A 56321-nucleotide genomic window follows, 5' to 3' on the forward strand; every position below is an offset into this window, starting at 1 on the left:
CTCCAGATGTCGGACCGATCGTGGAGACACGTCCGACATCTGGAGTGTCGGCCCCCGGATCGGCGCCGTCCGCAGGGGGGGCCCACGCCCCGGAGCCGACAACCCGGGAGCCCGCAGCCCCGGCGCCCGCACCCCAGGAGCCCGCACCCCAGGAGCCGGTAGCCGCGGAGCCGGCAGCCCCGGCGCCCGCACGCGCGGAGCCCGCACCCCAGGAGCCGGTAGCCCCGGAGTCGGCAGCTCCGGCGCCCGACGCTCCGGCCCCTCCATCCGCAGAGCCGGGCGACCGCCGGTTCACCCTCACGCTGCTGTCGGTGCTCGGCGTCCTGACCCTGATCACCGGAGTGCTCGCCGTCGTCAGCCTCGTGCAGGGCCCCCGCCTCAGCCAGGTGAAGGTCGACCCGGCGCGGGCGATCGAGGCATCCGGCAGCAGACTGATCCTCACCGCCAACCAGAGCCTCGACGCCATCGACCCCGCACAGGTCTCCGTCGAGCCCGCCGTGCCGTTCACGGTCGATGCGCGCGGGCGCAGCGTCGGCATCCGGTTCACCGTCCCGCTGCACGACGACACGACCTACCGGGTCGCCGTGGCCGGTGTCGCCGCCGCCGGCGGGGGCACCGAAGCCGACCTCGAGACGAGCTTCCGCACACCCGCCTCGAGCATCATGCTGCTGCAGCGCTCGGCCGACGGCGCCGACCGGATCTTCCTCTCCGACCTGAGCGGCGAGAAGGCCGCGCCGGTCTTCGAGCATCCGCGTATCAGCGACTACCGCGCCACGACCGACGTGCTCGTCGTCGCCGTCGAGGAGGACGACGGCTCGCGCCTGCTCGTGATGAACCGCGACGGCTCCGACCAGCGTGAACTGCCGCTGCCGGGCGAGGGGTACGTCTCGTCGGTGCAGGTCTCCGACCGCGCGGGTCTGGTCGGATACAGCTACTCCGACCGCGATCTCACCGAGACGACCGGACGCGCCAGTGTGCTCGTGACCCAGGCGCTCAGCGGCGCGGGTGAACCGCGCATCGTGCAGATCGACGGCAAGGAAACGAACGTGGCCGAGTGGCGCTTCGTGCCCGATTCATCGTCGCTGGTGTTCATCGACTTCGACGGCGCCCTGACGGTGGAGGATCCCACCAGCGACGCGGGCGCGCAGCCGATGGGCACCGCGGCGAGCATCCTCGGCGTCAACCGGGGCACGTACACCGCGCTCATCGAGCGCGCCGACGGCAGCTTCGTCGTGCTCGATCTCACTGACGGCACCGAGCAGCCGCTGCCCGCCTCCGACCCCGACTACGGCGACGCGGTCGGCATCGAGGCCTTCCCCGGCGGCACCCTGAGGCACGTCGTGCAGCGCGACGAGCTGGGCATGCCGACCGGTCAGGCCGTCGTGCGGGTCGACGAGCAGGGCGCCGCGACCATGATCGTCGAGGTGAGCGGCGCGGACTCGATCCTGCAGACCTGCGTCTCGCCGAGCGGCCAGTACGCCGCCGTGACGATCGCCCCCGACCTCGCGAGCAACGACTACGACGACCTGCTGCTGCCCCTCCCCGTCACCCTGCACACCAGCCTCATCGACCTCGTCGGCGATCGCGAGCTGCCCACCCTGAGCGGCTTCGACATCTCGTGGTGCCGCACGGCCCCGCTGCCATGACCGTCGACCGCCGAGACCTGCTCGGGCTGCCGATCGAGGTGGCCCCGCGGCTGCTCGGTTCCCGGCTGCGCACCATCGTCGACGGCGTCGAGACGACTGTGCGTATCACCGAGGTCGAGGCGTACCACGGTCGCGGCACCGGCGACCTGCCCGATCCCGGTTCGCACGCGCGGATGGGACCCACCGCCCGCAACGCCACGATGTGGGGCGAGCCCGGCCACCTGTACGTGTACCTCAGCCACGGCATCCACTCGTGCATCAACGTCGTCTGCGGGCCCGAGGGAACGGCGGGCGGAGTGCTGCTGCGCGCCGGCGAGATAGTCGGCGGAGTGGATGCCGCCGCGCACCGTCGCGGCATCGCGACGCCGCTGTCGCGCATCGCGTTGCGCGACCTCGCACGCGGGCCGGGCCGGCTGGGGCAGGCGCTCGGTCTGCGTCACGCCCTGCACGACGGCATCGACTTCGTCTCGGGTGGGGAGCAGAATGGCGCGATCGCCCGGCTGAGCTGGGGTGATCCGGTGGCCGACGTCTCGTCGGGCCCGCGCGTGGGTGTCGCGGGGACGGCCGGAACGGATGCCTTCCCCTGGCGCTTCTGGATCACCGGCGACCCGACCGTGTCGCCGTTCCGGTGGGGGCGCGGCGCGCGGGAGGCGGCACGGACTCTCGAAAGCCAGCGCGACTGAGCGACGGCCATCGCGCTCTCATTCCGTCGACGGCTTCCGATAGAAGATCGACGTCATTCGCTCGTTGACGCAAACATGTCGCCCTCCTCGGGGCGACGAGGATGCGTCGGCATTCCGGCCGGCCCGGGGGCTGGGGGCTCTCAGCTTGCGGGGGTGCACCCGCAGGACTCGCGCACCCGCAGCTCGGTGGCGAACTCATGGTGTCGGCGCTGGTCGCCCGTCTTGAGCAGGATGCTCACCGCGGCATTCGCCATCTCCTCCAGCGGCTGCACCGCTGTGGTCAGCCGCGGCCACACGAAGTCGGCGGCGACGGTGCCGTCGAACGACACGACGGCGATGTCGTGGGGCACGCGCACGCGGTGCTGGCCGAAGGCGGCGAGCATGCCGATCGCGATCTGGTCAGATGCCGCGAGCACCGCTCGCGGTCGGCGGGGAGCCGCCATCAGCTGGATCGCCGCGTCGTAGCCGCCCTGGTGGGTGAACGGCACGTGCACGAGCGGTCCGAGCGGCAGCCCGGCCGCGGCCAGCGCATCGCGCCAGCCTCGTTCACGCTCGTCGTACCGGGCGGCGCTTCCCGCGAACCCGATGTCGCGGTAGCCGTGGCCGATGAGGTGCTCGGTCGCGGCGCGCGCGCCGACCGCGAAGTCGACGCCCACGCTGTGCAGACCGTCGGTCTCACCGAACTGGCCGATCACCACGGTGGGGATGCCGAGCGCCTCGACCAGCGACTGCTCGCGCGCGGTCAGCACGTCGGCGATGATCAGACCGCCGATCTGACGAGAGACGAGATCGCGGATCTGCTCGGACGTCGCCACCTGCTCGCGGTCGGAGTTCACGATCAGCAGTGAGCGGCCGTTGTCGGCGCTGGCCTGATCGAGGGCGTGGCAGAGCTCGGCGAAGAACGGGCTGCGGTTGTCGTGCACGAGCAGGCCGAACATGTCGGCCGAGCCCATCGACAGCGCCCGTGCGGCGGCGTTCGGACGGTAGCCGAGCACGCGCACCGCGTCGAGCACCCGCTCCCGGGTGAGCGGCGCGACGGCTTTCGGCCCATCGTTGAGCACATAGCTGACGACGGCCGTGCTGACGCCGGCATAACGGGCGACGTCGGCCCGGGTCACAGACCGCGGTCGGCGGTCAGCGTGCATGCGGTTGTCCCATATCGGGAATCATAAGCCGCTCGCCGCCCAGACGTGCGGACTCGTGCGCCATCACGCCAGGAAGCGTGAACCGCGCCGCCTGCCAGGCGTTCACCGGCGGCAGCGTCTGATCGGTCACCGCGCGCACGAAATCGTCGACGAGGAAGTGGTGGCTGCCCTCATGCCCGTTGGGCAGCTTCTGCAGCTCGACGGGGATCCGCGCGCGCTCCTGCTCGTGGATCGCCGCGTACCCCGACACGAACGCGTCGCGCAGCGCGGGTGCGATCCTCGACAGGGCGGGATCGTCGGCGGATGCCGAGGGGTCGGTGTCGATGAGATGCGAGATGTCCTCGAGGCCCTGGCGTGTCTGCCACACCGTGGTGCGGGCGATCTGCTCGAACGACCCTTCCGTGCCGAACCAGCGGAAGCGCGATTCCCGCAGGTGGCTGGGATAGCCCACCCTGCGAAACTCGTTGATGCGCATGGATCCGCCGCCCGCGACCTCGAACAGGGCGGTGGAGTTCGAGAAGTCGTTGTCGAACTGGCTGACGCCGCGCTCGAAGACGCCGTCTCCGCGCTGGTCGGTCACGCCGATCGCCGACACCGCCACGGCGTGGGTGGGCCACGCGCCGAGTACGCCGCCGATCGAGTGCGTGGGGTACAGCAGCGGCGGGTAGCTGGCGGTGCTCTTCCACTCCGCGCCGCCCGAGTACTGGTAGGCCTCGTAGAACCCGAGGTCCATGTCGTGGATGTAGTCGCCTTCGCCGTAGAACAGCTGACCGAACTCGCCGGAGGCGAGCTTCTGCCGGGCGTAGACGGTGGCCGGGTTGTAGTAGCTCGTCTCGCCCATCATGTAGGTGAGGCCGGTCTCGCGCACGGCGTCGATGATCGCGCCGATCTCGTCGACGGTCATCGCCATGGGGACGGCGGAGTAGACGTGCTTGCCGGCGCGCAGCGCCTCGACGACCAGCGGGCCGTGCATCCAGCGCTGGGTGAAGATCGCGATCGCGTCGATCGCCGGTGAGGCGACCATCTCGGCGAAGCTGTCGAACGTGCCGGCGAGGCCGGCGGATGTCACCAGGTCGGACGCGCGCGAAGGCACGACGTCCGTGACATGCACGCCAGAGATGCCGGGATGATGATGAAAGAGGGTGGCGAACTGACCTGCGAACTGGCCCGCGCCGACGAGCCCCATGGTGAACGCCATATGCCGCAGTCTCCCATTCGCCGTCAACGGGTGTCAACAAAGGGAAGGGGCCTCGGAACCGTGCCCCTCAGAACGGTTCCGAGACCCCTCGGTTCCCCAGTGATCTACGCGGGTAGAGTACCACGATTCGAGACGATCTGCACAGCCTTTTCTGATGCAGTCGCGGTGCGGCACGGCTGGGTGACCGCGCCGTGCTAGACTGACCCCTTGTCTGTGCACACTCCTGTGCGCAGTTCGTATCCCACTTCCCTCTTCTCGATCTCGGGTCCTGTCATGGGTTCTGAGTCTGTCGAAGGGTGGGATGCAGACAAGGGATCTTGGGTGAGGCCGTCCGGCCTCACGGTAATGAAGGAGTCACAACATGGCAGCAGTGTGCCAGGTGACCGGTGCTGTTCCCGGCTTCGGTCACAACATCTCGCACTCGCACCGCCGGACGAAGCGCCGCTTCGACCCGAACGTGCAGAAGAAGACCTACTACGTGCCGTCGCTCGGTCGTAAGGTCACCCTGAACGTGTCCGCCAAGGGCATCAAGGTGATCGACGCTCGTGGTATCGAGAAGGTCGTCGCGGACCTCAAGGCGAAGGGTGTGAAGCTCTAATGGCCAAGAAGGCTCAGGACGTTCGTCCGATCATCAAGCTCCGTTCGACGGCGGGCACCGGTTACACGTACGTGACCAAGAAGAACCGTCGCAACACCCCCGACCGCCTCGTGCTCAAGAAGTACGACCCGGTGGTCCGCAAGCACGTCGAATTCCGAGAGGAGCGTTGATCCATGGCTAAGAAGAGCAAGATCGCTCGCAACGAGCAGCGCAAGGTCATCGTCGAGCGCTACGCAGAGCGTCGCGCCGAGCTGAAGAAGACGCTCGTCGACCCGAACGCCACCGATGAGGCGCGCGAGGCCGCCCGCATCGGCCTGCAGAAGCTCCCGCGCAACGCGTCGCCCGTGCGGGTGCGCTCGCGTGACGCCATCGACGGCCGCCCCCGTGGCATGCTCACGAAGTTCGGCATCTCGCGTGTCCGCTTCCGTGACATGGCCCACCGTGGCGAGCTGCCCGGCATCACCAAGTCGAGCTGGTAAGCACCAGTCGCAGAAGGGGCGAGTATCTTCGGATCCTCGCCCCTTTCGCATCCCCGCCCGGAGTGCACACATTTCCCCTTCGAGCCACCTGCCGAAACACAGGACTTCACCTGATTCGCAGGATGCATTCCTGCATCCGCTCCTGAGTTTCGCGAGAGATCCTGCATTCCGGATGCCCTGCACATTCCTGGGTTTCGCGGCTCTATTCCCATCTGCCGGGTGCGGCCCCGACTCGGAACCCCTCGCCGGTGGAAGCTCTTCGGATGGACCTGTTCGAAGAGCTGCGTCGGCGCGGCGGGATCACCCGAACGCGTACTCTGCGTGACGCCGGCGTGCCGGAGCACACCATCCGCCGGGCGAAAGCGGAGGGCGCCGTCATCAAGCCGCGCAATGGCTGGGTCGCGCTGCCGGATGCCGACTGGTTCGCGTTGGCGGTGGTGCGTCGAGGTCTCGTTATCAGCTGCGTCAGTCTCGCAGAGCGTCGGGGGCTCTGGGTTCCCGAGCGGCATCAACGGCACGTCGTGGCGTCGCCGCATTCGTCCCGGTTCTCGGTGCCCGAGCATGCCGTCGTCCACTGGGCACAGCCGGTGATACCTCGGGAACCGGATGCCGTGGAAGACGATCTGCGCAACGCACTGGTGCTCGTCGCGCGCTGCCAGCCGCTGGAGACCGCGTTGGTCATCTGGGAATCGGCGCTGAACAAGGACCTCATCGACCGGGCATCCATGGCCAGACTCGACCTTCCCGCTGCCGCCCGCGAAGTGCTCGACCGGGCTCGTCCCTTTGCCGATTCCGGCCTCGAGACGATCATCATTCACCGGCTGCAGTGGCTGCGGCTGCCGATGCTCGCTCAGGCTTGGCTGTACGGGCACCGCGTCGATCTGCTGATCGGGAAGCGCCTGGTCATTCAGTTGGACGGCGCCACGCATACGGGCCCGCAGCGAACGAGCGACATCGCCCATGACGCGCTGCTCGCGCTCCACGGCTTCCACGTGCTTCGATTCAGCTACGAGCAGGTGATGGATCAATGGGAGCAGGTGCAGGCGGTGATCACCGAGGCCGTCGCCCAGGGTCTGCATCTCGCCGATCGATGACCGCGTGAATATCAGGAGTGCACGCGAAATGCAGGAGCGGGGCGGGCATCCGCTCCTGCATTCCGGGAGAACTCCTGCATTTCGCGCGCGGAGCCGCCGGCCCCGCGCAGCGCCCGGGCCGACCGAATCTGTGACTGAAGTGACCAAAGTGACGCAACTCGCCGGGAAATCGCGCCAAAACCCGCGAAATGACGCGGATTCCTGTGCTGTGGTTGGTACATTCGAGGCGGTCGAACGACCGACGGGGGTCTCTCCCTCGAAATCAACACGATGCGACGGACCGTCGTCGCTGGAGGAGTGACATGGCTGACAAGTCCATCACCAAGACCGAGCTCGTCGCGAGCATCGCTTCCGCTACCGGCGAGAGCCAGGCCACCGTTTCGCGCGTGCTCGACTCGCTGTTCACCACCGTCTCGGACGCCGTTGCCAAGGGCAGCAAGGTCTCGATCCCGGGCTGGATCGCGTTCGAGCAGGTCGACACCGCTGCCCGCACCGGCCGCAACCCGCAGACCGGCGCCGAGATCAAGATCCCGGCCGGCAAGCGCGTCAAGGTCACCGCTGGCTCCAAGCTGAAGGCAGCCGTCAAGTAAGACCGCTTGCCGTACGTGAAGGCCGTCCCTCCGGGGGCGGCCTTCCGTCGTATCGGTCGTAGGCTGGAGGGGTGAATCCGTACCGTCTCGCTGGCCTGGCGATCCTCGTCGTCAGCGGGATCGCGGGCGTCATCGCCGCCCTGATCGTCGGCGGCGGCGCGGTGCCCCCGAAGCTGCTCGACCCCGGCCCCATCGTCATGTGGGGTCTGCCGACCGTGAAACTCGTCGCCAACCTCGGCGCTGCCGCGATGTTCGGCTCGCTCGTGCTGGCGCTGTTCGGACTGCGCGCAAGTACCCGGCCGTTCGAACTCGCGGTCGACACGGCATCCGTCGGCGCCGCCGTCTTCACCATCGGCTCGGGAGCTACCGCCTTCCTCACCTTCATGGCGGCGTTCAACCCCAAGCTCAGCGCCGACCGCGGCTTCGGCGAGCAGTTCGGCCGCTACCTGCTCGAACTGCCGCTCGGCCAGGCATGGCTGATCAGCACGCTGATGGGTGCCGTGATCACGCTGCTGCTGTTCGGCTGGCGCAGCTGGACGGGCATCATGCTCACCGCCGTGCTGGCCGCGGCATCGTTCCTGCCGATGGCCACCCAGGGCCACTCGGGCGACGTCGCCGGTCACACCGTCGCCGTCAACGCGATCCTGATGCACACGATCGGGGCCGCCGTGTGGGTCGGCGGCCTGCTGCTGCTGGTCATCCTGCGCCACCTCGACGCCAACGCGGGCAAGGCCGGCAAGGCGGGCAAGGCGAAGAACGCGAAGCCGGATGCCCGGATCGACCTGCCCGTGCTCGTCGCACGCTACTCGTCGCTGGCGATCGCCGCGTTCGTGGTTGTCGGGTTCTCGGGAGTCGCACGCACCGTGGTGGCGCTGGGAGAGTGGAGTGAGCTTCTCTCGCCGTACGGTCTGATCGTCATCGGCAAGACGGTCGCCCTCCTCGGCCTCGGACTCTTCGGGGCGTGGTACCGCCGCCGGCTCATCCCGCATCTCGAGGGCGCCCGCGAGAAGCGCGCGTTCTGGTCGCTGATCCTCGGCGAGCTCGCGCTGATGGGCATCGCCTCGGGTGCCGCCGCCGCGCTCGCCCGCACGCCCCCGCCGCTCGGCGAGCAGGCGCCCGCCGTGCAGACCCCCGCCGAGCGCCTCACTCGCTCGCCGCTGCCGCCAGAGCTGACCGTCAGCCGCTGGTTCACGTCATTCGACCTCGACGTGCTGTGGATCGCGGCCGTCGGCTTCGGGGTATTCCTCTACATCGCGGGGATCGTCCGGCTGCGCCGCCGGGGGGATGCCTGGCCACCGCACCGCACGATCTTCTGGATGGTCGGCCTGGCGCTGCTGCTGTGGGTCACCAGCGGTCCGATCAACGAGTACCAGGACTACCTGTTCAGCGTGCACATGCTCGGCCACATGCTGCTCGGCATGGGCATCCCGGTGCTGCTGGTGATGGGGGCGCCGGTGACGCTCGCGTTGCGTGCCATCCGCAAGCGCGACGACGGCACCCGGGGCGGACGCGAGTGGATCCTGTGGGCCGTGCACTCGCCGTACTCACGCTTCATCACGCACCCGTTCGTCGCCGCCGCCATCTTCGTGCTGTCGTTGTGGGCGTTCTACTTCACCGATCTGGTGCGCTGGGCGATGTACGACCACCTCGGGCACGAGTGGATGATCATACACTTCCTCATCTCGGGCTACCTGTTCGTGCTGACGCTGATCGGCGTCGATCCGATCCCGTACCGCCTGCCGTACGCGGGCCGCCTGATCACGTTGATCGCGGTGATGGCCATGCACGCGTTCTTCGGCATGGCGATCATGATGCAGGAGGGTCTGTTCGTCGCGGACTGGTTCGGGTCGATGGGCCGCACGTGGGGACCGACGCCGATGGAGGACCAGTACATCGGAGGCGGCATCGCGTGGTCGGTGGGCGAGATCCCGACTCTGATCCTTGCGGTGACGCTCGCGATCCAGTGGTCGAGGTCGGATGCCAAGGTGCAGCGTCGACGTGATCGGCACGCCGACCGCACCGGGGATGCCGAGCTGGAGGAGTACAACGCGCGCCTCGCGAGAATGGCCGAGCGCGACCGGGTGCGCTGAGCCGTCAGTCCTCGAGGGTCGGCTGGTCGCCGTCGGGAGAGCCGACCCGGATCGACACCGATCCGTCGGGGAGGACGGTCGCGGTGCCGTTCACCTTGAACGGCACGTCCTGCGACACCTTGCGCACGGTGCCGTCGAAGAGCGACTGGATCCTCACCTCGATGTGCGCCGTGGCGTCGGCGGGCGGCAGCGCCCACCCGCCGCCGTCGGGCACGAGGCTGACGACAGGCTGCGCGATGATCGACCACTTCGGCACGGTGTCGGGGGCGAGCCGGTTGTGCAGCTGCAGACCGAACGGACAGCGGGTGGGCTGCAGCACCTCCTGCGTCGCGCAGTCGGTGAGGAACTGCTCGACCTGCTGCTGCACGACCTCGATGAACTTCTCGGTGGGCTGGGCCTGCACGTCCACCGGCGTGCGGGCGAGCGCCGTGTCGGCGAGCACGCTCACACCAGGGGTCGACGAGATGGCGGTGTCGACGGTCACCGAGTACCTGCCGGGGGTGAACACCAGCAGATGAAGGGGGTCGAGGGGTGCGGCGCCCCCGCCGTCCACAGAGACCTGACGCCGGTCGATCGCGAATCCGTTCACGGCGAAGACGTCGGCGCCGCGCACGGTGAGCTCGATCTCGGCCAGCGGGCTGGCCGTGAAGCGCCAGTTCGGGGTCACTCCCACCCAGCCGTCCTGTGCGATGGTGAAGGTCGACGTGCCACGCACCCCGCCGGCGCGGTAGTCGACGACGATCTGGTGCACGCCATCCTTCGTGCCCTCCTCGGTGACCGTCACGTCGGTGAGCGGGGCGAGGGCGGCCCGGCGCAGCAGCGCCTCGGAGGCGGACGCGTCGATCCCGGCATCCTGCAGCACCGCGAGGTCGAGCGAGACGCCGGGCACCTGCAGCGCCTCGGCGGCGCGACCGCTCGAGAGAAGATCGACGTATCGCTGCACGAAGGCGGAAGGGCTGTAGAACGACTGGTACAGCGACATCCCGCCGGCGGTGAGGGCGGTGAACAGCAGCACGCCGATGACGGCCAGCAGGGTGAGGTCGGATCGCAGGCTGGAGCGTCTGCGCGGGCGCGCTCGCCCCGGTGATACCCGCCCCTGCATCATGGCGCAATTCTAAGGAGTCAGCGCTGGGACGGAGCCGAACGCACGCGGCGAAGACTTAACATAGGGGCGTGTCCGTCGCCCTCTCCGAAGAACAGCACGCACTGTTCCGACTCATCGAGGACACCGATGAGCACGTCTTCATCACCGGTCGCGCCGGCACCGGCAAGTCGACCCTCCTGCAGCACTTCGCGTGGAACACGAAGAAGCAGATCGCGATCTGCGCGCCCACCGGCGTCGCCGCGCTGAACGTCGAGGGGCAGACGATCCACTCGCTCTTCCGGCTGCCGATCGGGCTCATCGCCGAGAGCGAGATCGAGCAGTCGGATGCGACCCGGCGCATCCTCAACGCGATCGAGACGCTCGTCATCGACGAGATCTCGATGGTGAACGCCGATCTGATGGATGCCATCGACCGTTCTCTCCGGCAGGCGCGCGGCAAGAGAGGCATCCCGTTCGGCGGGGTGCAGATCGTCATGTTCGGCGACCCGTACCAGCTCGCGCCCGTGCCGCCTCGCGGCGACGAGCTGCGCTACATCCAGGATCACTACCGCTCGTTCTGGTTCTTCGACGCCAAGGTGTGGACCGGTGGCGCTTCGACAGGCTCGGCGACCCATGATGTGATGCTGGACATCGGCAACTACGGCGCGACGCTGCGCGTGCACGAGCTGGTGCACATCCACCGCCAGTCCGACGACGGGTTCAAGGCGATGCTCAACGCCGTGCGCTACGGACGCGTCACCGCCGACATCGCCGGGGTGCTGAACGAGAGGGGCGCACGCACACCGCCCGAACCCGAGCCGGGGGAGGTGCCGATCATCACGCTCGCGACGCGCAACGACATCGTGAACAACATCAATCGGCGCCATCTCGCCGCACTCCCCGGCCGTGAGCAGACCGCGCACGCCGAGGTCTCGGGTGACTTCGGCCGCGGTGAGGCGAACTACCCCGCCGACGCCGAGCTCAAGCTCAAGGTGGGCGCACAGGTGATGTTCCTGCGCAACGACATCGCGATGCAGGGCGAGCCCCCGCGCTGGGTGAACGGGTCGATCGGCACGGTCACGCGCATCCTCGGCGATACCGTTCGCGTCGATGTCGACGGCGACGAGTTCGATGTCGAGCCGGCGGTGTGGGAGAGATTCCGCTACGCATACAACCCGGGCACGAAGACCCTCACCCGCGAGGTCGCCGCGGAGTTCACCCAGTTCCCGCTGCGCCTGGCCTGGGCGGTCACCATCCACAAGTCGCAGGGGAAGACCTACGATCGCGCGGTCGTCGATCTCGGATCGGGCGCCTTCGCGCCCGGGCAGACGTATGTCGCGCTGTCGCGGCTCACGTCGCTCGACGGGCTGTACCTCTCGCGCCCGCTGCGGCCGAGAGACATCCGCGTCGACGAGGACGTGCGCCGCTTCATGCGCGAGGCGTGGGAGGCCCGCCAGGCCGAGAGGGCCGAGACGGACGAGAGGGCCGAGACGGCCGAGAGGGCCGAGACGGCCACGAGCGCCGACCCGGATCGGAAGACGCCGGAACCGGGTGCCGTCACGGGCGGCCTCTCAGCCTCGTCGCCCTAGACTCGGAGAGTCCATCCCGGGGGAGTGTCCTATGCATCTTCGTTCGTCGCGCCGTGTGCGCGCAGCCGTGGGCGGCGCGCTCGCACTGGCTCTCGCACTGACCGGCTGCACCGCGTCGGATGCCGACTTCAGCTACACGCCACCGAAGCAGGTCGACGCGAAGCTGCCCGACGACGTGACCGGGCAGCTGCAGGCGGCCGTCGAACAGGCGATCATCGCGAGCGGCTCGTCGGGCGCGATCGTCGGCGTCTGGGTGCCCTGGAGCGGCCAGTGGGTCACCGGCCTCGGCACGCAGGGTCCGGGTGGTGCCGAGGTCACCGCCGACATGTCGTTCCGCGTCGCGGACGTGACGCGGCTGATGACCTGCGATGTGCTCTACGGCATGGTAGACGACGGCACGGTCGAGCTCGACGCTCCCGTGCCCAAGTACGTCTCCGGCGTCGCCGACCTCTCCGACATCACCCTGCTCGACCTGTGCAACGGCACGAGCGGCGTCGGCTCCTCGGAGGGCGTGGTCAAGCCGTACTGGCTGAACACGCCGGCGCGCGAGTGGGCGCCCATGCAGCTGGCGAGCTTCGGGCTGGGCACCGGCCGCACGCCCGCGCACACCGAGTACCGCGAGTCGGATGCCGGGTACCTCATGCTCGGCATGGCGCTGGAGCGCATCTCCGGCCGCAGCGCGTCCGAGCTGATCGCGAAGTACGTCACGGGGCCGCTCGAGCTGCCGTCCACCTCGCTTCCGCCGCGCGAGTCGGCGGCGCCCGCACCGGCGCCCGCGCTCAAGGGCACGTACCTGCCCGCAGTCGAAGGCGGCGGATACGACTGCGCCGCGCCCGTCGACATCACCGAGAGCTCCTCGAGCATCGGCTTCACCGACTCGGGCGTCGTGTCGACCATCACCGACCTCGGCCGCTACGCCCAGGCCGAGGCCCGCCAGGCGCTGCGCGCGAAGAACGCCGAGCCGGCGCGCTTCGGCGCTCCCCTCCCCGCCGGCGCCGACGCGCCGAGCTGGTACCAGGCGACGGGCGGCGGCTACCTCGTGGGATCGATGATCGGACAGCACGGCTGGGTGCCCGGCTACGCGACGGCGGCCTACTCCGACCCGGCCACCGGCTTCACCGTGGCGGTCACGCTCAACGGCTCGTCCGCCGGCGGCTCGATGGCCGCGTACCTCGCCTGGGAGCTCGCGGCGATCGCGTCGAAGGCGCCGGCGGCCGAGGGGCAGACAGCTCCCGAGTTCGGCCTGCCCTTCACGGCCGAGCAGTACGCGCAGAGCATCGCCGATGCGGCGATCTGCGCGCCACCGGCAGCGGAGTGACTCCGTGAAAGGATGGGAAGGTGCGCTCGTCTGGTAGGTCTCGGCTCCTCCGGGGCTTCGCGGGCGCCTCGGTCTCGACCTTCGTCGCCCTCGCCTCCCACGTCGGCGTCGGCGGTCAGATGCCCGGGATGCTCGGCATCGCCGTTCCGTGGCTGCTGTCGTTCATGGTGTGCACGCTGCTCTCGGGCATCCGCCTCTCGGCCATCCGGCTGACGTTCTCGGTGATGGTGTCGCAGGCGCTGTTCCACGTGCTGTTCGTGCTCGGCGCGATCACGCCGCGTGGCGTTATCGCACCGCACGTCCACGGGCCGCTCACGCTCCCGGCCGGCAGCCCCGTGCTCGTCCCCGAGGACGCGGGCATGTGGGTCGCGCACGGTGTCGCTGCCATGATCACCGTGATCGCCCTGCACCGCGGTGAGCGCCTGATCCAGACGCTCATCGCTCTGGCATCCGCCGTCGTCCGCTGGCTGACCCGCGCCGTCGCCATCACGCCGGCCGTTCCCGCCATCCCCGCCCGGCCGCGGTGGGTGGCGCTCACGGCACCGCGTCGAACCGATCAGCGGCGGAGCCCGCTGCGCCGACGCGGCCCGCCTCTTCGCGTCGTCTGATCCATCGCCGCCCACGGGCAGCGCCGGGCGCTCGCGCGCCTTTCCAGATGACTCGCCGCTTCACGGCATCAAGAAAGAGGTCTCCATGTTCCGTATCCGCACCATCATCGCCGCGCTCGCCGTGGCCGCCGTCGCCACGCTCGCCGTCGCCGCGCCCGCGTCGGCTCACGACACGATCGTCTCGAGCACGCCGGCGGCCGATTCGCAGCTCACCACCGCGCCGACGGAGGTCGTGCTCACCTTCTCGAACGCCCTGCTCTCGCTCGACGAGAACAGCGGCACCGCCCTGACCGTCGTCGACGAGTCGGGCAAGGACTGGGTCGCCGGGTCGCCGACGGTCGCCGCCGACACGGTCACGGTTCCGCTGGCCGAGGGGATGCCCGCTGGCGCCTACACGGTCACCTGGCAGGTCGTCTCGAGCGACGGCCACCCGACGTCGGGGGAGTACGCGTTCTCGCTGACCGCGTCCGAGGCCTCCGCGACGCCCACCCCGACCGAGACGGCTGCGGCAGAGCCGACCGAGCAGCCCTCCGATGCGGCGCAGCCTGACGAGCAGTCCGATGCGATGCCCTGGCCGGTGCTGATCGGGCTCGGCGTCGTGCTGCTCGCCGGAATCGTCACGGCGATCGTGATCACCGCGCGCCGCAAGCGCTGACATCATCTGATCGAACGGGCCCCGCCGTGCAGCGGCGGGGCCCGTTCGCGGTGATACGTTCGGCGACAGCGCGAATTCGGCGGGTTCGGGAGGCAGGGCATGGCGATCGTCGACAACGGCATCTACGTGGACGGCGCGCGCACAGCGAATCCCCGCAGCATCGACGAGACGTTCGAACTGATGCGCGAGCGCGGCGGCATGGGCTGGATCGGCCTGTATCGACCTGATGCCGCAGAGCTGCAGGCGGTGGCCGCTGAGTTCACACTGCACGCACTCGCGGTCGAAGACGCCCTGCGGGGGCATCAGCGACCCAAGCTCGAGCACTACGAGGACCATCTCTTCGTCGTGCTGCGACCGGCCCGCTACCTCGACGTCGAGGAGGAGGTGGAGTTCGGCGAGGTGCACGTGTTCGTCGGGCGCGACTTCGTCGTCACCGTGCGCCACGCCGAGGAGCCCGACCTCGGGCATGTGCGCCGCCGCCTGGAGGCCGACCGCGAGCTGCTCGCCCAGGGCCCGGAGGCCGTGCTGTACGCGATCCTCGACGAGGTGGTCGACAGGTACGCGCCGGTTCTCGCCGGACTCGAGAACGACATCGACGAGATCGAGAACCAGCTGTTCGTCGACGACGTCGACGCGACGCAGCGCATCTACGAGCTCTCGCGCGAGGTGCTCGAGTTCCAGCGCGCCGCGCAGCCGCTGACGGACATCGTCGGCGGCCTGCTGCGCGAGGGTGAGAGGCGGGGAGCGGATGCCGAGCTGCAGCGCCGCCTGAGAGACGTGCACGACCACGCCATCCGGGTCGCCGACCGGGCCGCCACCTTCCGCGCGGTGCTCGAGAACGCGCTGACCGTCGAGTCGACGATCGTCGCACGCCGGCAGAACGAGGAGATGCGGCGGATGACCCAGGAGAGCATTCGTCAGGGCGACCAGATGAAGCGGATCTCGGCCTGGGCGGCGATCCTGTTCGCGCCGACCCTGATCGGGTCGATCTACGGGATGAACTTCCGCGTCATGCCCGAACTGCACTGGGCCTTCGGGTATCCGCTCTCTATCGCGGCGATGACCGCGCTCGGCGGCGGCCTCTACCTCGCCTTCAAGCGCAAGGGCTGGCTGTAGCGACGTGTGACGCCGCGCGGCGCGGGCAGCCCCGGATGCCGGGGAGCACACCAGAATGGATGCATGAGCCTCGCCGACCTCGCCCCGCACCCGTACGACGCGATCACCGCTGCCGACCTGCGGCGGGCCGGCAGCGTGAAGTGGACGCGCTTCCCCGACACGATCGGCACGTTCGTCGCCGAGATGGACTTCGGCGTGGCTCCGGCGATCTCGGATGCCGTCGCCGAGGCGCTGCGCACCGGGCTCACGGGCTACCTGCCCCTGCCGATCGCCCACGCCCTGCAGCGGGCGGTGGCGGACTGGCACGCCGACCGGTACGGCTGGACCGTGCCGAGCGGCGACGTGCGGCTGATCGCCGATGTGATCGTCGCATACGAGTTCGCGATCACCACGTACACGAAGCCGGGCGCCGCGGTCATCGTCCCGACGCCGGCTTACATGCCGTTCCTCGACGTGCCGCTGCGGCACGGACGGCGCGTGATCGAGGTGCCCAGCCGGGAGGTCGACGGGCGCTGGACGATGGACCTCGAGGCGGTCGCCGCCGCGTTCGCCGAAGGCGGCGAGCTGCTCGTGCTCTGCAACCCGCACAACCCGCTGGGAACCGTCGCGACTCGAGAAGAGCTGCTGGCGATCGCGCAGACGGTGTCGGATGCCGACGGCCGGGTCTTCTCCGACGAGATCCACGCTCCACTGGTGTACGCGCCAGCCCGCCACATCCCGTACGCGTCGGTGTCGGATGCCGCGGCCGCGCACACGCTGACCGCGACCTCGGCGTCGAAGGCGTGGAACCTCGCCGGCTTCAAGTGCGCGCAGCTGATCCTGACGAACGACGAGACCCGGCAGGCGTGGGATGTCGACGGCGGCTGGGCCGGTCATGGCACTGCGACGATCGGCGTGATCGCGCAGCTCGCCGCATACACCGGCGGCGCCGGTTGGCTGGCCGAGGTCACCGCGTACCTCGACGGCAACCGGCGACTGCTCGCGGAGCTTGTCGCAGAGCACCTTCCCGGTGTGCGGGTCACCGTGCCGGAGGGGACGTACATCGCTCTGCTCGACTTCCGCGACACCCAGCTATGGGCCGGACTCGGTGCGCATGCCGACCTCGGAACCTGGTTCCGCGAGAACGCCGGCGTGGCGATGACCGACGGCGCCCTGTGCGGTCAGGCCGCGATCGGGTGCACGCGTTTCGTCTTCGCCACCCCGCGGCCGATCATCCGCGAGGCCGTGCTGCGGATCGCGAGGGCGCTCGACATCTGAATGCCGGTGTCGGAGCGCGCGATCAGCGCCGAGCGGGCTGACCGGCTTCGTCCATCGCGCCGGTGAGCCTGTCGAGGAAGCGGACGACGGCCGCGTGTTCGAGATCTGAGAGGTCGGCTGCGATCTCGCGGGTCGCCTGCTGAAAGGCGACGACAGGAGCGCCCACGGTCTGCTCGGCGAGCGGCGTGGCGGTGATGACCAGGCTTCTCCGGTCGGAGGGGTGACGCACACGCTCGATGGCGCCGGCGCGCTCGAGCCGGTCGAGCAGCGCGGTCATCGACGCGGAGGTGACGCCCAGGTGCTTCGAGAGGGTCGTAGGGGTGACTCTGTCATCAGAGCGGGCCGCGTTCAGCAGGAACTGGATGATCCTGATCTCGTTGTCGGACATCGACGACGAGTCGCGGGCACGAGCGTGCATCGCATCGTCCGCCTCCTGATATCGCCGAAGCGCGTCGATGATCTCGTTCGCGGTATCCACTTCAACGGTCATGGCCACCTCCTTGCATCCGATCATAGCCCAACATGAAGCTGGACAGATATGTAGTTTGACAAACTACTTTTGACCTGAGTAAGTTTCCTTACATCGGATACCCCCGACCTGAGGAGTTGAAATGGGCACGCTGCACTACGGAGCCACCGGCGAAGCAATCGAGATGCCGGACCGCATCCTCGCTCACCTGAAGGTTCTCGTCTCGACCAAGCTGCGCCGCAACGAGAGCTTCTCGCTCTCGTGGGACCGCCTCGTCGACGGAGCGGTCGAGCGCTCCACGATCTGGCTGCACTGCTCGATCCCGCTGCAGTTCAAGATGGACGCCGAGGCTGCCAAGCAGCTCGATCGCGGCTATCTGCAGCAGCTCGCCGACCAGGCGAACTCGTCGGCAGGCGTGGTCATCGACCTCAGCGACCAGGTCGCCGAGCGCGAGATCTCCGAACTCGACATCCGCACTCCCGCACTGGCGCGTGTCGCATGACCATCGCAGAGCACCCCGCCGGGCGGCTGTACAACCCCGCAGCAGCCGCTCCCGCCGAGCAGGTCTCGCCGCCGGCCACGATCGTGCCGCGCGCGGTGACCTGGAGCAAGGTCGACACCGGCTTCTACGTCGCCTCGAAGGCCGGTGAGTACGTCGGCTCGATCGACACCACGCCCGACGGCCACTTCGTGGCATTCGACGCGACGAGCGCCCCGATCGGGCGCTACGCCGAACTCTCCGCAGCGAAAGCCGCCGTGCTGTCGTGGAAGCCCCAGCGTGAGCGCATGCGCGACCGTCGCCTAGGCCGGATCGTGCACCCGATCGCCGCGTCGGCCGGGCTGGTGGCCGGCGTGACCGCCGCATTCGGCGCGCTGCTCACGGCCTTCCCCGCGTGACGGGCGGCCGCGGGTCGGGCGCTGAGCTCAGTGCGCGAGAACGATCGCGTCGGTCTTCGCCTGCAGGAACGAGCGCAGCTCTGCCAGAGCGGTGATGTCTTCCGCCAGCTGGCGAAGAGCGGCGTCATCGAGATCGAGCGTCTCGTTGCGCCCTTCGAACGTGACCACCCAGGTAGGCAGCCCCTGACGGATCTCCGGGTGCAGGAACGTGATCGTGCTGGCGGAGCGCAGCGTGACGACCACGATCCCCGAGTTCGGGCCCGCTTCGAAGTTCTTGTCGAGCACCGCGATGCCCAGCGAGTCCGCGCTGTGCGACTGGACGTACTCGTTGACCCAGCTCTCCACTGCGGTTCGGTCGCGGTATGGCATTCAGGCACCTGCATTCGTTCAGAGGGAGCGCAGACACGCTCCCTCTGAACGGTAGTCGACTGCACTGAGCGAAAGGCTGAACGCGGCGCACCTGTACATCACGCGCATCGTTGCTTCGCCTGGCGTCAAGGGTCGAGCAGTGAAGTCACGCTGTCGCGGGTTCCCGGCGCGCCAGTCGCAGCCACGTCTCGATGACCGTGTCCGGATTCAGTGAGACCGATTCGATGCCCTGCCCGACCAGCCACTCCGCGAGCTCGGGGTGATCGCTCGGCCCCTGGCCGCAGATCCCGACGTACTTGCCGTGACGACGGCACGCCTCGATCGCCATCGACAGCAGCTTCAGCACCGCGGGATCGCGCTCGTCGAAGGTGTCGGCGACGAGCGCGCTGTCGCGGTCGAGGCCGAGGGTGAGCTGGGTCATGTCGTTCGAGCCGATCGAGAAGCCGTCGAAGTGCTCGAGGTACTCGTCGGCGAGCAGCGCATTGGTGGGCACCTCGCACATCATCACGACCTTCAGGTCGTTCTCTCCGCGACGCAGGCCGTTCTCGGCGAGCAGCTCGACGACGGCCTGCCCCTCGGCGACGGTGCGCACGAACGGCACCATCACCTGCACGTTGGTGAAGCCCATCTCGTCGCGCACGAACCTCAGCGCTTCGCACTCCATCTCGAAGCACTCGCGGAACTCGGGTGATACGTACCGAGAGGCGCCCCGGTACCCGATCATCGGATTCTCCTCGTGCGGCTCGTAGCGCTCGCCGCCGAGGAGGTTCGCGTACTCGTTCGACTTGAAGTCGCTCATCCGCACGATCACCGGTTCGGGGGCGAACGCCGCGGCGAGCATCGAGACGCCCTCCGCGACGCGCTGCACGAAGTAGTCGCGCGGCGACGGGTAGGCGGCGATCCGGGCATCCACCTGGCGGCGCAGGTCGTCTGGCAGAGCGTCGTGCTCGAGCAGGGCGCGCGGGTGGATGCCGATCTGCCGGTTGATGATGAACTCCAGCCGCGCGAGGCCGACACCGCGGTGCGGCAGGCGGGAGAACGAGAACGCCTGGTCGGGCGTGCCGACGTTCATCATGATCTTGACGGGCGGCTCCGGCATGTGCTCGAGCGCCGTCTCCTCTTCGGCGAACGCCAGGATGCCGTCGTAGACGACGCCGGTGTCTCCCTGGGCGCACGAGACCGTGACCGGCTGGCCGTCGGTCAGCACGCGCGTCGCGTCACCGGTGCCGACAACGGCGGGGATGCCGAGCTCGCGGGCGATGATCGCGGCGTGGCAGGTGCGACCTCCGCGGTTGGTGACGATCGCGGACGCGCGCTTCATGATCGGCTCCCAGTCGGGGTCGGTCATGTCTGCCACGAGCACGTTGCCGGTCTGGAACTCGCTCATCTGCGTGGCATCCCGCAGCACCCGCACCGGACCTGCGCCGATGCGCTGCCCGATCGCGCGGCCCTCGACGGCGACCGGGCCCGTCTCCTGCAGCCGGAAACGGCGCATGACGGTGGACGACGCCCGCGACACGACGGTCTCGGGGCGCGCCTGCAGGATGTACAGCTGCCCGTCGATGCCGTCCTTGCCCCACTCGATGTCCATCGGGCGGCCGTAGTGCGCCTCGATCACGAGCGCGTGCTCGGCGAGCTCGGTGAGTTCGGCGTCGGTGATCGAGAACAGCGGGCGCTCTTCGGCCGGCACGTCGACGAAGGCGGTGCTGGCGCCCGCCTCCCTGCTGTCGGTGTAGCGCATGGCGATCGCTTTCTCGCCGACCGAGCGCTTCAGGATCGCGGGGCGGCCGGCGCGCAGCGCCGGCTTCGACACGTAGAACTCGTCGGGGTTCACGGCGCCCTGCACGACGGCCTCGCCGAGACCGTACGAGCTGGTGACGAACACGGCCTCGGCGAACCCCGATTCGGTGTCGACCGTGAACATCACGCCCGACGCCCCGATATCCGAGCGCACCATGCGCTGCACGCCCGCCGAGAGGGCGACCTCGTCGTGGTCGAAGCCGTGGTGCACGCGGTAGGCGATCGCCCGGTCGTTGTACAGCGAGGCGTACACGCTGCGGATCGCGGTCAGCACGTTCTCGACTCCGCCGATGTTGAGGAAGGTCTCCTGCTGGCCGGCGAATGAGGCATCCGGAAGGTCCTCCGCCGTCGCAGACGAGCGGACCGCCCAGGTGACGCCGTCGGGATCGGCATCCTTCGCCACGAGCTGGTGGTAGGCGTCGCGGATGTCGCGCTCGAGATCGTCGGGCAGCGGGTGCTCGACGATCCACCTGCGGATCTCGGTGCCGACCAGCGCGAGACGCGTGACGTCGTCGGTGTCGAGCCCGGCGATCGCATCGCGGATGCGCTCGCGCAGCCCGTCGTGGGCGAGGAAGCGCCGGTAGGCGTCCGCTGTCGTGGCGAAGCCGCCCGGCACCCGCACGCCGAGCTCGGCGAGGTGGGAGATCATCTCCCCGAGTGAGGCGTTCTTGCCGCCCACCTGCGGCAGGTCGGTCATTCCGATCTGATCGAACCAGAGGATGTCGGTCACGAGAAGCTCTTTCGTCTGAGGGGTGGTCAGCGGCGAAGGCCGAGGGTGTGCAGGATCACTGCGGACATCTCCTCGACGCTCTTGGTCGAGGAGTTGAGGAACGGGATGCCGTTGCGGGCGTAGAGCCGCTCGGCGCGGCGCAGCTCGGTGGTGCACTGCGCGAGGCTGGAGTAGCGCGAGTCGGGGCGACGCTCGTGCCGCACCTGGCTGAGGCGCAGCGGGGTGGTGGTGAGGCCGAAGCAGCGGGCGGCGTACGACCTGACCAGCGGCGGGAGCTCGTCGGTGGGGAAGTCGTCGTCGGTGAGCGGATAGTTCGCGACCAGCAGGCCGTACTGCAGGGCGAGGTACATCGTCGTCGGCGTCTTGCCGCAGCGGCTCGGGGCGACGACGATCACGTCGGCCAGGTCGAGCGCGCGACTGCTCTGGCCGTCGTCGTGCTCGATCGCGTACTCGACGGCGCGCATGCGGGCGAAGTACTCGGTCGCGTCTCCGAGGGTGTGGAACTGGCCGAGCTGCTCGGACGGCGGGGTGCCGAGGGCCTCGGCGAGCTCGCTGAGATGGCCGCTGAGCAGGTCGATGTGCGTCGCGGGCACGTCGGTGAGCACGGTGCGCACAGCGGGGTTCTTCGCCGTGGTGAACACCAGCGGCTCGAGACCGTTCGCGGCATCCTGGGCGATCTGGCCGGCGACCGTCGTGGCGGTGTCGACGGAGTCGACGAACGGCACCGTGTGCTTGACGAAGACCATTCCGGGGAAGTTCGCCAGCAGTGCGTTGCCGAGCGTCTCGGCGGTGATGCCGGTGCTGTCCGACACGAAGTAGGCGGCGCGCACCATGCGGGTCGTCGTGTCTGCGGCGGTCGTCTCGGCCATGAGGCGACTCTATGCGGAGGAAAGCGTGAATCTTCAGCGACTCCCTCGGCAAAGATTCCGGGAATTTATCCTCCTGCGCAAGAGTGTCGGCCACCCTCGGCTTGGGCCGGTGCGCTCGCTAGAGTGCGGACATGAGCGAGCACAGCGCGGAAGACCTGAGCGGCCTCGACGAGGCGCTCATCGAGCGGCTGCACAACGGCACAGCGACTCGAGCCGACGAGATCGCGAGGCTTCAGCATCTGCGGCGTCTCGCACTGGAGCGCGGCGACGCGGATCGCATCGAAGAGCTCGACATGCGACTGAGCGTGCTGCGCGTCGGCGAGTAGCGTCTCGGCTGGCTGCTCAGCTGGTTGCTCAGCTGAGCGCGGCGATGGCGTCGCGCAAGATGCCGCCGGTGCGCTGCAGCGCGTCGGCCGCAGATTCGGCCGACGCCTCCGTCGCGAGCATGAGCAGTGCCAGCTTGACCGAGCCGTCGGCATCGTCGAGTGCCGCCACGGCCTCGTCGACGTCGACGCCGGCGAGCTGGGAGACCGTGCGGATCGAGCGGGCGCGCAGCTTCTCGTTGGTCGCGAGCAGGTCGACCATGACGCCCCGATAGGTCTTGCCGAGCTTGGTCATCGAGAGGGTGCTGAGCATGTTGACCACGAGCTTCTGCGCCGTGCCGGCCTTCAGGCGGGTGGAACCCGAGACGAACTCCGGGCCCGTGACGACCTCGATCGCGATCTCGGCCGCCGCGCCGATCGCCGAACCGGCGTTCGAGGCGATCGCGACGGTGAGCGCCCCCAGGTCTCGAGCGAAGGTCAGGCCGCCGACGACGTAGGGCGTGCGACCGGATGCCGAGATGCCGACGACCGTGTCGTCGGCCGTGAGCCCGAGCTGGCGCAGCGACGCCCCCGCGGCCTGATCGTCGTCTTCGGCGTTCTCCACGGCCGAGCGGATGGCCGTCTCGCCTCCCGCGATCAGTCCGATGACCATCGACGGGTCGGTGCCGAAGGTGGGCGGGCATTCGCTGGCATCGAGCACGCCGACGCGCCCCGCGGTTCCCGCGCCGATGTAGATGAGTCGTCCGCCCCGCCGGAAGCGATCGACGATGCCGTCGACGGCTGCGGCGATCTCGGCGGTCTTCGCTGCGACCGCTTCGGGCACCCGCCGATCCTCGGCGTTCATGCGACGCACCAGCTCTTCGGTGCCGAGCATGTCGAGGTCGCCGCGTTCGGGTGTCGAGGCCTCGGTGTCGAGGCTTGAGAGCACACCGAGCAGGGCGGCGAGGGAGCTGTCGTCAGTCGGCACGGTGCACGAACCTTTCGTGGGGGAGGTCGCGGCGGGTCATCATGAGCTGAGCGCCGGTCAGGGCATCCCCGACGGTCGGTGCGATGCGGCGTCCGCCGGTCGAGAGGGAGTCTTCGAGTCTCGCGTGGAGCCAGAGGTGCTCGGTCAGCCCGCCGTGCAGCGCCACCTCGCGCGCCGACGCGGAGGCGGCGACAGCGGATGCCGTGAGCAGCCTGACTGCTTCGGCCGCGATCTCGAGGGCGACGGGGTCACCGTGCTCGGCGCAGTCGAGCACCAGCGGCGCCAGGGTGCCGAGCGCTCGCGCGAGCGGCTGCTGGGCGAGCGTCCACGAGAGCGGATCGGAGGCAGGGGAGATGTGCGCGGTGATGGCTTGTTGCAGGGCTGACGCCGGGCCGAGTCCGACAGCGGCGCGCTGCACCGCGCGGACGGCTTCGCGTCCGAGCCACGATCCGCTGCCGAAATCGCCGATGTCGGGGCCCCACCCGTCCACCAGGCGGATGCCGTGGGCATCCACACCGAGGGCCACGGCGCCCGTCCCCGCGATCAGCAGCACGCCCGGATCGCCGCCGAGCGCCCCGATGTGCGCCGTCACGACGTCTGATGCGACGGCGACCTGCCCTCCGGTCTCTGCGGCGAGCGTCCCGGCCAGCTCGAGCGCGGCGGTGGGAGCCGTCCACGCGCCGGCCGCGCCGACGCCGAGGGCGCGCGGCGCCGGTCCGGGTTCGAGCAGTGCGAGGATCGCGGCAGCGGCGGACTCGACTCCGCCCGGGGCGGCGAGGCCCGGAGTTCCGTCACCGGTGCGAGTGATCGGTCCTGACGGATCGCTCATCAGAAGACGGCAGCGGGTCTTGCCCAGGTCGATCGCTGCGATCGCGTCCGCCGTGCTCATCTTTCCCCTCGGCCCGTGGCTCACTCAGAAAGACTCTACAGATGGAGGGGCTGACGGGAATCGAACCCGCGCTGTCTGCTTGGGAAGCAGAAGTTCTACCATTGAACTACAGCCCCGCACGCCTTGCGGCGCGTCTGCCATCATAGCGGGCGTCTCCGGATGGCCGGACATTCGAGCGCCGCGTCGCAGGAGAACACGCGGGCAATCCGCTCCCTACCCGCGGGCCGGCAGCATCAGCGAGAACGTCGTCGTCGACGATCCGTCGAGCAGCAGGTGCCCGCCCAGGCTCTCGGCGAGTTCGACCGAGAGGGCGAGCCCGATCCCCTCGCCGGCACTGTCGCTGTGCCGGTGCGCGCGGCGCTGGAAGATCGAATTGCCGCGCGGGCGTCTGCCCTCGTCGCCGACCTGCACAGTGACGTACTCGGCGCGCCGCTCCGCGTCGATCGTGATGTCGCCACGACCGTGCCTGAGCGCGTTGTGCAGCAGCACGTCGATGATCTGCGACGCCGCCGCCGGAGCCTCGCCGAGGTCGCCGGGCATCTGCGCGACGTGGATGGTGCGCCGGGCGGCATCCGCCTGCGGCCGCCAGCGCGCTGCCGACTCGCGCAGCGACTCGGCGAGCGGCTCGAAGGTGGTCGCGCCTGGTGCGTCGCCCCGCGCGAGCTCGAGCAGCTGCGCGATGGCATCCGACAGCCGGTCGATCTCACGCACGGCGTGGTCGAGCTGATCGCGCACGACGGGCGGAGTCTCGGGCCACAGCGACAGATCCTCGAGCTCGAGGCGCAGCGCGGTGATCGGAGTGCGCAGCTGGTGCGAGGCGTTCGAGGCGAACTCGTGCTCGCGACGCAGACGGTCTTCGAGACTCTGTGCACTTTCGCGCAGCGCGGCGTCGATCGCACGCGCCTCCGGCACCCCGAGGCTCTGCTTCGGCGGCCGCAGGTTGCCTCTGCCGATTTCGCGCACGGTGTCGAGCAGCCGCAGGAACGGGCGTGACAGCGAACGGGCGAGCTGAATCGCGGCGATGGTCGCGACGATCAGCAGGCCCACGCCGATCACGATGACCGGTGTCACGGCTCTCGAGACCCGTTCGTTGACGATCTCGCCCGATCGGGTGAAGGCCACCGTGCCGCCGCTGCGGACGATCGAGGTGCCGGTGATGTCGTCGGGTTCGGCGTCGGCGCCGGTGACCAAGGTGGTGCCGTCGGGAGCGGTGTACGCCACCCGCTCCCCGTAGATGATCAGTCCGGCCAGCAGCTTCTCGTCGACGGCGTCGGCGTCGCTTCCGGCGTCGATCACGGTGCCCACCATGCTCGCCATCCGCTTCGCGTACTGCTGCTCGGAGGCGTGCACGAGGTCGGCCACCATCACCACCCGAGGCACGCCGTACAGCGCGATGATGGCGACGGCGAGAGTGAGGAAGGCGACGATGAGTCGCCTACGCATCCGGCGCGCCCTCGTCGAGGCGGAAGCCCACGCCGCGCAGGGTGGTGATGCGCACGTCGGCGCCTGCCCCCTCCAGCTTCTGGCGCAGACGGGCGACGGTGACGTCGAGGGTCTTGGTGGAGCCGAACCAGTTCGCGTCCCATACCTCGTCCATCAGCCGTTCGCGCGTCACCACGGTTCCGCGCTGCATGTCGAGCTGGGCCAGCAGGTCGAACTCCTTCGTGCTCAGCGGCAGCTCGCGGTCACCCGCCATGGCACGACGGGCGGCGACATCGATGACGAGCGCCAGAGGAGAGGCGGATGCCGAGCTCGCGCGCTCGGCGGAGGGCGGTGCTGCTGCAGGGCTGCGCCGCAGCAGGGCACGCAGCCGAGCCAGCAGCTCGGCGAGCGCGAAGGGCTTGGCGATGTAGTCGTCGGCACCGACATCGAGACCGACTACGCGGTCGAGCTCGCCGTCGCGCGCGGTGAGGATGACGATCCCGCCCGCGAAGTCCTGCTCGCGCAGCCGGCGGCACACGTCGAGGCCGTCCATGTCGGGCAGGCCGAGGTCGAGCACGACCAGATCGATGTCTGCTCCTGCCCGGGCGAGCGCCGACGTGCCGTCGGCGACGCGCTCGACGACGTAGCCCTCGCGATCGAGAGTGCGCAGCAGCGGCACCGCGATGCCGTCATCGTCTTCCACCACAAGGATGTGTCGTCCCACATGCTCGAGGCTATCAACGTCATCGAAGGGCCCTTCCGGGCGCTCGTACCGTGTCATCAGAAGTCCCTGTCGAGAGGGCCGCTCTCGGTGACCGGAGCGCTCGAGCAGCGCTGGCCGACAAGGTCGGTCGCGTTGGCGGAGGGTGTCCAGGTCATCGCGGCGGTTGAGGTGACCGTGCGCACCGAGCCCGAGGTCAGGCCACCGAGGGTGACGCGGACGACGGTGGCGGGCACGCCGTTGATGGTCTCGGTCGTGGCGGTCATGGTGGCCGAGAACTGCGCCGTGCTCCACAGGCCGACGTGGTTCCCGCGCAGGTTGACGGAGCCGAGGTTGGTGTTCGGCACGTCGAACAGGTCGTTGGACGCACTCGTGATGCCGCCGTCGCGCACCCGGGCGGTGACGGCGCGAGCCGAGCCGTCCCAGCCGCTCGCGATGCTCGCCGGGTTGAGGCGTCCGCTGTAGGTGAGCACCAGCACGTCGCCGGCGTCGATCACCCCGGCCTTGCCGCCGTTGACGGCCTGCACGTCGGCGCCGCGCAGCGGCGCATTGTCGACGCGTCGGGCAGCGAGCACGGTCGAGGTGGTCTGCTTGCCGTGGCTGTCGGTGAGGACGGCGCGTAGGTCGTACGAGCCGTCCGCGACGGTCTTGGTGTCCCACGCGCAGACGTAGGGCGCCGCGGCGAGGGTGCACAAGGGCGACCACTTGCCGCTGCCCGCCGGGGAGTACTGGATCGCGACCGACGAGACCCCGGCCGAGGAGTTCGCGGTGGCCGTCAGCTGCACGGTTCCGGTGAGGTACGCGCCCGGGTCGTCGAGCGAGATCGACGAGACCGTGTTGTCGACCAGGCGGCCGGCGACCGCGGCCGACGTGGTGCTGTTGCCGGCGAGGTCGGTCGCGATGGCACGGAACGAGTATCGGCCATACGGCAGCGGCGCGGTGTTGAAGCGGCACGACCACGGCTCGTCGGTGATGGTGCAGGCGGTCGTCCACGCGCCACCCGCACTCGGCTGGTACTGGATGGCGACGGATGCCACACCGGAGTGCGCATCGGCCGGCGTCGCGGCGAGGGTGACGGTGCCGGTCAGCACGCTGCCCGGGTCGGTCATGGTGACGGTGGGGGCGACATTGTCGATCGTGACGGAGGAGACTTCCGAGGCCATGACCACGGTCGGACGAGCCGTAGGCCACGCTACGACCCGCACGTCGTAGTCGCCGCTGGCCAGTGACGCCGTCGCCCAGTTGACGGTGCAGGACGCGGAGCCGGCGATGCTCGCGCAGCCGGCGACGCTCTTCCAGCTGTTCGCGTCAGCGACCGAGTATTCGAAGCGCACCCCGTAGGTGGCCCGCGGATCGGCATCCATCAGCGTCGCGGTCAGCGGCGTCGTGCCGCGCACCGCCTCGTCGAGGTCGGCGAGCGCCACGATGAAGGCGTTCGCGACGGTGACGCGCACGGGCGCCGAGGTGGTGGCGTACCCCGCCTTGTCGGTGGCGATGGCGCGCACGTCGTACGCGCCGTCGGCTGCGGAAAGCGTGTCCCAGCTGCAGCGGTAGGGGGCGGATGCCGTGCTGCACAGCGTCGTCCAGCTCGCGGCGCCGACGCTCTGCCAGTGCATCACGACACTCGCGATGCCGGTCTCGGCGTCGGCCGCGTCGGCGGCGATGGCCGCGGATCCGCGCAGCGGTGCACCGGGGGTGACGATGCTGACGGTGGGCGGGGTCCAGTCGACGGCGGCGGAGGCCGTGCTCGTGGCGTTCGCGGACTGCGACATGAAAGCCGCGGAGGAGGTCTGCAGTCCGTTCAGGGCGAAGACGGCCAGCAGCAGGGCGGCCAGAGCGGCGAGCGCGACGTTGCGCAGCGCGGTGCCGGTCATCGGCGTGCCCTTCGTTCTGGTCATGCTTCGACGTTACGCAGCAGCCGGTTACAGCCCGGCAACAGCCGAGCCTCAGCAGGGCCACGAACGGCGGTGACGCGCCCGAGCGGGGACGCGGAAGAGGCCGCGGCGGTCAGCCGCGGCCTCTTCGGGACCGGTCGGGTGCGGATGCGTCAGCTGCGCAGCGCACGCACGAGGTCGCGCAGGAACATCAGTCCGATCAGCGCGGCGGGAAGGCCGATGGCCAGCATCCGCACCCCCGACATCGACAGCAGGATGAACACCCAGCCGACCGCCGGCACCCAGCCCTCGACACGCGGCTGCACGGCGGATGCCAGCGTGAACGTCCACGGGTCGATGCTGTCGTTGGCGTCGCCCTTCGTGCGCAGCACGCGACCGCCCTCGGCATCCGCCGTGTCGTCGATCGAGATGATGCGGTGCGTGACCGGCTCGTCGATGCCGGACTCCTGCGGCGGGACGTAGGTGATGATGTCGCCGACCTTCAGATCCGCGACCGGCACCTGGCGCTCGTAGACGACGGCGCCCTTTTCGAAGACGCCCGACATCGAGCCGCCGGTGATGACGTAGCGGTCGAGGCCGAACAGCGACGGGACGAGCATGAGCCCCACCAGCGCTATGGCGCAGGCGACGGCGACGGCGATCAGGGTGCTGCCGATCGTGCGGGTCGTCTTCATGGGGCTCATGCTCTTCTCCTCTGATCTCGGGTGATCAGTGCCGATCTCGGGCGATCAGCGGGGTGGGACATCCGGCGAACGGATGCCGGATGTCCTGGGTCAGGGGTGGGCGATCACTGCGCGACGGCCGTGGCGGCCGCCTGCTTCGAGTCCCAGGTGTAGACGGCGGAGGCGTTCTTGCCCTGCTCGGTGTTGTCGGCGGTCTGCGACAGCGTGGTGCTGAAGGTGTAGTCACGCGACTCGCCGGCGGCGAACTCGCCGAGGTCGAGCGCGCCGGCCTTAGTCAGGTCGCCGAAGGTGCCGGACCACACCGGGGTGCCGCTGCCGGCGCGGGTGATGACGAGCTTGAGGTTCTCCGTCTTCACGAAGCCGTTGGTGGCGTTCTCGGTGAGGGTGAACGCCGCGGGCAGGGTGCCGGAGTTGGTGATGGTCACCTTGCCGTTCAGGGTGTCGCCCGGCTTGAGGTTCGAGGCGTTGAAGATCGCCTTGCCCGACTTGGAGTTCTGCTGGGCGAGCGTGCCGCTGCTGAAGGCGTTCGCGGAGTTGACCGAGTTGGCGACGAAGTCCGCACCCGAGCCGACGGCCACGGTCGCGGCGACCAGCAGGCCCGCCAGCGGCAGGAGGATCAGGCGCTTGCGCGACTTGGTGGCGGCGGGGGCGGTGGTGGTGATCTCGGTCATGATGTTTCCGTTCTGCTGGGCCGGTGCGGCTGTGGACTGTGGGGAAGCTTGTGATTCGACGCTACGGAGGCGCCGGTTACATGCGTGCCACAGCGCGGCAACGCCTCTGCCAGCGTTCGACCACAGAGTGCTTCGCCTCGGATTCAGCCCGGTCGGACTCAGCCCGGTCGGGCTCAGCCCGGTCGGGCTCGGCCCAGATCACCGGCGCCCGCGTCATGAGGTGAGAAAAGTGCGGCTGCCGACAGGGTGCACCGTTACGCTGAACACGTGCTTCTCAGCGACCGCGACATCAAGGCAGAACTCGCGACGGGCCGCATCGGGCTGGCTCCCTACGACGAGCAGATGGTGCAGCCGTCGAGCGTCGACGTGCGACTCGACCGGTACTTCCGGCTGTTCGACAACCACAAGTACCCGTTCATCGATCCCTCAGAGGATCAGCCCGAGCTGACCCGGCTGATCGAGGTCGCGCCCGACGAGCCGTTCATCCTGCACCCCGGCGAGTTCGCGCTCGGCGCGACCTTCGAGCAGGTCACCCTGCCCGACGATGTCGCGGCGCGGCTGGAGGGCAAGTCGTCGCTCGGACGCCTCGGGCTCATCACCCACTCGACGGCCGGATTCATCGACCCTGGCTTCAGCGGGCACGTCACACTCGAGCTGGCGAACGTCGCGACCCTGCCGATCAAGCTGTGGCCGGGGATGAAGATCGGCCAGTTCTGCTTCTTCCGCCTCACCTCGCCGACCGAGAACGCGTACGGCTCGGGCCCGTACGGTAATCGGTACCAGGGGCAGCGCGGTCCCACGGCATCCCGCTCGTTCCAGAATTTCCACCGCACCGACGTCGGCACGTCCGACGCGGGAGCTCAGGGCGGGTGACATGAGCGACCCGACGTGGGATGCCGAGGGCGCGGTTTCACAGCCGGCCGTGCCGGAGCCCGAAGCGCCTGAGCTCGACGTGCCCGAGGCGGCGGTCCCCGAACCGGTGATCCCCGACCCGGTGATCCCCGAGGCGCTGCTCGCGGAGCCGGTCATTCCGCCGGCGCCGCCGGAAGAAGCGCCCACACGGGCCGCTCGACGCTCGACGGCGGCCGAGAAGTTCGTGGTCGCGCCGCCACCGGCATCCGATCCGCGGCTGACCGCACCGCCGCCCGATCCGCGCGTCGTGCCGCCGGCGGCGGGGGCGACGCCGAGCAGCTACCGCGGGTGGACGATCGCGATCTACAGCTTCCTGGTGCTGCTCCTGACCGGCGCCGTCGTCACGGTAGGCGTGCTGCTGAGCTGACCCGCGCGCCCCGGGATGGAAAATGCCGGTGGGCCGCGGCCGGGACCAGCGATTTCCATCCCGCGGCGGCGTGCGGGGTCAGTTGTGTACGCGAATCCGCGCTGAGGCGTGCACAGATGACCTCGCATCCGGCGACGGGCCGGCCGCGACCGACCACACCGGCGGTGGCTGTCAAGGCCGTCGCCTCGGCCGCTGCAGCCGCCTACGGTCGGCTTCCATGAGCGCCGAGAACACATCCACAGCCGACCGTCACGAGCGCACGCATCGGGTCCTCGTCGTCGGAGGAGGCAACGGCGGGCTGTCGGTCGCCGGTCGCCTGCGCCGATCCGGAGTCACCGACATCGCCGTCGTCGAGCCATCGCAGACCCACTACTACAAGCCGCTCTTCTCGCACATAGCGGGCGGCACCGCCCGGGCGAGCGAGGCGGTGCGTCCGCAGGCCGACGTCTTCCCAGACGGGGTGGAGTGGATCCCGGATGCCGTCAGCGCGGTCGACCCCGACAATCGGCGGGCGCACCTGGCATCCGGCGACACCGTCCGGTACGACCAGCTGATCCTCGCCCCGGGCATCCGGAACGACTGGGATGCCGTCCCCGGCCTCGACGAGGCGATGAACTCGCCGCACGGCGCCTCGAACTACGACTTCGCGCTGGCGCAGAAGGCGTCCCGGCTGCTGCGCACGGTGCGCTCGGGCACGGTCGTCTTCGTGCAGGCGCCAGGGCCCGCCTCCTGCGCGGGCGCCGCGCAGAAGCCCATGTACCAGGCGTGCGCGTACTGGCGGGCGATGAATGTGCTGCACGACATCCATGTGGTGCTGCTCGTGCCGACGCCGACGATCTTCGGCATCCCCGAGATCGACGCCGAGCTGCAGCGCAGCATCGACGAGTACGACATCGACGTGCGCACCGGCGCACACCTGCGCGAGGTCGACGCAGACGGCCGAACGGTCGTGTTCGATGCCGACGGTGCCGACGGGCAGTCGCTGCACTACGACCTGCTCGTCGCCGAACCGCCGCAGAAGGCGCCGGAATGGATCCGCGCCAGCGGCCTCGCCGACGACGGCGGCTTCGTGGCCGTCGATCCGCACACGCTGCGCTCCACCCGGCATCCTGAGATCTGGGCGCTCGGCGACGCGGCAGGCACGACGAACTCGAAGTCCGGCGGCGCGCTGCGCAAGCAGGCGAAGGTGGTGGCCGAGAACGTCGGCGCGGTGCTCGAGGGGCGCGAGGCGGCGTCCGCCTACGACGGATACGGCGTCTGCCCCTTCACCGTCTCGCGCTCGACAGCCGTGTTCGCAGAGTTCGACGACCGGCTCCGCCTGATGCCGACGCTGTGGCGCAGCTCGTACCGGGAGAGCCGGATGAACTGGATCATCGACCGGCGGATCTTCCCGCAGGTCTACTGGCACATGATTCTGCAGGGCCGCGCCTGATGCGGCTCAGGTCTCGGCGCCCGCTCGCCGTGGCTCCCGCCCGCGCGGCTGCGAAGGGCGCGGGCCGGGGTCGGCGAGTGCAGGGATGCCGAGACGCCGCGCCACGCCCGCTTCCAGGGTGACCTCCTCGTCGAAATGCCGGATGCCGAGCGCGGGGCCTCCCTCGAGCCGGTAGGTGACCGTGTCATGCTGCACCTCGACTCGAAGGGTGTGGCCGCGCACGAGCATCCCGAACGAGAAGGCGGTGATCGGCGCCGCCACGCGCGGCGCGAACTGCAGCGCGCCGGCGTCGTCGCGCATGCCGCCGAAGCCGCAGACCAGCGCGTTCCACACCCCGGCGTGCGCGGCGACGTGCAGACCCTCGTCGACGTCCTCCTGCAGATCGTCGAGGTCGATGGTGCCGGCCTCGGCGAGGTAGTCCATCGCGAGCTCGAGCTGACCGACGCGAGCGGCGACAGTCGCCTGCACCGACGCCGACAGCGACGAGTCGCGCACGGTCAGCCCGTCGTAGTAGGCGAATGCGCGGGCCGTCTCATCCGGTGTGAACGCGTCGGGCGCGGCCTGCAGCGCGAGCACGAGGTCGGCCTGCTTCACGACCTGCTTGCGGTACAGGTCGAAGTACGGGAAGTGCTTTTGCAGCGGGTACTGGTCGTCGCGGGTGCCCTCGAAGTCCCACCGCTCCTTCTCGTTGAACCCGGCCGACTGCTCGGGGATGCCCCGAGCGGCGTCGTACGGGAAGGCCATCGCGTCGGCGGTGGTCGTCCATCGCGCGATCTCGTCCGATGAGACGTCGAGAGCGGATGCCTGATCGCGGTGCCGCCTGCAGGCATCCGCCGCGGCCCGCAGGTTGCGCTGCGCCATGAGGTTGGTGAAGTAGTTGTCGTCGACCATGGCCGAGTACTCATCGGGCCCGGTGACGCCGTCGATGTGGAACACGCCCTCGTCGTCCCAGCGCCCGAGGGCGCACCACAGTCTCGCGGTCTCGATGAGGATCTCCACGCCCTTCTCCCGCTCGAACTCCGTGTCGCCGGTCGCGCGCACATAGCGCACGACGGCGGCCGCGATGTCGGCGTTGATGTGGAACGCGACGGTGCCCGCCGGCCAGTACCCTGAGCACTCCCGGCCGTCGATCGTGCGCCACGGGAAGGCGGCGCCTTCGAGGTGCAGCTGCTCGGCCCGCTCGCGCGCACGGTCGAGCGTGGAGTGCCGCCACACCAGTGCGTCCCGCGCGGCGGACGGTGCGGTGTAGGTGAGTACCGGCAGCACGAACGTCTCGGCATCCCAGAAGGTGTGGCCCTCGTATCCGACGCCGGTGAGTCCTTTGCCTGGGATCGATCGCACCTCGGCGCGCGCCGCGGACTGCAGAACCTGGAACAGCGAGAAACGAGCGCTCTGCTGCAGCCGCTCATCGCCGTCGACGCTCACATCGGCCCGGGCCCAGAACTCGTCGAGATACCGGCGCTGCTCGTCGACGAGCCCGTCCCAGCCGATCTTGATGGCCGTCTCGACAGCGGCTTCCGCGCGATCCTGCAGCGCGACATCGTCGAGCGCGGGCGACCACTCATGGCCCACGCACTTCACCAGGGCGACGCTCTCGCCCGGCTCGATCCGGGCACGCAAGGAGGTGCGCGCGAGGTCTGCGGTGACCTCGGCCACCGGCTCGGGCGCGACACCCCCCGATGAGATGCTGACCCGATGGTCGGCCGCGACGGCCACCGCGATCCGGCTGCGCCTGGTGCGCTGCACGAGGGCGGCCCGACCGCCGGCTCCGTGATGCGCCACCGGCTCGAAGGGGTCGCGCAGGGCATCCATCACCCTCGGGTCGGAGTGCACCTCGGGCAGCGGCTCGTCGGCGACGATCTCCGAGAGGAGCGTCACGTCGACGGCGGCGTCTTCGGCGGTCACCTCGTACCTCACCGCGGCGATCGAGCGATGGGTGAACGACACCAGGCGCTGCGATGCGATGGTCACGGTGCGGCCGGCGGGCGACGTCCAGGTGGCCGTGCGGTGCAGGATGCCGGTTCGCACATCGAGCAGCTGCCGATGCTCGGCGAGCACGCCGGTGCGGATGTCGAACGGCTCGTCGTCGACGATCAGGCGGATGACCTTGCCGTCGGGCACGTGCATGACGGTCTGGCCGTGCTCGGGATATCCGTAGCCGTCTTCAGCGTAGGGCATCGGATACTCTTCGAAGACGCCGTTGAGGTAGCTGCCCGCTGCCGCGCTCGGATCCCCCTCGTCGAGGGTGCCGCGCCATCCTATGTGCCCGTTCGAAAGCGAGAACACCGACTCGCGATGCGACTGTCCGCGGTCTTCCCACCCGGTGTTGCGCAGGCATGACCAGCCGACGCCCCACGGATGCACGTCGAATCGGTGCGTGGTCATGTCGCTCCTGTCGGTGAGGGTCGCGATGACCATTCTGCGGACGGATGCCCCAGCCTGTGCGACCCTTGCGCCGCTGGCCGGCATCCGGCTAGGCGCCGGAGCGCCCGGGATCCGGCTGGCGATGGCGGAGAGGCCCGCGTTCAGGCCCCGACGTCGGGGCGCCCGGTCAAGCCCCGACGTCCTTCGGGAACCGCACGCACAGCAGCAGCACGAGGCCGATAAGCAGCACCACGGCGATGCCGAGCACGCCGTAGACGATTCCGCCGAACCACGCGAGGAAGAGCGACCACGCCAGCGGCGACAGGAATGACGCCACCCGGCCGGTGGTCGCGTAGAGACCGAAGATGGCGCCCTGCTGGCTCGGCGGGGTGAGGCGCGTGAGCAGGCTGCGGCTGGATGCCTGGGTCGGGCCGACGAAGGCGCACAGCAGCAGGCCGCAGATCCAGAACACGATGGTGCCGTAGTCGCGCAGCGCGTAGACGACGAACGCCATCACGACCAGGCCGGAGAGGGCGAAGATGATGAGCCGGCGCGGACCGATGGCGTCGTCGATGCGCCCGGCGAGCAGGGTCGAGACGCCCGCGACGAGGTTCGCCGCGAGTCCGAACACGATCACCTCGAGGAACGAGAAGCCGAAGCCCTGTGCGGCGAGCACCGCGCCGAACGCGAACACCCCTGCCAGGCCGTCGCGGTAGACGGCCGCGGCGAGCATGAACCAGAACGTCGGGCGGTTGGTGCGGAACAGCTCGGCTATGCTGCGGCCGAGCACGACGTACGAGCGGAAGAAGCCCACCCTCTCGGCGGCGTCGTACGAGGGCGACTCGGGCACGTTGCGGAACATCGGGATCGAGAAGACGATCGTCCACACGGCGCAGATGACGGCGACGAGCTTGAACGACAGCGCGTTGTCCTGCCCGACGAGGAAGAGCACCGGGATGCACACGATCAGCGCGACGACGCCGCCGATGTAGCCGAGCCCCCAGCCGAGGCCGGACACGCGGCCGACGTTCCTCGGCGTCGACACCTCCGAGAGCATCGCGTAGTAGCTGACGTTGCCGATCTCGCTGACCACGGCGGCGATCGCGACGGCGAACGCGCCGAACCAGAAGAACTTCGGATCGGCCTCGACGAAGAACAGCGAGAACTGGATGAGGGCGATCGCGATGGTCGCGCCGATGACCCACTTCTTCTTGCTGCCGCGCGCGTCGGCCTGCTGGCCGAGCACCGGCGCGAGCAGCAGGATCAGGATGCCCGCGGCGAAGTTCGCCCATCCCCACCACTCCGCGAGGTCGGTGAGCCCGTGGCAGTACTCGGACGCCGCGTACTGCGAGCTGTTGCAGTTCATGTACGAGCCGTCGGCCAGCAGACCGGATTCGCGCACCGACGGCTCGAGGAACATTCGCGAGGTCAGGTACAGCGCGATCCAGACGAAGGTGAGGATGACCGTGTTGAACGGCTGCATCGCCCAGTCCCACATCGCCCACGAGACGACCTGCTTCCGGGTGGCCGGTGCGGTGGCGCTCTCGTGGTCCCGGCCGAACGCCGCTACGGCTCCCGTCCTGGCGGTCGGCGGGGGTACGGCGGCGGCATCACGACCGGTCATGGCCGACACGCTACAGGATGCAGGTGTCGCGCCGACCTCGCGACGCGACGTGGTGGAGGGCGGTCCGACGTCGGCGGATGCCGGGCGCTGACGCGGCCGCCGGCTCAGCCGAACGATGTGGAGGGGCTTTGGTGCGGGGGTGGCCTCTCCCATCCGCTCACGCCGGAAGAGATGGGTCCGTTATGCGGTCGTGATCTGGTCGGTGGTTCTACCTGGCGATCACAGTTTCGAATGTCGGTGGCCACATGGATACTCGAGATATGAACGGAATTGCGGCGGCGACGAAGGAGGACATGGCGAACCTCAGCGCAGTGGTGTCGTCGCTGCAGGCTGTCGAGAAGACGCTGCAGGGCGTGCTGGCTGCAAGAGACGGACTGCTCGCCCTGGCGAATCGTCTGGCGATGTCGATCGCGGAGAAGGGCGCCGGGCTGGACGACTCCGATCTCGCGCTGCGCACCGTTGCCGCCGAACTCGCGACGGCGCTGCGCGTGAGTGACCGCACTGTGCAGCGGCGCATGGTCGCGGCGGAGGTGCTGGTCGAGCGGTTCCCGCAGGTGTGGCACGCGCAGGGCGCTGGGCTGATCACGGCAGGGCACGCACGAGTGATCGTCGACGCCGGCTCGCACATCGACGACGACGATGCGCGTGCCGCCTACGCCGCGCGCGTGCTGGAGTTCGCGCAGGACGAGTCGCCGAACCGCGTGCGAGTGATCGCCGAGCGGATCGCCCAGCAGTTTCAGTCGCGCACGCTCGATGAGCGACACGAGGATGCGCGCGGGCATCGTGACATATGGGTCACGGACGGCCCGGATGCCATGTCCGAGCTGCACGTATACGGTCCGTCGGTGCTGATCCACGGCGCGCATGACCGGTTGACGCAGATGGCGAAAGAGCTCGCTTCTCGCGATGCCGGCTCGGCCGCGACGCCGTCGGCTTCGGACGCGTCGGCTTCGGTCGCCTCGGCCGCGACCGACCCGCGCACGCTCGGGCAGCGACGCTTCGACCTCGCGGCGGATCTGCTGCTGACCGGCGCTCCCGCCGGTCATGACACCGTCGGCGCACTGCTCGCATCGATCAAGGCGCAGGTCGCGGTCACCGTGCCCGTCACGACGCTCATGAGCGCGGACGGACCCGCCGCAGAGCTCTCGGGCCGGGCTCCGATGGATCTCGCCTCCGCGAGGGCCCTGGCCGGAGCCGCCGCCGGCTGGGATCGGATCCTCACGCACCCGGTGAACGGAGGAGTGCTGTCCGTCGACAGGTACCGGCCTCCGGAATCCCTGCGCCGCAGGCTGCGGTCGCGCGATGAGCGGTGCCGCTTCCCCGGATGCGGGATGCCGGCTCGCGACAGCGACCTCGATCACACCCTCGACGCCGCTTTCGGCGGCGAGACCAGCGAGGGGAATCTCGCCGCTCTATGCCGACGACATCATGTCTTGAAGCATCAGACGCCGTGGCATGTCGTTCAGCTCGGCGACGGGCTTCTGGAATGGACGAGTCCCACCGGGCGCACCTATGTCGACCGGCCGCCCCCTCCGAACACCGTCACCTTCACCGAGCCTCCCTTCTGAGTGCGGTCGTGGCTGCTGAGTGCGGTGGTGGGTGGTCCGAGTGCGGTGGTGGGTGATCGGAGTGCGGTGGTGGCTGCTGTGAGTCGTGGGGTCTGAGGGTGGTGGCTGCCGAGCGTCTGCGGGCGGTGGGCTGCGTATCAGCCTTTCGATTGATCTTTCGCCGTTCGCGCCCGCGATGGCGGGCATCTCGGGCATCCGCATAACCGCGCTCACCTACCGTGGAAGCACACCCACCCGAGGAGAACCGTGTTCACCACCCCCGCCCGCCTGTTCCGCGTGCTCGCGATCGCCGAGGCGATCACCTGGACCCTGCTCATCAGCGCCCTCATCCTGCGCGCCGTCGGGCAGCCGTCGGTGCTCGTCACGATCGGCGGCGGCATCCACGGATTCGTCTTCCTCTCCTACGGCGCGACGGCTGTGCTGCTCGCGTTCAATCAGCGCTGGCACGTCGGTGTCGCCGCGACGACGATCGCCAGTGCGATCGTGCCCTACGCCACCATCCCCGTCGAGATCTGGCTGCACCGCAGCGGGCGGCTCAAGGGGCAGTGGCGTCTCACCGAGACCGACGACCCGCGCGACCGCACCTGGTACGACCGCACCATGCGCTGGTTCCTGCACCGGCCCTGGGTGCTCGCAGTGCTCATCGTGGTCGCCATCGTCGCCATCTTCAGCATCCTGCTGCTGATCGGACCTCCCGGGGGCCGCTGAGTACTCAGCTCTCCTTGCACGTCGGCCGACGCAGGTCAAGAGGTGCACAAGACCCTAGCCAGCGCCGGTCTCGTGTGACAGGTTGGGCGCATGCTCGGACGCAATCCGATGGTGAGGGAGCCCGCATGACCGCCGAATCCGCCCCGTACACCGCCTCGATCCCCGTGCGCACGCAGGAGCCGTTCCCCGACACCCCGGGCAGCCCCGCGCCCGAGTGGTTCAAGACCGCGGTGTTCTACGAGGTGCTCGTGCGCTCGTTCAAAGACGGCGACGGCGACGGCGTGGGCGATTTCCGCGGCCTGATCGACAAACTCGACTATCTGCAGTGGCTGGGCGTCGACTGCCTGTGGATCCCGCCGTTCTTCCCCTCGCCGCTGCGGGACGGCGGCTACGACGTCGCCGACTACACCGGCGTGCAGTCCGATCTCGGCACGACCGACGACTTCCAGGAGTTCCTCGACGCCGCGCACGAGCGCGACATCAAAGTGATCATCGACTTCGTCATGAATCACACCAGCGACGAGCATCCGTGGTTCCAGGCCAGCCGCAGCGACCCCGACGGTCCCTACGGCGACTTCTACGTGTGGAGCGACACCGACGAGCTCTACCAGGACGCGCGGATCATCTTCGTCGACACCGAGCCGAGCAACTGGACGTGGGATCCGGTGCGCAAGCAGTATTTCTGGCATCGCTTCTTCAGCCACCAGCCCGACCTGAACTTCGACAACCCGAACGTGCACGAGGCGATGCTCGACGCCATGCGCTTCTGGCTCGACATGGGCCTGGACGGATTCCGCCTCGACGCCGTCCCGTATCTGTACGAGCGGCCGGGTACCAACGGCGAGAACCTGCCCGAGACGCACGAGTTCCTGAAGAAGGTGCGCCGCTTCGTCGATGAGAACTACCCGGGCCGGGTGCTGCTGGCTGAGGCCAACCAGTGGCCGGCCGACGTGGTGGACTACTTCGGCGACCCCGAGGTGGGCGGCGACGAGTGCCACATGTGCTTCCACTTCCCGGTGATGCCGCGCATCTTCATGGCCGTGCGGCGTGAATCGCGTTACCCGATCACCGAGATCCTCGCCGACACCCCCACGATCCCCGCCGGATGCCAGTGGGGCATCTTCCTGCGCAACCACGACGAGCTGACGCTCGAGATGGTCACCGACGAAGACCGCGACTACATGTGGAACGAGTACGCCCAGGACCCGCGGATGAAGGCCAACATCGGCATCCGCCGCCGTCTCGCCCCGCTGCTCGAGAACGACATCGACCGCATCGAGCTGTTCACCGCCCTGCTGCTGTCGCTGCCCGGCTCGCCGGTGCTGTATTACGGCGACGAGATCGGCATGGGCGACAACATCTGGCTCGGCGACCGCGACGGCGTGCGCACCCCGATGCAGTGGACCTCGGATCGCAACGCCGGATTCTCGACCGCGAACCCGGGCAAGCTCAGCAAGCCGGTCGTGCAGGACCCCGTCTACGGGTACCTCGCCGTGAACGTCGAGGCGCAGCAGGAGGACCGCTCGTCGCTGCTGCACTGGACCCGGCAGATGATCCAGGCCCGCAAACGGCATCCGGCATTCGGCCTGGGCGGCTTCAACGACCTCGGCGGCTCGAACCCGTCGGTGCTGTCGTACGCCCGCGAGCACACGAACGACGACGGCACATCGGATGTCATCCTGTGCGTGAACAACCTGTCGCAGTTCCCGCAGCCGGTCGAACTGGACCTGCGGCGCTTCGAGGGGATGATCCCGATCGAGCTGGTCGGCGGGGTGCCGTTCCCGCGCATCGGCGAGTGGCCGTACCTGCTGACGCTGGGCGGGCACGGCTTCTACTGGTTCCAGCTGCACGCACCGGCGGAGGATTCTGAGGAGGTGGGGTTGCTGTGAGCCTGATCGATCATGCCCTTCTGGAGGGCTACCTGGTTCGCACGCGGTGGTTCGGTGGCAAAGGCCGCCCGTTCCACGTCACCGCGGTGCGACAGCTCGGCGAGCTGACGGATGCCGGGCGTGATCCCGCCGTGCAGGTACTCCTCGTCACGGTCGATTACACCGACGACGAAGGCGGCCGCGATCTCTATCAGGTGCCTCTGTCGGCGTATGACGAGTTCGATGACCGGCACAGCCACGCCTATGTGGGCGTCGTCGAGTCCGACGGACGCGAGCGACACCTGTACGACGCGGTCCACGATCGAGACGCCATGGCGCTGTGGCTGCGCGGGTTCATCGCCGCCGAGCCGAGCGGGCGGACCGACGCCGGCGGGCTGCGCTTCCGACGCGTATCGGCCAGCCCCGCGCTCGACGCCGGCCTGCGCTCCTCGCCGCTCACCGGCGAGCAGTCGAACTCGTCGCTGCGCTTCGACGACACCGCGATCATGAAGCTGTTCCGCAAGGTCAGCCCGGGAGTGAACCCCGACATCGAGATCCACGACGTGCTCACCACCGCGGGCTCGGAGCACATCGCCGAACTCTACGGATGGATCGAGATCGATCTCGACGGCGAGGTGCTGCAGCTGGCGATGCTGCAGGAACTGCTGAGCACGGCCACCGACGGCTTCGAGCTCGCCACCGGCAGCGTGCGCGCGGCTCTGGCCGACCCGGAGCTGACCGTACCCGAATCCGGCGGCGACTTCGGCGGTGAGGCCGCGCGGCTCGGCGAGGCGCTCGCCGAGGTGCACACCACACTGCTCGCGAGGTTCCCCTCGGAGCATCGCGGCCCCGACGCGACCGCACAGCTGGCCCGCACGATGTCGGAGCGCCTCGAGCGGGCAGTGCCGGTCGTGCCCGAGATCGAGCCCTATGCCCACCGCCTGCGTGCGCTGTACGACGCGGTCGCCCAGCTGGACGGGATGGACGTGCAGCGCGTGCACGGCGACCTGCATCTCGGCCAGACGCTGCGCACCTCGCACGGCTGGCGGATCGTCGACTTCGAGGGCGAGCCGGGCCGGCCCTTCGCCGAGCGCGCCCTGCCCGACTCTCCCTGGCGCGATGTCGCGGGCATGCTCCGCTCGTTCAGCTACGCCCCGGGTGTCGTCGAGATGGCGGTGGCCGGTCGTCCGGTCGAAGACGAGGGGCAGGAGCTGCGGGGCGAACGCGCGAAGGAGTGGTCGGCCATCGCGCGCGAGCACTTCCTGCACGCGTACATCACTGCTCGCGATCCCGGTGCGGCGCACGCGGACGGCGAGCTGAGTACGCCGCTGCGCACCCTGCTCGACGCGTACGAGGCCGACAAGGCGGTCTACGAGGCGATCTACGAGAAGCGCAACCGTCCATCGTGGGTCGTGATCCCGCTGATCGCGCTGGAGCGCATCGCCGCGAGATGAGCATGCGGCGAGGCGCGGTCAGTGCGCGGTGGCCACGCCGATCGCGTCGTGCGTGATCACCGCCGCGACGCGTGCGCCGGCGCCGGCCGCGACGATCAGCTGCTGCGGACCGGGGGACGCGACGTCGCCTGCCGCGTACAGGCCGTGGATGCTCGTGCGACCCGACCGGTCGGTCACCAGATGTCCTTCGTCGTCGCGTTCAGGCAGGATGCCGTCGAGGAACGACAGATCCGCTTCCCACTCCGGGCGCACGAACCCGCCGTCGATCGCGCGCTCGTCGCCGTCGGCGGTGCGCACCGCCTCGATGCGGCCGCGCTCGCCGATCAGCTCGACGATGGGCGAGCGGACGACGCTCACGCCCGTGGCCGCGAGCTCCGCCTCCTCGGCGGTGGTCACCGCGTCGGCTCCGTTCGTGAAGACGGTGAGCCGCGTGGTCCAGTGCGCGATCAGCCTCGCCCGGTCGGCGAGGTCGGCCGATTCGCCGATGAGTGCCAGGCTGCGCCCGCGCAGCTCCCATGCGTCGCAGGCCGCGCAGCTGAACAGGCTCATGCCGTAGAAGCCGCGCAGGTTCGACACGTCGGGCAGCGTCTCACGCAGCCCGGTCGCGAGCAGCACCGACCGGGCGGTCACCTGCCCGGACGGGTCGCGGCGTCCGATGCCGGCGGCGAACCCGGCATCCGTCACCGTCAGAGCGCCCACCCGCTGCCGCGAGCGGATCTCGACGTTCGGATACGCCGCGAGCTCTTCGCGGGCGATGCGCCGCAGCTCGGACGGCGGCACCCCGTCGCGCGTGAGGAAGCCGTGCGAGTTGAGCGTGGCCGCGTTGCGCGGCCGATCCGCGTCGACGACGAGCACGCGGGCCAGTGAGCGTCCGAGGTTCAGCGCGGCCGACAGCCCCGCAGGGCCGCCGCCCACGACGAGCACGTCGTAGTCAGTCATTCCTGGGCCCCTGAGCCTGCCGAAGGGACCGCCGCCACCACCGGATGATCGACGTCGTAGACGCCGACCTTCGATGCGCCGCCCGGGGAGCCGATCTCGTCGAAGAACTCGACGTTCGCTCGGTAGTAGTCGGCCCACTCCTCGGGCAGATCGTCTTCGTAGTAGATCGCCTCGACCGGACACACCGGTTCGCATGCCCCGCAGTCCACGCACTCGTCCGGGTGGATGTACAGCGAGCGCTCGCCCTCGTAGATGCAGTCCACCGGACACTCGTCGATGCAGGCACGATCCTTCACGTCCACGCACGGCAGCGCGATCACGTAGGTCATCGGGTCAGCACCCCCGGCCGCGAGATCTCGACCTGCTCGTCGCGCCCGACGACCTTGACGCGCTCGCGGACGTGCTCGTGGTTCTCGCCGAGGGCGCGCTCGTGGGCATCCAGCGCCAGCCAGCCGTCCCACGTCGTGTACGCCGTCTCGCGTTCGTCGAGCAGGTCGAGCACATCGCCCTTCGACAGGCTCAGGGACCCAGGCTCCGACAGGCTCAGGGACCCAGATTCCGCCGGGCTCAGGGGCCCGGGCACGGCGGGGTGGGTGAGCAGTCCCGCCCGTGCGTCGGCGACGAGGTGGCCGATCGTCTCGAGGGCGTCGGATTTCGTGTGCCCGATGAGCCCGACCGGGCCGCGCTTGATCCAGCCGGTCGCATACAGCCCGGGCTGGCCGAGCACCCGTCCCTCGACGTTCGGCACGACGCCGCGGCGCTCGTCGAAGTCCGCGCCCTCGACGCGCGTGCCGTAGTAGCCGATCGCGCGGTACACCGCCTGCACGTCGTACTCGCGCACCTCGCCCGTCGGCGCCGGGGCGCCTGCCGCGTCGGGCGCGGTGCGGGCGAACCGGATGCCCGTGACGCGGCCGTCACCGGTGATCTCGACTGGCGCGTGCCAGAAGTGCAGGTGCAGACGCCGCGACGCTCCCGTCGACGCCCGGCCCCGCCATGAGTTCAGGGTGCGCAGCATGACCTTCAGCTGGTTGTTGGGCGCGGCCGCCGGATCGACGCCCTCGAAGTCCTCGTCGTACAGCACGATGTCGACGTCGCGCAGCTCACCCAGCTCGCGCAGTTCGATCGGCGTGAACTTGATGTCGGCGGGCCCTCGCCGGCCGAACACGTGCACGTCGGTGACGGCCGACGACTCGAAGCCGTCGAGCACGGTGTCGGGCACCTCGGTGGTGCGCAGATCGACGGCGTGCTTGGCGAGCACCCGCGCCACGTCGAGCGCGACGTTGCCGTTGCCGATCACCGCGACCGACGACGCGTCGAGGGGCCAGCTGCGCGGCACGTCGGGGTGCCCGTCGTACCAGGCCACGAAGTCGGCCGCGCCGTACGAGCCGGGCAGGTCGACGCCGGGGATGTCGAGGGCGGCGTCGCGCAGCGCGCCGGTGGCGAGGATCACCGCGTGGTACCGCTCACGCAGCTCGTCGAGTGCGATGTCGCGTCCCACCTCGACGTTGCCGATGAACCGGATGGTGCGGCGACCCCTCGGCAGGCTCCGGGACCCGGGGGAGGGCAGGCTCAGGGACCCGGGCTGAGGAGCGTCGAGCATCTCGTGCAGCGACGTGACGATGCCCTTGATGCGCGGGTGGTCGGGCGCGACGCCGTACCGGATCAGCCCGTAGGGGGCGGGCAGCGACTCGAACAGGTCGATCTCGACGGTGCCGATCGACTCGTGGGCCTGCGCCGCCTGGGCCAGCAGGTTTCCGGCATAGATGCCGGCGGGTCCGGCGCCGACGATCGCGACACGAAGCGTGGAGAGGGTCATGACAGGGAGACCTTTCGAGACGAAGCGGAGGGGGAGGAGCGGATGCTCGTGTCGATCGCCCGCACCAGCCCGGTGTCGACCGCGAGTCCGGCGTCGAGCGCGGCGGCCAGGCGCGAGCGCCCGCGCCGGCGTGCGGCGGCGGATGCCCGGGGCGCGGCGTCTTCGGCATCCGTCGATGCCGGGACCAGCGCCGCGGCGAACGGACTCAGCCGCACCACCTCACCGATCACGACCACAGCGGGGGAGCGCACCTGCGCGGCCGCGGCGAGCTGCGCGATCGTGCCCAGCGTTCCGACGGTCACGCGCTCGCCGGTGCCATAGCCGTCTTCGATGATCGCGACCGGGCAGTCGGCGCCGCGGGCGCCGGCAGCCAGCACGTGAGCGGAATGCCCCAGCGTGTTCACGCCCATGAGCAGCACGAGGGTGTGATCGGCGCCCGAGGTGCTCAGCGATCCGCCGGGCTCGATCTGGTCGTGCGCGCTGACGACGCTGAACGACGCGGCCACACCACGGTGGGTGAGCGGGATGCCCGCGACTGCCGGCACCGAGACGGCGCTGGTCACTCCCGGCACCACCTCGACCCGGACGCCGGCGGCCTCGCAGAACAGCTGCTCCTCGCGGCCGCGGCCGAACACGAACGGATCGCCGCCCTTCAGTCGCACGACCTCGCGGCCGGCCAGGGCAAGCTGCACGAGCAGCTCGTTGATGCCGTCCTGCGGCACCGGGTGGTGACCGGGCAGCTTGCCGACGTCGAGCACCTCGGCGTCGATGACCACGCCCTCCGCGTGCAGCTGGGCGAGCACGCTGCGGGCGCCGAGCCGGTCGGCGACGATCACGTCGGCCTTCTCGAGTGCGCGCAGTCCGCGCAAGGTGAGCAGGCCGGCATCGCCGGGGCCGGCGCCGACGAGGGTCACTGTTCCGGCAGGGGTCACTGTTCCGCTCATGAGGTGCCTCCCAGCAGCAGGCCGCGATCGCGCAGCATCCGGCGTTCGAGGGGTCCGAAGAGCACCAGCTCGATGACGATGCCGATCGTGAGGATCAGGATGATGGTGCCGAGCACACTGGCGAGATCCGCCAGCTCGCGCGACTGGTTCAGCAGGGTCCCCAGGCCGAAGCCCATCGAGCCGCCCATCGTGATGATCTCGGCCGCCATCAGAGAGCGCCACGAGAACGCCCAGCCCTGCTTGAGCCCGGCGACGTAGCCAGGCAGCGAGGCGGGAAGCACGACGGCGGTGGCGAGCTGCCAGCGGCTGGCGCCGAGCACGGTGCCGACCCGGCGCAGCTGGGGCGGCACCTGATCGATGCCCGAGAGCAGGCCGTTCACGATCGAGGGGATCGCGCCCATCAGGATCACGAAGTACGCCGTCGCGTCGGTCAGGCCGAACCAGATGATCGCGGCCGGCACCCAGGCGACCGAGGGCAGCACGGTCAGTCCCGAGATCAGCGGGCCGGCGGCACGACGCAGCAGCCTCCACTCCGCGAGGGCGAGGCCGAGCGGCGTGCCGATGGCGATCGCGATGACGAAGCCCAGCCCGCCGCGTTCGAGGCTCGTGAGCACCGCCTGCTGCAGGCGGCCCGATTCCCACGCGTCGCCCAGTGCGGCGAGCACGGCGGCGGGGCTGGGTGCCTTGTCGGGGCGCGGGGCGGTCACCGTGATGCAGAGCTGCCAGACGATCAGCAGCACGAGCAGCAGGGCGATCGGGGGCAGCGCCTTGGCGATGAAGCTCTGCCAGCGCGGCGTGGTCTGGGCGGGCTCGGACTGCAGCCGGTCGAGGCCGGCCGAGAGGGTGCGCAGATCGTCGTGTTCACCGGAGGCGGGGGCTGACGGGGCGGACGTCTCAGGAGGCATTGCGGGCCAGCTCCTTCCGCAGCTCCGCGGTGATCTCGCGGGCGAGAGCGGCCACCTCGGGCGACTCGATGCGCCGCCCGACGGTGTTCCGGATACGCCACTCGCCGGCGATCCGGCCCGGCCTGCTCGAGAGCAGCACCACGCGCTGGCCGAGTCGCGCGGCCTCGCGCACGTTGTGCGTGACGAACACGATCGTGCGGCCGGTGGCCCGCCACACCCGCTCGAGCTCTTCATGCAGCAGGTCGCGGGTGATGGCGTCGAGGGCGGCGAACGGCTCGTCCATCAGCAGCACCGGACGATCCTGGGACAGCGCCCGCGCGAGGGCGACCCGCTGGCGCATGCCGCCGGAGAGCTCATGCGGGCGCTTGTCTGCGGCGTCGGCGAGGTTGACCGTCGACAGCAGCCTGTCGGCCTCCGTGCGGCGTTCGCCGCGCGGCACGCCGCGCAGCCGCAGCGCCAGCTCGACGTTGCGCCGGGTGGTGAGCCACGGCATCAGCGCGGACTCCTGGAACATCACGGCGGATCCGCCGTCGGGCGTCTCGATCGCCCCGGAGGTGACCGGCTCGAGGCCGGCGATGAGGTTGAGGAGGGTCGATTTGCCGCATCCGGATGCCCCGAGCAGGCACACGAACTCGCCGGGCGCGATGTCGAGCGAGATGTCGTCGAGCACGACCGGCCCGGCCCCGTAGCGCTTGGTGACGTGCGAGATGCGCACCGCCGGCTCGTCGGCCGGACGCTCGCCGGGCAGCGGGCTGACCCCGTCGAAGCTGGGCGCGAGTGCGGCGGGCGTGACTGCCGGGCGCGCGAGCGTGTCGCGGGTCGTCATCACTGCGCTCCGAGCCCCGCGGCCGACACGGTGTCGTCGCCGGCATCCGTAAGCTGCGCGTTGAGCGCTCGCAGGTCGAACAGCCCGTCGATCGAGCCCTTCTTCTGCGTGCCGGCCCGCAGCCCGTTCGCGACGAGCGTCGCGAACGTCTCGGCGTGCGGGTCGACGGTGAAGTCGACGTTCTCGAGGGCGCGCGCCAGCACGTCGTCGGGCAGCCGCTTGCCGGTGGCCTTCTCGAGCTGCGCGTTGATGACCGGGCCGGCCTCGGATCCGTTCTCGTCGAGCCACGCCACCGAGGCGATGTGCCCGGCCAGCAGCTTGTCGACGATCTGCGGATGCTCGTCGGCGAAGTCCTTGCGCACGAGCAGCACCGTGGTCGGGAAGGCCCCGTCGTCCCACAGATCGGCCTCGTCGACCAGCACGTGCGCACCTGCCTCGACGACCAGGCGCGACACCCACGGCTCGGGAAGCCACGCGCCGTCGAGCTGCCCGTCCTGGAAGAGGGTCAGGGTCTGGGCGTTCTCGGTCGGCGTGATCGAGACGTCACCGCCGCCGGCCGTCGACGTCTCGAACCCCTCGTCGGCCAGCCAGCTGCGCAGCGCCACGTCCTGCGTGTTGCCGAGCTGAGGGCTGGCGAGGTTGGCGCCCTCCAGGTCGTCGGGCGAGTCGATGCCGTCGCGCACGACGAGCGCCGCCCCTCCCGATGTCGCCCCGGCGATGATGCGCGCCGAGGCGCCGCCGGATTGGATGAACGTGTTGATAGCCGGGTTGGGGCCGATGTAGGTGGCGTCGATCGCGCCCGCCGAGAGAGCCTCGATCGCGGCGGGGCCGGCGTTGAAGATCTCGGTCTTCAGGTCGACGTCGCCGAGAGCCTCGTCGAACAGCCCCTCCGACAGTCCCACCAGCGCGGGCGCGTGGGTGACGTTGGCGAAGTAGCCGAGCCGCAGCTCGGTGACGGGCTCCGACGCGGAGCCGGGTGCCGGGGCGCAGCCCGCGAGCACCACTGCGGTGAGTCCCATCGCCAGGGCTCCCAGTGCGGTGAATGTCCTGTTCCTGCGGGTGATGTTCACGGTTTCGCCTCCTTAGGCTCGTGGTGCTGTTCGGGCGTGCGGATCGTTCAGCCGGGTCAGTCGATCACGGTGCCGGCGGCGAGCGTCGCGCCGTCGGCGGGGTGGATGAGCAGCAGCGAGCCGCCCTCGCGGCTCTGCGCGTATGTCTCGAGCGGAAGGTCGGACGCCAGGCGCAGCCGCACCCGACCGATCTCGTTCTCGGCGAGCACGGCGTCCGGCGCGGTGGTCAGATCGGCGTGGGCCAGAGTCTCGAGGTCACGGCGAGCGAGCACCTCCGCGACGATCGCCTGCACGGTCGCGGTGCCGTGCTTCACGAGCACGCGGGCGCCCGAGGCGGTGGCTCGAGGGTCGAGCTGGAACAGCTCGACCACGACATCCCGCCGCAGCTGCGGAGCCGAGCCCTCGGCGACGATCAGCGCGCCGCGGGCAGCGTCGATCTCGTCGGCGAGGGTCAGCGTGACCGACTGGCGCACCGCCGCGGTGCCGGTGTCCGCACCGGCGACGTGCACCCCGGTCACCTCGGTCGCCAGACCCGAGGGCAGCACCTGCACGCGATCGCCGACCGAGACGGCACCCGCCGCGATGCGCCCGGCGAATCCGCGGAAGTCGCGCAGCCGCTCGGCCTGGTCGGCGTCGATCTCCGGGGAGAGCCCGCCCTGCGGGCGCAGCACGAGCTGCACCGGCAGCCGCAGCGGTGCGTCGGCGTCGGTGCGCACGGGAAGCGTCTCGAGCAGCTCGAACAGCGTCTCACCGCGGTACCAGGCGGTGCGCTCGGAGCGCTCGACGATGTTGTCGCCCTCGAGGGCCGAGACCGGCAGCACGCGCACGGCGCGGATGCCGAGCTCGTCGGCCACCCGCAGCGCCTCGAGTTCGATGCCCGTGTAGGTCTGCTCGTCGAAGCCGACGAGGTCGATCTTGTTCACCGCGACGATCACGTGCGGCACCCTCAGCAGCGACGCGACCGCGAGGTGGCGCCGGGTCTGCTCGACGACGCCCTTGCGGGCATCCACCAGCACGATCACGGCGTCAGCCGTGGCGGCGCCGGTGACCATGTTTCGGGTGTACTGCACGTGGCCGGGGCAGTCGGCGAGGATGAAGCTGCGCCGGTCGGTGGCGAAGTAGCGGTACGCGACGTCGATCGTGATGCCCTGCTCGCGTTCGGCGCGCAGACCGTCGGTGAGCAGCGCGAAGTCGAAGGCGCCGTGCGCGAAGCCGCGGGCCCGCGAGGTCGCCGCGACCTGGTCGAGCTGGTCGGCGAGGATCGCCTTCGCGTCGTGCAGCAGCCGGCCCACCAGGGTGGACTTGCCGTCGTCGACCGATCCCGCGGTCGCGAACCGGAAGAGAGTCGTGCTCATCAGAAATACCCGTCCTTCTTGCGGTCCTCCATTGCGGCCTCGCTGATGCGGTCGTCGGCTCTGGTCGCGCCGCGCTCGGTGAGGGTCGTGCGGGCGACCTCACCGACGATGGACGCCGTGTCGGCGGCATCCGACTCCACCGCTCCGGTGCAGCTCATGTCGCCGACCGTGCGGTAGCGCACCGTGCGGCGCTCGACCTGCTCGCCGTCGCGCGGCTGCGAGAACTCGCCCACCGCCCACCACATGCCCGAGCGCTGGAACACCTCGCGCTCGTGCGCGTAGTACAGCGGCGGCAGCGCGATGGCTTCCCGCTCGATGTAGCGCCAGATGTCGAGCTCGGTCCAGTTCGAGATGGGGAAGGCACGCACGTGCTGACCGGGCAGGTGCCGGCCGTTGTACAGGCTCCACAGCTCGGGGCGCTGGTTGCGCGGATCCCACTGCCCGAACTCGTCGCGCAGCGAGATGATGCGCTCCTTGGCGCGCGCCTTGTCCTCATCGCGGCGGGCACCGCCGAAGACCGCATCGTGGCGACCGGCGGCGATGGCGTCGAGCAGCGGCTGGGTCTGCAGCGGGTTGCGCGTGCCGTCGGGTCGTTCGGCGAGCCGGCCGTCGTCGATGTAGTCCTGCACGCGGGCGACGTCGAGGTCGATGCCCAGCCGGGCGACCGTCTCATCGCGGAAGCGGATCACCTCGGGGAAGTTGTGACCGGTGTCGACATGCAGCACGGGGAACGGCACCCGCCCGGGAGCGAACGCCTTCGCCGCGAGGTGCAGCACCACGACCGAGTCCTTGCCGCCCGAGAACAGCAGCACGGGACGCTCGAACTCGGCGACCACCTCGCGGATGATGTGGATGCCCTCCGCCTCGAGCAGGTCGAGGGTGTCGAGGGTGTGGGGCGCCCCGGACCCAGCCGGGGCGGCGAGAGGCCCGGCTGGGGCGGTGTGGATGGTGGTGCTCATATGTGCAGCCCGCATTCTGTCTTCGTCAGCCCGGCCCAGCGGCCGGATCGAGGGTCGTCGCCGGGGGCGACCGGCTTCGTGCACGGCGCGCATCCGATCGACGGGTATCCGCCGGCGATCAGGGGGTTCACCGGCACGTCGTGCGCGGTGGCGTAGTCGATGAGGTCGTCGAAGCTCCACGCCGCGACGGGGTTCACCTTCACCAGCGAGTTGCGCTCGTCCCAGACGACCAGCTCGGTCGCGGCGCGGGTGGGCGCCTCGTCGCGGCGCACCCCGGTGAACCACACCTCGTAGCCGCCCAGCGCGCGCTGCAGCGGTTCGACCTTGCGTCGGGCGCAGCACAGCGCGGGGTCGCGGGCGAACAGGTCGCTGCCGAACTCGGCATCCTGCTCCCGCACGCTCTGCTCGGGCTTCACGTCGACGACGTTCACGTCGAGCCGCGATGCGACCTCGTCTCGGGTGAACCTTGTCTCGAGGAAGTGGTAGCCCGTGTCGAGGAACAGCACATCGACGCCGGGAAGGCTCTGCGCGACGAGGTGGGGGAGCGCGGCATCCGCCATCGAGCAGGCGACGGCGGCCTGCGGGACGGCGAAGTTCGCCGCCACCCACGTGATCACCTCGGCGGGGCTCGCCTCGTCGGGCTGCCGGCTGCGCAGCTCGCGATTGCCGCGCTCGGCGAGCGCCTCGAGCTCGGCCGCCGAGCGCCGAGTGGAGTCGATCGTGACGGGAGTGCTCATTGCAGCGCCTCGTCGTCCGCTCGGTGCGCCCACTGCGCGAAGGTCTCGTCGGCGCCCGCGCGATCGGCGAGGTAGCGGCGGATGACCCGCTCGGCGTAGTCGGCGATGCCGTCCGCGGGCACCTTCAGTCCGCGCACGGTACGTCCGAGTCCAGCCTCCTCGCGGTCGACGTTCGCGAGTCCGCCGCCGAGGTGCACCTGGTAGCCGGGCACCTGCTCGCCGTCGATCAGCACGAGCTGCCCCTTCAACCCGATGTCAGCGGTCTGGATGCGGGCGCACGAGTTCGGGCATCCGTTCACGTGCAGCGTGATCGGACGGCCGATCTCGCGTTCGAGGGTCCCCAACCGCTCTTCGAGCTGCTCGATGGCGCGGGCCGCGTTGACCTTGGTCTCGACGATCGCCAGCTTGCAGAACTCGATGCCGGTGCACGCGATCGTGCCGCGGCGGAACAGGCTCGGCCGCGCCGACAGACCGAGGGCGTCCAGGCCCGCGACGAGACTCTCGACGCGGCTCTCGTCGATGTCGAGCACGAGCAGCTTCTGGTGCGGGGTGGTGCGGATGCGCTGCGAACCGTGGGCCTCGGCGAGGTCGGCGAGCGCCGTCAGGGTGGAGCCGGACACCCGGCCGACGAGGGGGGCGGCGCCGACGAAGAACCGGCCGTCCTTCTGACGGTGAATGCCGACGTGGTCGCCGAGGCTGTTCGGCTTGGGGGCGGCGGGGCCGTCGGGCAGCGGGGCTTCGAGGTACTCGTCCTCGAGCACGGCGCGGAACCTCTCGGTGCCCCAGTCGGCGAGCAGGAACTTCAGGCGCGCCTTGTTGCGCAGGCGCCGGTATCCGTAGTCGCGGAAGATTTGCGTCACGCCGTGCCACACCTCGGCCACGCGGTCGGGAGTCACGAAGACGCCCAGGCGCTCGCCGAGTCGCGGCACGACCGAGAGGGCCCCGCCGACCCACAGGTCGTAGCCGATGCCGAGCTCGGGGTGCTCGACCGCGACGAAGGCGCAGTCGTTGATCTCGTGCACGACGTCTTGACTGGGGTGCCCGGTGATCGCCGTCTTGTACTTGCGCGGCAGGTTCGACAGGGTCTCGTCGCCCAGGAAGCGATCGGCGATCTCGCGGATCTGCGGGGTCGGGTCGATGAGCTCGTCGGCGGCGATGCCGGCGACGGGCGAACCGAGGATGACTCGGGGCACGTCGCCGCAGGCCTCGGTGGTGCTCAGGCCCACCGCCTCGAGACGGCGCCAGATCTCGGGCACGTCCTGCACCTCGACCCAGTGCAGCTGCACGTTCTGCCGGTCGGTGATGTCGGCGGTGTCGCGGGCGAACTCGGTCGAGATCTCGCCGATCACGCGCAGCTGCTCTGTGCTCAGCTGGCCGCCGTCGATGCGCACGCGCATCATGAAGTACTCGTCCTCGAGTTCGTGCGGCTCGAGCTGGGCGGTGCGGCCGCCGTCGATGCCCGGCTTGCGCTGGGTGTACAGCCCCCACCAGCGGAAGCGGCCGTGCAGGTCGGTCGGGTCGATGCTCGCGAACCCGCCCTGGGCGTAGATCGTCTCGATGCGCTCGCGCACGTTCAGGCCGTCGTCGGCGAGCTTGAACTCCTCGTTGCCGTTGAGCGGCTCGGTGCCGTCGATCGCCCACTGGCCGTGCGGTTTCGTCGGCGTGCGACTGGTGCGCGTGCGTGCGCCGCGGTTCGTCGTCGGCTGCTGAATGGTCATCGAGCCCCCCTCGGATGAATGGCTGTGGATCAACGTACGGACTGTGATCCGAGGCGGGAACCTTCCGTGACACGGAGCGACCAGGAGGGAAACAGAACGTCACGTGACGCGAAATGTGACGCTAGAGGGGTGGTGCGAACAGCAGATCTGTGCGTGGTCAGCAGGGCGCCGCACGAGCGAAGGCGATCCACCCGGAGTAGGACGAGATCACGGCAATCCGTCCTGCCTCGGCGCGTTCGCCGACCTGCGGTGAGTCAGGCCGAATGCGCTGTCTCGTAGCGGGCGACGACGAGGTCGACCAGCGCCTCCGGGATGCCTCGCTCGGGCAGCAGATCGTCGAGCAGTGGCGCCGTGATCAGCCGGTCGCCGGCGTGACGGATCGCGAGATCGAAGAAGAACCCGCGCCCGAGCAGGTACGTCGCGACGACGGCATCCGGAGCGGCGGCAAGCGCCGTCGGCACATCCGGATGCCGAGCCGCGAGGTACGCGAGATCGACCCGGCGCCCGGTGCGCGCGCGCAGCAAGGCGGCGATGCCCTCGGCATCCGGCACCGAACGCTCGTCGCGGGAGCCCGCGACAGCGAGCACGATCGGGGCGTCGGGATGACGGATGCCGTCGAGGCGCGCCGCGAGCACCTCGGCGAGCAGGGGATCGGGGCCCAGCGGGTCGGTGACGACGGCATCCGGTCGCTGGGCGACGATGCCGTGCAGATCGTGGTGCACGTGGAAGCCCTGCGAGAGCAGCAGCGGCACGATGACCACCGGTCCGTCGATCGCCGCCAGCGCGCTCGACGCGTCGGGCTGCTGCACGTCGACGAACGCCGCTCGCACGTCGACATCGGGCAGCCGCTCGGCCACCCGGGCGACGAGCGCCGCGATCGACCGCGCGCCGTCGACGTCGGAAGTGCCGTGCGAGACGGCGAGCAGCGCGGGTCTGGCCATGCGGGCAACTCTAGATCGGGTCGCCCGGATGCCCTCGGATCGGCGTCAAACAGCGAAATGCGACACCCAAGACGCAAACCTGAGCCGAGTCATGTCAAGTTTGTTTTGACAGCGTCCAGACTCGCGCATACACTTGAGTCATCACGACTCAGGTTCACCCTGATCGTCCGCAGACTTCACCAACGCAGAAGGAGAAACACATGGCACGTGCTGTCGGAATCGACCTCGGAACCACCAATTCCGTGGTCAGCGTCCTCGAGGGCGGCGAGCCCAAGGTCATCGCCAACGCCGAGGGCTTCCGCACCACCCCGTCGGTGGTCGCATTCACCAAGGACGGCGAGGTGCTGGTCGGCGAGACCGCCAAGCGCCAGGCCGTCACCAACGTCGACCGCACGATCGCGTCGGTCAAGCGCCACATGGGCACCGACTGGTCGTTCGACGTCGACGGCAAGAAGTGGACGCCGCAGGAGATCTCCGCGCGCATCCTCCAGAAGCTCAAGCGTGACGCCGAGTCGTACCTCGGCGACACCGTGACCGACGCCGTCATCACCGTCCCGGCCTACTTCAACGACGCCGAGCGTCAGGCGACCAAGGAGGCCGGTGAGATCGCGGGCCTCAACGTGCTGCGCATCATCAACGAGCCCACCGCCGCCGCACTCGCCTACGGCCTCGACAAGGGCAAGGAGGACGAGCTCATCCTCGTCTTCGACCTCGGTGGCGGAACCTTCGACGTCTCGCTGCTCGAGGTGGGCAAGGACGACGACTTCTCGACCATCCAGGTGCGCGCCACCGCCGGTGACAACCGCCTCGGCGGCGACGACTGGGACCAGCGCGTCGTGGACTACTTGATCAAGCAGTTCAAGGAGACCACCGGCGTCGACGTCTCGGGCGACAAGATCGCGTTGCAGCGCCTCAAGGAGGCCGCTGAGCAGGCCAAGAAGGAGCTCTCGAGCTCGACGAGCGCCTCGATCAACCTGCCCTACCTGTCGCTGACCGACTCGGGCCCCGTCTCGCTGAGCGAGAGCCTCACCCGCGCGAAGTTCGAGGACCTCACCAAGGACCTCCTCGACCGCACCAAGAAGCCCTTCGAGGACGTCATCCGCGAGGCGAACATCAAGGTGGCGGACATCGACCACATCGTGCTCGTCGGCGGCTCGACCCGCATGCCCGCGGTCGCCGAGCTCGTCAAGCGCGAGACCGGGAAGGACGCCAACAAGGGCGTCAACCCCGACGAGGTCGTGGCCGTCGGCGCCGCGCTGCAGGCCGGTGTCCTCAAGGGTGAGCGCAAGGACGTGCTGCTCATCGACGTGACCCCGCTGAGCCTCGGCATCGAGACCAAGGGCGGCATGATGACCAAGCTCATCGACCGCAACACCGCGATCCCGACCAAGCGCAGCGAGACCTTCACCACCGCCGACGACAACCAGCCGTCGGTCGCGATCCAGGTCTTCCAGGGCGAGCGCGAGTTCACCCGCGACAACAAGCCGCTCGGCACCTTCGAGCTCACCGGCATCGCCCCGGCGCCCCGCGGCATCCCGCAGATCGAGGTCACCTTCGACATCGACGCCAACGGCATCGTGCACGTGTCCGCCAAGGACAAGGGCACCGGCAAGGAGCAGTCGATGACCATCACGGGCGGCTCGTCGCTGTCGAAGGACGACATCGACCGCATGGTGCGCGAGGCCGAGGAGCACGCCTCTGAGGACAAGAAGCGCCGCGAGGCCGCCGAGGTCCGCAACCAGGCCGAGACCCTCGCCTACTCGATCGAGAAGCTCATCAAGGAGAACGAGGACAAGCTCCCCGAGGACGTCAAGACCTCGGTTCAGGGCGATGTCGACGCGCTCAAGACGGCTCTCGCCGGTGACGACGACGACGACGCGGTCAAGACCGCGTTCGACAAGCTGAACGAGTCGCAGACCAAGCTGGGCGAGGCGATCTACGCCCAGTCGCAGGCGGATG

General features: G+C 69.7%; 53 protein-coding genes and 1 tRNA gene (1 of these 54 running past the window's edge). 25 read left to right on the plus strand and 29 right to left on the minus strand.

The annotated features are described in order from the left end of the window. The first annotated feature begins 311 nt into the window (after positions 1 to 311). Together ACWGSM_RS09835 and ACWGSM_RS09840 are read left to right on the plus strand one after the other, a co-directional pair. Positions 312 to 1646, plus strand: a complete 1335-nt coding sequence (locus ACWGSM_RS09835; RefSeq protein ID WP_452322738.1) for a hypothetical protein — start codon at positions 312 to 314, stop codon at positions 1644 to 1646. Then, positions 1643 to 2329 carry a DNA-3-methyladenine glycosylase gene (locus tag ACWGSM_RS09840; protein WP_452322739.1) on the plus strand — a complete coding sequence of 229 codons (687 nt, stop codon included), beginning with the start codon at positions 1643 to 1645 and terminating at the stop codon, positions 2327 to 2329. Before ACWGSM_RS09835 ends, ACWGSM_RS09840 begins: the two co-directional genes overlap by 4 nt. A gap of 140 nt (positions 2330 to 2469) precedes the next feature. Here the strand turns inward: ACWGSM_RS09840 and ACWGSM_RS09845 are convergent, their stop codons facing one another. After that, positions 2470 to 3474, minus strand: coding sequence for a LacI family DNA-binding transcriptional regulator (locus tag ACWGSM_RS09845; RefSeq protein ID WP_452322740.1), 1005 nt, complete (start codon positions 3472 to 3474; stop codon positions 2470 to 2472). Then, positions 3464 to 4672, minus strand: coding sequence for a Gfo/Idh/MocA family protein (locus tag ACWGSM_RS09850; protein WP_452322741.1), 1209 nt, complete (start codon positions 4670 to 4672; stop codon positions 3464 to 3466). The genes ACWGSM_RS09845 and ACWGSM_RS09850 overlap by 11 nt, the downstream gene beginning before the upstream one ends. 361 nt (positions 4673 to 5033) lie before the next feature. Between ACWGSM_RS09850 and rpmB the strand changes: the two genes are divergently transcribed. From rpmB to ACWGSM_RS09880, 6 genes are all read left to right on the plus strand, one after another. After that, positions 5034 to 5270, plus strand: a complete 237-nt coding sequence (gene rpmB / locus ACWGSM_RS09855) for a 50S ribosomal protein L28 (protein ID WP_071645079.1) — start codon at positions 5034 to 5036, stop codon at positions 5268 to 5270. After that, positions 5270 to 5440 (plus strand): 50S ribosomal protein L33, encoded by a 171-nt coding sequence (gene rpmG / locus ACWGSM_RS09860; protein WP_046014935.1) that lies wholly within the window; start codon positions 5270 to 5272, stop codon positions 5438 to 5440. The genes rpmB and rpmG overlap by 1 nt, the downstream gene beginning before the upstream one ends. Positions 5441 to 5443: 3 nt before the next feature. Then, positions 5444 to 5749 carry a 30S ribosomal protein S14 gene (rpsN, locus tag ACWGSM_RS09865; RefSeq protein ID WP_313355641.1) on the plus strand — a complete coding sequence of 102 codons (306 nt, stop codon included), beginning with the start codon at positions 5444 to 5446 and terminating at the stop codon, positions 5747 to 5749. Positions 5750 to 6012: 263 nt separating this feature from the next. Further along, a complete protein-coding gene (locus ACWGSM_RS09870) occupies positions 6013 to 6843 on the plus strand; it encodes an endonuclease domain-containing protein (RefSeq protein WP_452322742.1) in 831 nt (276 codons plus the stop codon). Between the two features lie 302 nt (positions 6844 to 7145). Next, complete coding sequence (locus ACWGSM_RS09875) at positions 7146 to 7433, plus strand: HU family DNA-binding protein (protein WP_071645077.1); 288 nt, start codon at positions 7146 to 7148, stop codon at positions 7431 to 7433. Positions 7434 to 7504: 71 nt separating this feature from the next. Continuing rightward, positions 7505 to 9523, plus strand: coding sequence for a cytochrome c oxidase assembly protein (locus ACWGSM_RS09880; protein ID WP_452322743.1), 2019 nt, complete (start codon positions 7505 to 7507; stop codon positions 9521 to 9523). Positions 9524 to 9527: 4 nt separating this feature from the next. Here the strand turns inward: ACWGSM_RS09880 and ACWGSM_RS09885 are convergent, their stop codons facing one another. Next, positions 9528 to 10628, minus strand: a complete 1101-nt coding sequence (locus tag ACWGSM_RS09885; protein WP_452322744.1) for a hypothetical protein — start codon at positions 10626 to 10628, stop codon at positions 9528 to 9530. Positions 10629 to 10696: 68 nt separating this feature from the next. Between ACWGSM_RS09885 and ACWGSM_RS09890 the strand changes: the two genes are divergently transcribed. The 6 genes from ACWGSM_RS09890 to ACWGSM_RS09915 all read left to right on the plus strand — a co-directional run bounded on the left by ACWGSM_RS09890 (position 10697) and on the right by ACWGSM_RS09915 (position 17150). Beyond that, positions 10697 to 12196 (plus strand): ATP-dependent DNA helicase, encoded by a 1500-nt coding sequence (locus ACWGSM_RS09890; protein WP_452322745.1) that lies wholly within the window; start codon positions 10697 to 10699, stop codon positions 12194 to 12196. A gap of 31 nt (positions 12197 to 12227) precedes the next feature. Then, the gene (locus ACWGSM_RS09895; protein ID WP_452322746.1) at positions 12228 to 13514 is read left to right on the plus strand and encodes a serine hydrolase domain-containing protein; all 1287 of its coding nucleotides are present in this window, start codon (positions 12228 to 12230) and stop codon (positions 13512 to 13514) included. 20 nt (positions 13515 to 13534) lie between these two features. Further along, entirely contained in the window at positions 13535 to 14122 is a 588-nt protein-coding gene (locus ACWGSM_RS09900) for a hypothetical protein (RefSeq protein WP_452322747.1), read from the plus strand. 85 nt (positions 14123 to 14207) lie between these two features. Next, positions 14208 to 14777 carry a copper resistance protein CopC gene (locus tag ACWGSM_RS09905; RefSeq protein ID WP_452322748.1) on the plus strand — a complete coding sequence of 190 codons (570 nt, stop codon included), beginning with the start codon at positions 14208 to 14210 and terminating at the stop codon, positions 14775 to 14777. Between the two features lie 99 nt (positions 14778 to 14876). Continuing rightward, positions 14877 to 15893 (plus strand): magnesium/cobalt transporter CorA, encoded by a 1017-nt coding sequence (gene corA / locus ACWGSM_RS09910; protein ID WP_452322749.1) that lies wholly within the window; start codon positions 14877 to 14879, stop codon positions 15891 to 15893. 63 nt (positions 15894 to 15956) lie between these two features. Continuing rightward, complete coding sequence (locus ACWGSM_RS09915) at positions 15957 to 17150, plus strand: MalY/PatB family protein (protein ID WP_452322750.1); 1194 nt, start codon at positions 15957 to 15959, stop codon at positions 17148 to 17150. Between the two features lie 22 nt (positions 17151 to 17172). Here the strand turns inward: ACWGSM_RS09915 and ACWGSM_RS09920 are convergent, their stop codons facing one another. Then, positions 17173 to 17640, minus strand: a complete 468-nt coding sequence (locus ACWGSM_RS09920) for a MarR family winged helix-turn-helix transcriptional regulator (protein ID WP_452322751.1) — start codon at positions 17638 to 17640, stop codon at positions 17173 to 17175. Positions 17641 to 17761: 121 nt separating this feature from the next. On the opposite strand from ACWGSM_RS09920, the gene ACWGSM_RS09925 reads away from it, so the two are divergent. Then, positions 17762 to 18121 (plus strand): DUF7882 family protein, encoded by a 360-nt coding sequence (locus tag ACWGSM_RS09925; RefSeq protein WP_452322752.1) that lies wholly within the window; start codon positions 17762 to 17764, stop codon positions 18119 to 18121. Then, entirely contained in the window at positions 18118 to 18516 is a 399-nt protein-coding gene (locus tag ACWGSM_RS09930; protein ID WP_452322753.1) for a peptide ABC transporter permease, read from the plus strand. The genes ACWGSM_RS09925 and ACWGSM_RS09930 overlap by 4 nt, the downstream gene beginning before the upstream one ends. 27 nt (positions 18517 to 18543) lie before the next feature. Here ACWGSM_RS09930 and ACWGSM_RS09935 read toward each other — a convergent pair whose 3' ends face one another. The 3 genes from ACWGSM_RS09935 to ACWGSM_RS09945 all read right to left on the minus strand — a co-directional run bounded on the left by ACWGSM_RS09935 (position 18544) and on the right by ACWGSM_RS09945 (position 22284). Next, positions 18544 to 18861: a protein-L-isoaspartate carboxylmethyltransferase gene (locus tag ACWGSM_RS09935; RefSeq protein ID WP_452322754.1), complete on the minus strand. Its 318-nt coding sequence runs from the start codon at positions 18859 to 18861 to the stop codon at positions 18544 to 18546. A gap of 169 nt (positions 18862 to 19030) precedes the next feature. After that, the gene (gene ppsA / locus ACWGSM_RS09940; RefSeq protein ID WP_452322755.1) at positions 19031 to 21415 is read right to left on the minus strand and encodes a phosphoenolpyruvate synthase; all 2385 of its coding nucleotides are present in this window, start codon (positions 21413 to 21415) and stop codon (positions 19031 to 19033) included. 26 nt (positions 21416 to 21441) lie between these two features. Beyond that, a complete protein-coding gene (locus ACWGSM_RS09945) occupies positions 21442 to 22284 on the minus strand; it encodes a pyruvate, water dikinase regulatory protein (protein ID WP_452322756.1) in 843 nt (280 codons plus the stop codon). Positions 22285 to 22415: 131 nt separating this feature from the next. Here ACWGSM_RS09945 and ACWGSM_RS09950 point away from each other — a divergent pair, with 131 nt between their 5' ends. Next, the gene (locus tag ACWGSM_RS09950) at positions 22416 to 22610 is read left to right on the plus strand and encodes a hypothetical protein (protein ID WP_452322757.1); all 195 of its coding nucleotides are present in this window, start codon (positions 22416 to 22418) and stop codon (positions 22608 to 22610) included. A gap of 28 nt (positions 22611 to 22638) precedes the next feature. Here the strand turns inward: ACWGSM_RS09950 and murQ are convergent, their stop codons facing one another. From murQ to ACWGSM_RS09990, 8 genes are all read right to left on the minus strand, one after another. After that, positions 22639 to 23574, minus strand: coding sequence for an N-acetylmuramic acid 6-phosphate etherase (gene murQ / locus ACWGSM_RS09955; RefSeq protein WP_452322758.1), 936 nt, complete (start codon positions 23572 to 23574; stop codon positions 22639 to 22641). Beyond that, positions 23564 to 24463, minus strand: a complete 900-nt coding sequence (locus tag ACWGSM_RS09960; RefSeq protein WP_452322759.1) for an N-acetylglucosamine kinase — start codon at positions 24461 to 24463, stop codon at positions 23564 to 23566. Before ACWGSM_RS09960 ends, murQ begins: the two co-directional genes overlap by 11 nt. Before the next feature lie 42 nt (positions 24464 to 24505). Further along, positions 24506 to 24579: transfer RNA gene (locus tag ACWGSM_RS09965), tRNA-Gly, on the minus strand. A 97-nt stretch (positions 24580 to 24676) separates the two neighbouring features. Then, a complete protein-coding gene (locus ACWGSM_RS09970; RefSeq protein WP_452322760.1) occupies positions 24677 to 25906 on the minus strand; it encodes a histidine kinase dimerization/phospho-acceptor domain-containing protein in 1230 nt (409 codons plus the stop codon). Beyond that, positions 25899 to 26609, minus strand: a complete 711-nt coding sequence (locus ACWGSM_RS09975; protein ID WP_452322761.1) for a response regulator transcription factor — start codon at positions 26607 to 26609, stop codon at positions 25899 to 25901. The genes ACWGSM_RS09970 and ACWGSM_RS09975 overlap by 8 nt, the downstream gene beginning before the upstream one ends. A 56-nt stretch (positions 26610 to 26665) precedes the next feature. Further along, positions 26666 to 28504 carry an Ig-like domain-containing protein gene (locus ACWGSM_RS09980; RefSeq protein WP_452322762.1) on the minus strand — a complete coding sequence of 613 codons (1839 nt, stop codon included), beginning with the start codon at positions 28502 to 28504 and terminating at the stop codon, positions 26666 to 26668. A 149-nt stretch (positions 28505 to 28653) separates the two neighbouring features. Continuing rightward, positions 28654 to 29184, minus strand: a complete 531-nt coding sequence (locus tag ACWGSM_RS09985; protein ID WP_452322763.1) for a signal peptidase I — start codon at positions 29182 to 29184, stop codon at positions 28654 to 28656. 104 nt (positions 29185 to 29288) lie between these two features. Further along, positions 29289 to 29855: a TasA family protein gene (locus ACWGSM_RS09990; RefSeq protein ID WP_452322764.1), complete on the minus strand. Its 567-nt coding sequence runs from the start codon at positions 29853 to 29855 to the stop codon at positions 29289 to 29291. Between the two features lie 267 nt (positions 29856 to 30122). Between ACWGSM_RS09990 and dcd the strand changes: the two genes are divergently transcribed. The 3 genes from dcd (at position 30123) to ACWGSM_RS10005 (ending at position 32566) form a co-directional block, all read left to right on the plus strand. Next, a complete protein-coding gene (dcd, locus tag ACWGSM_RS09995) occupies positions 30123 to 30728 on the plus strand; it encodes a dCTP deaminase (RefSeq protein WP_452322765.1) in 606 nt (201 codons plus the stop codon). A 1-nt stretch (position 30729) separates the two neighbouring features. Further along, positions 30730 to 31134: a hypothetical protein gene (locus ACWGSM_RS10000; protein ID WP_452322766.1), complete on the plus strand. Its 405-nt coding sequence runs from the start codon at positions 30730 to 30732 to the stop codon at positions 31132 to 31134. A 217-nt stretch (positions 31135 to 31351) separates the two neighbouring features. Then, positions 31352 to 32566 (plus strand): NAD(P)/FAD-dependent oxidoreductase, encoded by a 1215-nt coding sequence (locus ACWGSM_RS10005; RefSeq protein WP_452322767.1) that lies wholly within the window; start codon positions 31352 to 31354, stop codon positions 32564 to 32566. A 6-nt stretch (positions 32567 to 32572) separates the two neighbouring features. Here ACWGSM_RS10005 and ACWGSM_RS10010 read toward each other — a convergent pair whose 3' ends face one another. Further along, positions 32573 to 34951, minus strand: coding sequence for a glycoside hydrolase family 65 protein (locus ACWGSM_RS10010; RefSeq protein WP_452322768.1), 2379 nt, complete (start codon positions 34949 to 34951; stop codon positions 32573 to 32575). Positions 34952 to 35117: 166 nt separating this feature from the next. Continuing rightward, positions 35118 to 36554 carry an MFS transporter gene (locus tag ACWGSM_RS10015; protein WP_452322769.1) on the minus strand — a complete coding sequence of 479 codons (1437 nt, stop codon included), beginning with the start codon at positions 36552 to 36554 and terminating at the stop codon, positions 35118 to 35120. 260 nt (positions 36555 to 36814) lie between these two features. Between ACWGSM_RS10015 and ACWGSM_RS10020 the strand changes: the two genes are divergently transcribed. The 4 genes from ACWGSM_RS10020 (at position 36815) to ACWGSM_RS10035 (ending at position 42152) form a co-directional block, all read left to right on the plus strand. Then, positions 36815 to 38122, plus strand: a complete 1308-nt coding sequence (locus ACWGSM_RS10020; protein WP_452322770.1) for a DUF222 domain-containing protein — start codon at positions 36815 to 36817, stop codon at positions 38120 to 38122. A gap of 246 nt (positions 38123 to 38368) precedes the next feature. Continuing rightward, positions 38369 to 38830 carry a DUF3817 domain-containing protein gene (locus tag ACWGSM_RS10025; RefSeq protein ID WP_452322771.1) on the plus strand — a complete coding sequence of 154 codons (462 nt, stop codon included), beginning with the start codon at positions 38369 to 38371 and terminating at the stop codon, positions 38828 to 38830. A gap of 125 nt (positions 38831 to 38955) precedes the next feature. Further along, positions 38956 to 40719 (plus strand): maltose alpha-D-glucosyltransferase, encoded by a 1764-nt coding sequence (gene treS / locus ACWGSM_RS10030; protein ID WP_452322772.1) that lies wholly within the window; start codon positions 38956 to 38958, stop codon positions 40717 to 40719. After that, the gene (locus ACWGSM_RS10035) at positions 40716 to 42152 is read left to right on the plus strand and encodes a maltokinase N-terminal cap-like domain-containing protein (RefSeq protein WP_452322773.1); all 1437 of its coding nucleotides are present in this window, start codon (positions 40716 to 40718) and stop codon (positions 42150 to 42152) included. Before treS ends, ACWGSM_RS10035 begins: the two co-directional genes overlap by 4 nt. A gap of 18 nt (positions 42153 to 42170) precedes the next feature. On the opposite strand, the gene ACWGSM_RS10040 is transcribed toward ACWGSM_RS10035, so the two are convergent. The 12 genes from ACWGSM_RS10040 to ACWGSM_RS10095 all read right to left on the minus strand — a co-directional run bounded on the left by ACWGSM_RS10040 (position 42171) and on the right by ACWGSM_RS10095 (position 54362). Further along, the gene (locus ACWGSM_RS10040) at positions 42171 to 43091 is read right to left on the minus strand and encodes an NAD(P)/FAD-dependent oxidoreductase (protein ID WP_452322774.1); all 921 of its coding nucleotides are present in this window, start codon (positions 43089 to 43091) and stop codon (positions 42171 to 42173) included. Beyond that, a complete protein-coding gene (fdxA, locus tag ACWGSM_RS10045) occupies positions 43088 to 43420 on the minus strand; it encodes a ferredoxin (protein WP_452322775.1) in 333 nt (110 codons plus the stop codon). The genes ACWGSM_RS10040 and fdxA overlap by 4 nt, the downstream gene beginning before the upstream one ends. Next, entirely contained in the window at positions 43417 to 44907 is a 1491-nt protein-coding gene (locus ACWGSM_RS10050; RefSeq protein WP_452322776.1) for an FAD-dependent oxidoreductase, read from the minus strand. Before ACWGSM_RS10050 ends, fdxA begins: the two co-directional genes overlap by 4 nt. Then, complete coding sequence (cobA, locus tag ACWGSM_RS10055; RefSeq protein ID WP_452322777.1) at positions 44904 to 45851, minus strand: uroporphyrinogen-III C-methyltransferase; 948 nt, start codon at positions 45849 to 45851, stop codon at positions 44904 to 44906. The genes ACWGSM_RS10050 and cobA overlap by 4 nt, the downstream gene beginning before the upstream one ends. Continuing rightward, on the minus strand, positions 45848 to 46756 hold the full coding sequence (locus tag ACWGSM_RS10060) for an ABC transporter permease (protein ID WP_452322778.1): 909 nt from the start codon (positions 46754 to 46756) through the stop codon (positions 45848 to 45850). Before ACWGSM_RS10060 ends, cobA begins: the two co-directional genes overlap by 4 nt. After that, positions 46746 to 47582, minus strand: a complete 837-nt coding sequence (locus ACWGSM_RS10065; RefSeq protein ID WP_452322779.1) for an ABC transporter ATP-binding protein — start codon at positions 47580 to 47582, stop codon at positions 46746 to 46748. The genes ACWGSM_RS10060 and ACWGSM_RS10065 overlap by 11 nt, the downstream gene beginning before the upstream one ends. Continuing rightward, complete coding sequence (locus tag ACWGSM_RS10070) at positions 47582 to 48601, minus strand: ABC transporter substrate-binding protein (RefSeq protein ID WP_452322851.1); 1020 nt, start codon at positions 48599 to 48601, stop codon at positions 47582 to 47584. Before ACWGSM_RS10070 ends, ACWGSM_RS10065 begins: the two co-directional genes overlap by 1 nt. 107 nt (positions 48602 to 48708) lie before the next feature. Further along, positions 48709 to 50007 carry a sulfate adenylyltransferase subunit 1 gene (locus ACWGSM_RS10075; protein ID WP_452322780.1) on the minus strand — a complete coding sequence of 433 codons (1299 nt, stop codon included), beginning with the start codon at positions 50005 to 50007 and terminating at the stop codon, positions 48709 to 48711. Further along, a complete protein-coding gene (gene cysD, locus ACWGSM_RS10080) occupies positions 50007 to 50966 on the minus strand; it encodes a sulfate adenylyltransferase subunit CysD (protein WP_452322781.1) in 960 nt (319 codons plus the stop codon). The genes ACWGSM_RS10075 and cysD overlap by 1 nt, the downstream gene beginning before the upstream one ends. Further along, entirely contained in the window at positions 50963 to 51703 is a 741-nt protein-coding gene (locus tag ACWGSM_RS10085; protein ID WP_452322782.1) for a phosphoadenylyl-sulfate reductase, read from the minus strand. The genes cysD and ACWGSM_RS10085 overlap by 4 nt, the downstream gene beginning before the upstream one ends. Further along, the gene (locus ACWGSM_RS10090) at positions 51700 to 53421 is read right to left on the minus strand and encodes a nitrite/sulfite reductase (RefSeq protein ID WP_452322783.1); all 1722 of its coding nucleotides are present in this window, start codon (positions 53419 to 53421) and stop codon (positions 51700 to 51702) included. Before ACWGSM_RS10090 ends, ACWGSM_RS10085 begins: the two co-directional genes overlap by 4 nt. 254 nt (positions 53422 to 53675) lie before the next feature. After that, positions 53676 to 54362 (minus strand): sirohydrochlorin chelatase, encoded by a 687-nt coding sequence (locus tag ACWGSM_RS10095; protein ID WP_452322784.1) that lies wholly within the window; start codon positions 54360 to 54362, stop codon positions 53676 to 53678. A gap of 200 nt (positions 54363 to 54562) precedes the next feature. Between ACWGSM_RS10095 and dnaK the strand changes: the two genes are divergently transcribed. Next, positions 54563 to 56321: the 5' portion of a molecular chaperone DnaK gene (gene dnaK, locus ACWGSM_RS10100; protein ID WP_452322785.1), read on the plus strand. The gene runs 110 nt beyond the window's last position; the window shows 1759 of its 1869 coding nt (coding positions 1–1759); the start codon lies at positions 54563 to 54565; its stop codon lies off the right edge, out of view.

The organism is Microbacterium sp. NPDC055521, assembly GCF_053619695.1.

What these genes read in the sequence shown, in the direction of transcription:
- ACWGSM_RS10065 (WP_452322779.1), bottom strand. Translation starts at nt 47,582, where the DNA reads ATGACGACCCGCGACACGCTCGCGCGCCCGGCAGTCACGCCCGCCGCA.
- ACWGSM_RS09850 (WP_452322741.1), bottom strand. Translation starts at nt 4,672, where the DNA reads ATGGCGTTCACCATGGGGCTCGTCGGCGCGGGCCAGTTCGCAGGTCAG.
- ACWGSM_RS10005 (WP_452322767.1), top strand. Translation starts at nt 31,352, where the DNA reads ATGAGCGCCGAGAACACATCCACAGCCGACCGTCACGAGCGCACGCAT.
- ACWGSM_RS09980 (WP_452322762.1), bottom strand. Translation starts at nt 28,504, where the DNA reads ATGACCAGAACGAAGGGCACGCCGATGACCGGCACCGCGCTGCGCAAC.
- ACWGSM_RS10095 (WP_452322784.1), bottom strand. Translation starts at nt 54,362, where the DNA reads ATGGCCAGACCCGCGCTGCTCGCCGTCTCGCACGGCACTTCCGACGTC.
- corA (WP_452322749.1), top strand. Translation starts at nt 14,877, where the DNA reads ATGGCGATCGTCGACAACGGCATCTACGTGGACGGCGCGCGCACAGCG.
- ACWGSM_RS09875 (WP_071645077.1), top strand. Translation starts at nt 7,146, where the DNA reads ATGGCTGACAAGTCCATCACCAAGACCGAGCTCGTCGCGAGCATCGCT.
- ACWGSM_RS09845 (WP_452322740.1), bottom strand. Translation starts at nt 3,474, where the DNA reads ATGCACGCTGACCGCCGACCGCGGTCTGTGACCCGGGCCGACGTCGCC.
- ACWGSM_RS09985 (WP_452322763.1), bottom strand. Translation starts at nt 29,184, where the DNA reads ATGAGCCCCATGAAGACGACCCGCACGATCGGCAGCACCCTGATCGCC.
- fdxA (WP_452322775.1), bottom strand. Translation starts at nt 43,420, where the DNA reads ATGACCTACGTGATCGCGCTGCCGTGCGTGGACGTGAAGGATCGTGCC.
- ACWGSM_RS10070 (WP_452322851.1), bottom strand. Translation starts at nt 48,601, where the DNA reads ATGGGACTCACCGCAGTGGTGCTCGCGGGCTGCGCCCCGGCACCCGGC.
- ACWGSM_RS09920 (WP_452322751.1), bottom strand. Translation starts at nt 17,640, where the DNA reads ATGACCGTTGAAGTGGATACCGCGAACGAGATCATCGACGCGCTTCGG.
- ACWGSM_RS10090 (WP_452322783.1), bottom strand. Translation starts at nt 53,421, where the DNA reads ATGACCATTCAGCAGCCGACGACGAACCGCGGCGCACGCACGCGCACC.
- ACWGSM_RS09885 (WP_452322744.1), bottom strand. Translation starts at nt 10,628, where the DNA reads ATGATGCAGGGGCGGGTATCACCGGGGCGAGCGCGCCCGCGCAGACGC.
- ACWGSM_RS09945 (WP_452322756.1), bottom strand. Translation starts at nt 22,284, where the DNA reads ATGGCCGAGACGACCGCCGCAGACACGACGACCCGCATGGTGCGCGCC.
- cysD (WP_452322781.1), bottom strand. Translation starts at nt 50,966, where the DNA reads ATGAGCACCACCATCCACACCGCCCCAGCCGGGCCTCTCGCCGCCCCG.
- ACWGSM_RS10020 (WP_452322770.1), top strand. Translation starts at nt 36,815, where the DNA reads ATGAACGGAATTGCGGCGGCGACGAAGGAGGACATGGCGAACCTCAGC.
- ACWGSM_RS10010 (WP_452322768.1), bottom strand. Translation starts at nt 34,951, where the DNA reads ATGACCACGCACCGATTCGACGTGCATCCGTGGGGCGTCGGCTGGTCA.
- treS (WP_452322772.1), top strand. Translation starts at nt 38,956, where the DNA reads ATGACCGCCGAATCCGCCCCGTACACCGCCTCGATCCCCGTGCGCACG.
- ACWGSM_RS09915 (WP_452322750.1), top strand. Translation starts at nt 15,957, where the DNA reads ATGAGCCTCGCCGACCTCGCCCCGCACCCGTACGACGCGATCACCGCT.
- ACWGSM_RS10060 (WP_452322778.1), bottom strand. Translation starts at nt 46,756, where the DNA reads ATGCCTCCTGAGACGTCCGCCCCGTCAGCCCCCGCCTCCGGTGAACAC.
- ACWGSM_RS10000 (WP_452322766.1), top strand. Translation starts at nt 30,730, where the DNA reads ATGAGCGACCCGACGTGGGATGCCGAGGGCGCGGTTTCACAGCCGGCC.
- rpmB (WP_071645079.1), top strand. Translation starts at nt 5,034, where the DNA reads ATGGCAGCAGTGTGCCAGGTGACCGGTGCTGTTCCCGGCTTCGGTCAC.
- ACWGSM_RS09970 (WP_452322760.1), bottom strand. Translation starts at nt 25,906, where the DNA reads ATGCGTAGGCGACTCATCGTCGCCTTCCTCACTCTCGCCGTCGCCATC.
- rpsN (WP_313355641.1), top strand. Translation starts at nt 5,444, where the DNA reads ATGGCTAAGAAGAGCAAGATCGCTCGCAACGAGCAGCGCAAGGTCATC.
- ACWGSM_RS09990 (WP_452322764.1), bottom strand. Translation starts at nt 29,855, where the DNA reads ATGACCGAGATCACCACCACCGCCCCCGCCGCCACCAAGTCGCGCAAG.
- ACWGSM_RS10040 (WP_452322774.1), bottom strand. Translation starts at nt 43,091, where the DNA reads ATGACTGACTACGACGTGCTCGTCGTGGGCGGCGGCCCTGCGGGGCTG.
- ACWGSM_RS09840 (WP_452322739.1), top strand. Translation starts at nt 1,643, where the DNA reads ATGACCGTCGACCGCCGAGACCTGCTCGGGCTGCCGATCGAGGTGGCC.
- ACWGSM_RS09930 (WP_452322753.1), top strand. Translation starts at nt 18,118, where the DNA reads ATGACCATCGCAGAGCACCCCGCCGGGCGGCTGTACAACCCCGCAGCA.
- cobA (WP_452322777.1), bottom strand. Translation starts at nt 45,851, where the DNA reads ATGAGCGGAACAGTGACCCCTGCCGGAACAGTGACCCTCGTCGGCGCC.
- ACWGSM_RS09870 (WP_452322742.1), top strand. Translation starts at nt 6,013, where the DNA reads ATGGACCTGTTCGAAGAGCTGCGTCGGCGCGGCGGGATCACCCGAACG.
- ACWGSM_RS09950 (WP_452322757.1), top strand. Translation starts at nt 22,416, where the DNA reads ATGAGCGAGCACAGCGCGGAAGACCTGAGCGGCCTCGACGAGGCGCTC.
- ACWGSM_RS09925 (WP_452322752.1), top strand. Translation starts at nt 17,762, where the DNA reads ATGGGCACGCTGCACTACGGAGCCACCGGCGAAGCAATCGAGATGCCG.
- ACWGSM_RS10085 (WP_452322782.1), bottom strand. Translation starts at nt 51,703, where the DNA reads ATGAGCACTCCCGTCACGATCGACTCCACTCGGCGCTCGGCGGCCGAG.
- ACWGSM_RS10015 (WP_452322769.1), bottom strand. Translation starts at nt 36,554, where the DNA reads ATGACCGGTCGTGATGCCGCCGCCGTACCCCCGCCGACCGCCAGGACG.
- ACWGSM_RS09960 (WP_452322759.1), bottom strand. Translation starts at nt 24,463, where the DNA reads ATGAGCACGGCGGACGCGATCGCAGCGATCGACCTGGGCAAGACCCGC.
- ACWGSM_RS09895 (WP_452322746.1), top strand. Translation starts at nt 12,228, where the DNA reads ATGCATCTTCGTTCGTCGCGCCGTGTGCGCGCAGCCGTGGGCGGCGCG.
- ACWGSM_RS09905 (WP_452322748.1), top strand. Translation starts at nt 14,208, where the DNA reads ATGTTCCGTATCCGCACCATCATCGCCGCGCTCGCCGTGGCCGCCGTC.
- ACWGSM_RS10075 (WP_452322780.1), bottom strand. Translation starts at nt 50,007, where the DNA reads ATGAGCACGACTCTCTTCCGGTTCGCGACCGCGGGATCGGTCGACGAC.
- ACWGSM_RS10050 (WP_452322776.1), bottom strand. Translation starts at nt 44,907, where the DNA reads ATGACCCTCTCCACGCTTCGTGTCGCGATCGTCGGCGCCGGACCCGCC.
- rpmG (WP_046014935.1), top strand. Translation starts at nt 5,270, where the DNA reads ATGGCCAAGAAGGCTCAGGACGTTCGTCCGATCATCAAGCTCCGTTCG.